Raw genomic sequence first — 48,262 nt, forward strand, 5'->3', positions numbered from 1 at the left:
GGCGCCCGCCAGCGTGATCGCCGTACGACGACCGCGCTCGTCCAGCGGGCTCGCACCCTCGGCAGCGGCGTGCCGGGCGCTGAGGTCGATGCCGGCGAGGGCGGTGCCGGTCCCGGCGGTGCCGCCGTCCCAGACGACACCGCCGGCGTGGACCTGGACGCCGTGCCTGCCGGGCTGGCCGGTCACGATCCCGCCGACCGCAGCGCCGAGGAGGCCACCGGGCACGAGCTCGTAGGCGCAGGCCTCGAGGGCGACGGCCTGGTCGAGGAGGGTCCCGCCCCCGCCACCGGCGGACTCGGGAACGGCGATCGACGCGACACCCATCTCGGCCACCGATGACCAGACCTCGTCGAAGCGGGCGTCCACGTCGCTCTCGGCGGCGCGAACGGTGTCCAGCGCACCGAGGCTGGCGGCCCACTTGCGCAGGCTCGCAGCGAGCTCCTCGTGCTCGTCGGTGATGCCGATCGACATGCTGCTCCCCTGGTCCAGACGGTCAGAAAACTAGAACGTGTTCTAAGACTACTAGACTTCAGGCGTGACCGACACGATGCCGCCGGACCTGCTCGAGCACGCGCTCGCCGCCAAGGGCTTCATGCCGCCCGACGAGGGCGAGCTCCTGCACCGGGTCGCCCGCGAGCGGCTCCCCCACGGACCGGCGCTGGAGGTCGGGACCTACTGCGGCAAGTCGGCGATCTACCTCGGCGCCGCCGCCCGCGAGGTCGGTGGCGACCACACCGTCGTCTTCACCGTCGACCACCACCGCGGGTCGGAGGAGAACCAGGCCGGCTGGGAGCACCACGACGCCAGCGTGGTCGACCCCGAGATCGGTCTCATGGACACGCTCGGGCAGTTCCGCAAGAACATCGCCCGCGCAGGCTTGGAGCAGCAGGTCGTCGCCGTCGTCGGGCAGTCGACGACGGTCGCCGCCCACTGGCGCACCCCGCTCAGCCTGCTGTTCATCGACGGCGGCCACGGCGAGCAGCCCGCGCGCGACGACTTCGCCGGCTGGGCGCACTGGGTGGAGGCGGGCGGCTCCCTCGTCATCCACGACGTGTTCCCCGACCCGGCCGAGGGCGGGCGTCCGCCGTACGAGCTCATCTACCTGCCCGCACTCGCCTCCGGGGCGTTCGAGGAGGTCGAGGCGGTCGGCTCGATGCGGGTGCTGCGCCGCGTGTCAGGCCTGGCGGGCGAGGCTCTCTGAGCTGCAGTCGCACTCCAGGGCGATCTCCTGGAAGTGCGGCGCGAGCGACGTCCCACGCATGATCCCGGAGCCCGGGCTGCTGTGACCGAAGGTCTCCCCCAGCGCGTCGGCGGCCAGGATGACGGCCGCCGCCGTGTAGGTGGTGTGCTCGTCGGGCCAGTTGACGTTGCGCGGCTCATCGTCGTCGGCCGAGAGCGGGTCGCCGTAGACCCAGCCGGTCCAGTACTTGCCGTCCTCGCCGCGCAGGTGCTGCATGTCGGTGAAGAGCTGGAGCGCACGGCGCCGGTCTCCGAGGGCGTCGAGCGCCATCGCGAGCTCGCAGGTCTCCGCACCGGTCACCCACGGGTTGGTGTCGACGCAGTGGATGCCGAGGCCCGGGACCACGAAGTCGTCCCACCGCGACTCGAGCAGCTCGAACGCGTCGCGGTCGCGGACCGCGCCGCCGAGGACCGGGTAGTACCAGTCCATCGAGAACGTGCTCTTGTCGGCGAACAAGTCACGGTGGACGCGGACCGCGTGGCCGAGCCGGCCGCCGGCGAGCTCCCACTCGGGCTGCGGGTCGTCCATCAGGTCCGCGAGAGCGACGCCGGCGCGGAGCGAGTGATAGATCGAGGCGTTGCCCGTGAGCAGGCAGTAGTGGTCGACCGGGGTCCAGCGGATCCCGCCGAACGGGTCCTGCAGCGACACGACCCAGTCGAGGGCGGCCCGCACGCTCGGCCAGTAGCGCTCGACGAAACGGATGTCGCGACGCACCAGCCAGTGGTGCCAGAGGCCGACGGCGAAGTACGCCGACATGTTGACCTCGCCACGTTCGTCGTCGACCTCGCCGTTGACGATCTTCATCGGGAACGATCCGTCGGCCCGCTGCATCGTCGGGATCCACGCATAGGCGCGCTCCGCCGCGGCGACCTGGCCGCCGACGAGCATCGCCATGGCCGCCTCGACGTGGTTCCAGATGTCGACGTGCTCGCCGACGGTCCACGGGATCGCACCGCAAGGCTCCTGCATGGCCGCGATCGATGCTGCGGACTCCGCGATCTCGACAGCGCTGAGCACGCCGTCGACGTACGGGAGGCGCGCCAGCGGGACCTCGAGGCCGAGGATCGGGATCTCCTGGGTCACGCTGACTCCGGCTTGCGGAAGTAGAGGACCATGCTCTTGCCGATGACCGGGTCCAGGACCCGGCCGGCGAGCTGGAGCGTCTTGGGCTGCTTCATGATCTCCCAGACCAGAAGCTTGTGGTACGCCTTCGCGAGCGGGTGGCCGTCGTTCTCGACGCCGACGGCGCACTTGATCCACCAGTACGGCGCGTGCAGCCCGTGGGCGTAGCCCTTGCCCTCGAACACCATCGCGTCGCCGGGCGTGCCGTCGTTGAACCGGCCGCCCTTGGTGACCTTGTCGATGAGCTCGTGGTCGGTGTAGATCCGGATGTGGCCGCCCTCGGCGTTGTGGTACTCGTCCGAGAGCTTCCAGTTGATGACCTCGGGAAGCCAGCGCGGGACCGAGATCGCCAGCGTGCCGCCGGGACGGAGCACCCGGATCAGCTCCTTGATGGCGTCGACGTCGGCGTGGATGTGCTCCAGCACCTCTGCCGCGACGATCCGGTCGAACTCGCCGTCGGCGAAGGGCAGGGCGAGCGCGTCGCCCTGCTTGACGTCGGCCTCGGCACCTTCGGGGACCTCGCCGGCCTCCTTCATGGCGACGAAGAGGTCGCGGACGTTCTCGAGCTCGTCGGCGTCCATGTCGAACGCGATGACGTCCGCGCCGCGGCGATACATCTCGAAGCTGTGGCGGCCGGCTCCGGCGCCCATGTCGAGGACGCGGTCACCCGGCTTGAGGCCGAGTCGGTCGAAATCAACGGTCAGCATCGGTGCGCTCCTCCTGGTACTGCACGATCACGTCTTCGAGGACGGCGGCGGTCTTCACCGCGACAGCCGACCAGCTGAACAGGTCCAGCACCCGCTGGCGACCGGCGGCACCCATCCGCGCCCGCCGCTCGGGGTCGTCGAGCAGGGCGCCGACGGCGTGCGCGAGCGCACCCACGTCGCCGGGCTCGACCACGTCGGCGCAGAGGCCGTCGGGACCGACGACCTCCGGGATGGCACCCGCACGGGAGACCACCAGCGGGGTCTCGCAGGCCATCAGCTCCGCGGTCGGGAGCGAGAAGCCCTCGTAGAGCGACGGCACGCAGGCGAGCTCGGCCGAGCCCATCAGCGCCACCAGCTCGTCGTCGGTCAGGCCGTTGGCGAAGCTCACGTGGTCGGAGATGCCGAGCTTCTCGATGAGCTTCTCCGTGACGCCGCCCTCCTTGGGCTTGGTCACCAGGACCAGCTCGAGCTCGCGCTCGGTGAGGAGCTTGGCGAATGCCTCGAGCAGGATGTGGATGCCCTTGAGCGGGGCGTCGGCGCTCGCCATGGCGAGGACCCGGCCCTTCACCCGCGGCTCGGTGGGCGCACTGAAGCGGTCGTCGACGCCCAGCAGGATCGTCTCGATGCGGGCCGGGTCGACCCCGAACTCGCGGGCGACGTCACGCTTGGAGGACTCCGAGGGGACGAGCACCTGGCGCAGCTGCGGCGCGGTCCGCTTCTGCTCGTTGAGGAAGGAGTACCAGCGCCAGACGCCGACCTTCGGGAACTCGACGGGCAGGGTGAACCGCTTGCGGTTCGACTTCGACTTCCGGCGGACCCACGGGGCCACCTCGAGCTCGATGGCCCGGTCCATGGTGATCGGGTGGTGGATGGTCGACGCCAGCGGGAGGCCGTGGCGCTCGACCTCGAGGATCGGCGTGGCGAGCGTCTGGTTGTCGAAGACGATGTCGAAGTCGTCGCGGCGCGCCTTGAGCAGCTTGACCACGCGCTTGGCGAAGGTGATCGGCTCCGGGAAGGCGCCGCTGCGCATCCGCAGCCACTCCTCGACGTCGATGAGGTCGCGGTACTCGCCCGGACGCGGGTTGCGGAACTCGTCACCCGGTCGGTAGAGGTCGAGGCTCGGCACCTTGGTGAGGGTGACGCCCTCGTCGAGCTCGGGGTACGGCTGACCGGAGAAGACCTCGACGGTGTGACCCAGCGCGACGAGCTCGCGGCTCAGCCGCCGGATGTAGATGCCCTGCCCGCCCACGTGGGGCTTGCTGCGGTATGACAGCATCGCTATCCGCATGTCGACTCCTCTTCACTCTCGATCCGGCGCTGCAGCTCGGTGGAGCGGGGCCGACCCAAACATAGAACGTGTTCCTATTATGGGCTACGTACGAGTAGCCTATATTCGGGCGTCCAGTCGCGAGGCATCGTGACAGCCGCTGAAGATCTGAACATTCCGGCTCGGGTGCGCCATTCCAGTGACGTGAGGCACACCCGGGTCGACCCGACGTCGCAGGGGAGACTGTCGTGACCACCGCCAACGCTCTGTCCGAGGAGCGATCCGACAACAGTGGCAGCGCTGCCCAGCGGGACCGCCGCAAGCGGATCCTGGACGCGACCTACGAGCTGGCCAAGGACGGCGGCTTCGACGCCGTCCAGATGCGCGCCGTCGCCGAGTCCGCCGACGTCGCCCTCGGCACGCTCTACCGCTACTTCCCCTCCAAGATCCACCTGCTGGTGTCCGCGCTCGAGACCCAGTTCTCCGACGCGCAGGAGCGCCTCAACATGCGCGAGATCCCCGGCGACGACGCCGGCGAGCGCGTGATCTACGTCCTCAAGCGGCTCACCCGCGGCATGCAGGGCGACCCCCAGCTGACCGAGGCCCTCACCCGCGCGTTCATGTTCGCCGACGCCAGCGTCGCCAGCGAGATCCACGCGGTGGGCATGTCGATGACCTCGATCGTCACCCATGCCATGCACGGCACGGTCCCCGAGCCCGACGCGATCACCGAGGAGGACGTGGTCCTCGCCCGGGTGATCGGCGACGTGTGGCTCTCGGCGCTGATGGCCTGGGTGACCGGCCGGTCGACGGCACCCGAGACCGCTCACCACATCGAGACCGCGGTCCGGCTGATCCTGCGCTGAGCCCGCGGGCCCCTGCACCATCAGTCGTCCCGGGCGGCCTTCTCGGCCGCTCGGCGCGCCTTGGCGATCGTGTCCTCGACGACCGCGTTCATCCGGGAGCCGTTGGGCCATCCGTCGTAGTGGCACGCCAGGATGACCAGCTCGCGCAGGGCGTCCTCGTCGAGCTCGCCGTTGGCGAGGGCAGCCGGGACCTGGATGGTCAGCACGTCGTTGGCGCGCTGCCCGACCAGCATCCCGATCAGGAACAGCCGGCGGTCGCGGTTGGACAGGCCGGGGCGCTGCCAGACGTCGCCGAAGAGGTGCTCGACCGTGTAGCGGAAGAAGTCACCGTCGCTGTCGGACATCTCGAAGCCGTAGACCTCCTCCATCTTCTCCAGGCCCTTGCGCCGGAGCTCGGAGAGTCCCTCGAACTTGTCCGCACTTCCCGTGCCGTCGCTCATCCGCGCGCCTCCCCTACAGCCGGAACGTCTGGCCGCCGTCGACGGCCAGGATCTGACCGGTGACCCACGACGACTCGTCGGACAGGAGGAAGAGGCAGGCGCCGACCATGTCGTCGACCTCGCCCATCCGCTTGATCGCCAGCGAGTTGCGCACGATGTCCTTCGCGGCGTCGCCGGCCTGGATCCTGGTGGCCTCGGTCGCGACGGGACCCGGCGCGATCGCGTTGACGCGGATGCCCTGACCGCCGAGCTCGTGGGCGAGCTGCTGGGTGAGGCTGTTGGTGGCCGCCTTGGCCAGGCCGTAGAAGCCCGAGTAGAGGTATGCCGCCGTCGAGCTCTGGTTGACGATCGCGCCGCCACCGCGCTTGGCGATCTCGGGATAGACCGCGCGGGTCATCACCAGGGCGCCGTCGAGGTTCACGGACATGAACTTCTTGTAGTAGTCCCAGTCGACCGAGATGAGGAGGTTGAACTCCATCGCACCGTAGATCGCCGCGTTGTTGACGAGGTGGTCGATGCCGCCGAACTCCTCGACGACGCGGGCGACCATCGCCTCGGCGGAGGCGGCCGACGACACGTCGGTGGCGACGAAGATCGCCCGCCCACCCGACTCGTTGATGGAAGCCGCGACCTTGGCGCCCGACTCCTCGTTCATGTCGGCGACGACGACCGCCGCCCCCTCGGCCGCGGCGGCACGGGCGTAGGCCTCGCCGATGCCTTGGGCGGCGCCGGTGACGACGACGACCTTGTTCTCGAAACGGTTGCTCATGTTCTTCTCCAGTTCGCAGGGGTAGGTCAGGCCGGCTCGGCGATGGTCTTCATCTCGAGGTACTCCTCGAAGCCCGCCACACCCATCTCGCGGCCGAGCCCGGACTGCTTGTAGCCGCCGAAGGGTGCGTCAGGGCTGAACCACACGCCGCCGTTGACGGCGAGGGTCCCGGTACGGATCCGCCGGGCGACGGCCTTGGCGCGGTCCAGGTCGGCGGAGTCGACCGAGCCGGAGAGACCGTAGGCCGACTCGTTGGCGATGCGGACGGCGTCGTCGTCGCCGTCGTGCGGGATGACCACGAGGACCGGGCCGAAGATCTCCTCCTGCGCGAGGCGCGAGGAGTTGTCGAGACCGGCGACGACGGTCGGCTGGATCCAGTTGCCGGGCTGGTCGATGATCGCGCCGCCGGTGGCGAAGGTGCCGCCCTCGGCCTTGGCGATGTCGAAGTACGCCGCCACCCGCTCACGCTGCACTGCCGAGATCACCGGACCACAGATCGCGCCGGGGTCGGCGGGGTCCTTGGCCCCGATCGATTCCATGGTCGCTGCGGCAACCTGGACGGCCTCGTCGTACTTCTCCCGCGGCACGATCAGTCGGGTCGTGATGGCGCAGCCCTGGCCGGCGTGGATGCAGGCGGCGGACGCGGGGCCACCGGCCACCGCGGCGACGTCGGCGTCGTCCAGCGCGATCGCCGCCGACTTGCCGCCCAGCTCGAGGAAGACCTTCTTCAGCGTCGGCGCCGCGGCCGCCATGATCGCCTTGCCGACGGGGGTCGAGCCTGTGAAGGAGACCATGTCGACGCGCGGGTCCGTCGTCAGCAGCGCGGCCACGTCGTTGGAGCGCGGCGTCACCACGTTGACCACCCCGGCCGGGAAGTCGGTGTGCTCGGCGACGAGGCGACCGAGCTCGGCCGCCACCCACGGGGTGTCCGGCGCGGGCTTGAGGACGACGGTGCAGCCGGCGGCCAGCGCCGGACCGATCTTGGCGAGGTTGATCTGGGTCGGGACGTTCCACGGCGTGATCGCGGCGACGACCCCGACCGCCTCGCGACGCACGGTGCGGCGCGACGGGATGCCCATCGGCGAGGCGACCCCGAGGTCGGACTCGAACTCGTAGGTCTCGGCGAGGTCGGTGACCCACTTCAGCCCGTCGACCGGCACGTCGAACCCGGCGGCCATCATCATGAACCCCGGCATGCCCACCTCCGCGGTGGTCAGGGCACGGAACGCGTCGGCGTTGTCGAGCAGGGCCTGGTGGAGCTGTCGGAGGCAGCGGACCCGCAGGTCGCGGTCGGTCGACCAGGTCGAATCATCGAAGGCGCGGCGGGCGGCGCCGATGGCCGCGTCCATGTCGGCCGCGGTGCCGTCGGGCGCGTGGCCGATCTCCTCCCCCGTGGCCGGGTTGAGGATCGGGTACGACGAACCGTCGCTCGCCGCGACGAGCTTGCCGTCGATCAGCTGCTGGGCGGCGGGAGGCAGTGCGGAGGCGGTGCTCATGCCGACACCTCCGGCGCTGGAGCCTGGGTGACGAAGTCGCCGCGCTCGACAGGCGGCGGCCACACGGTCGAGGGGATGTCCTTGTAGTGGTAGTGCCCGGGCACGCCGTGGCCACTCACCGACATCCGCTTGAGCAACGTCTCGGGGGCCTTGCCGGCCTTGATGATCTCGAGGAAGGTGTGCGCGGTCGACGGCATGTCGAACCAGTCGCGCTGCCAGGCGATCTTGATCGTGCCCTCGTCCGCGCCGGAGGTCTGGCGCTCGACCCCGAACCAGGAGCCGCCGAGCCCGAGGATCTCGTACTCCTCCCCCGTCTCGTCGTTGGTGATCCCGGACCGCTGCTTCCAGAACCCCAGGACCATCGACTTCTGCTCGTCGATGAGGGTGCAGACGTAGTCGTAGTGCCAGCCGTCGAGACCGTCCATCTCGATGCCGATGGCCCAGTCGCGGATCTGGTCGCGGCCGACCGCCATGAAGTGCTCGTCGGGGGCGTACATCCAGCCGTAGGTCGCGTCCTCGGCGTACCAGTCGGCCATGACGCGCCAGTCGCCGCTCTGCTCGGCGCGGCGGTTGACGTCGAGCCAGGAGTCCCAGAACTCCTCGATCTCGGCCCGGGTGAGGGAGTCGGTCATCTCAGTCCTCTTCTTCGATGGAGAGCGCGAACGCGGGGCAGTACTTCACAGCAGTCGTCACGTCCTTGCGGAGCGACTCGTCGGGGTGCTCGTCGAGGACGACCACGACGTCGGCTGCATCGTCGAAGCCGAACACGTCGGGGGCCTCGCCCTGGCAGAGCTGGTGGCCCTGGCAGATGCCGGTGTCGGCGACGACCTTGAACGCCACCTCACTCACCGCCCCGCGTCCGGCGGCGGTAGCGGACCTTGGCGGGCTGGGCGAGCTGGATCACCATCTTGGTGAAGTCGTCCTGGTAGGAGTCGAGCGGCTGCACGGCCTCGAACTCGAAGTCGCGCAGGATCACCGAGAAGATCGCCTTCATCTGCATCATCGCGAAGGCGTTGCCGACGCAGCGGTGCTTGCCGGCGCCGAACGGGATCCAGGTCCAGCGGTTCTGCAGGTCCTCCTGGCGCGGGTCGACGTAGCGGCCGGGGTCGAACTCCTCCCCCTTCGGGAAGTCGTCCTCGATCCGGTTCGACACCCGCGGTGAGGCCGCGATCACCGTCCCGGCGGGGATCGTGTGGTCGAGCAGCTCGAAGTCCTCCTGGACCAGCCGCATCAGGATGATGAGCGGCGGGTGCAGCCGCAGCGTCTCCTTGAGCGCGGACTCCAGGACCGGGATGGATCGAAGCGCCTGGAACGACACCTCAGGCGCCGTGCCGTCGGCGTCCGGGGAGTAGAGCGCGTCGAGCTCGGCGACGACGTCAGCCATCACGTCGGGGTGGCGGAGCAGCTCGATCATCGCCCAGGACGCCGTGCCCGACGACGTGTGGTGCCCGGCGAACATCATCGAGATGAAGATGCCGGTGATGTAGTCGGCGTCCATGCCCACGGCGATGAGGACGTCCAGCAGGTCGCGCTCCTCCTTGGGCACCTCGCCCCGGGCGATCCGGGCGTCGAGGATGGCCTGCACCTTCGCGACGAGCTGCTCGCGTGCCTCGTCGCGGACCCGGAAGTTCTCGATGTCGGCGTAGGGGTCGACGTACGCGATGGCGTCGGTGCCGTGCTCGAGCCGGTGGTAGATCTCGGCGAACGAGCCGTCGAGCTGGTCGCGGAACGGCTTGCCGATGAGGCACGCGGAGGTGGTGTAGATCGTCAGCTCGGCGAAGAAGTCGAGGAGGTCGATCTCCCCCTCGTCGCCCCAGCCGGCGACCATCCGGCGGATCTCCGCCTCGATCGTCTGCGCGTGCCCGCGCATCATGTCGCCGCGCAGCGCCTGGTTCTTCAGCATCTGCTGACGCTCCTCGGGCGAGGCGTCGAAGACGACGCCCTTGCCGAAGATCGGGGTCATGAAGGGGTACGCCGCCGCTTGGTCCAGCACGTGCTCCGGGGCCCGGAAGAAGGCCTCGTTGGCATCGGAGCCCGTCACCAGGACGACGTCCTTGTCGGCCAGCCGGAACCGGCCGATGTCGCCGCACTCCTCGCGGACCCGGTGGAACAGGCCGATCGGGTCGACCCGCATCTCGGGCAGGTGCCCGGTGCCCTTGATGATCGCCGGCACGTCGGCACCCTGGTCGTCGAGGACGGTGGATACCTCGGGGATGGCGTCGAGCGTCATGCCTGGTCCTCCTGGGAAGGCGTCGGGGGCGGGGTCAGTGGCGCTTCGGGGTTCACGTCGACCGGGCTGATGTGCACGCCGCGGGGCGCGCTCACCACGGTCGCGATCGCGTCGGCGATCGCGGTGGCCTTGAGGAAGTGGGAGTGCCGCGCGTGACCCCACTTGATCCACTCGGTGAGGACCTTCGCGCCGGCGTCGGCGTCCCAGTCGGAGCCCATCTCGGACCAGGTCGGGCCGGGCCGCACGACCGAGGCCCGGACACCCGTGCCCTCGAGCTCCATCTGGAGGGCCTCGACGAGTCCCTCCAGGCCGGACTTGGTCGCGCTGTAGCCGCGCATGAAGGGGCGGGCGCGGACGGCGGTGTCGGACGACACGAACACCAGGTCGCCGCGCTGGCGTTCCACCATGCCGGCGCCGAACGCGCGGATCAGGCGGTGCGCACCGAGCACGTTGACGTCGAACTCCGCGGCGAGCTGGTCGGTGGTGGCGTCGAGGAGCCCGCCGGGCGAGAGCAGGCCGGCGTTGCAGACGACGACCTCGGCCGCGCCGAGGCCGGCGGTCACCGCCACCGCGAACTTCTCGACGGACTCTGTCGACGCGACGTCGAGCGGGTGGACGAAGGCCTCGCCGCCGGCCGTGCGGATCTCCTCGGCCAGCTCCTCGAGCCGGTCGACGCGGCGGGCGCCCAGGGCGACCGGGAAGCCGGCTGCGGCGAGCGCCCGGGCCGTCTCGGCACCGATCCCGGACGACGCTCCGGCGACGACGGCGGGGCGCCGGTCGGGGTGGGCGGGCTTGCGCGACGCAGCCATCAAGCACTCCTCGGCGTGAACGTGACGGGCAGCGAAGCGAACCCCCGGACACTCGTGGAGTGCACCCGGACGGAGCGGTCGGCGTGGACCTGGAAGTGCTCGACCTGGCGCACCAGCTCGTTGAGGACCACCTTCGCCTCGAGCCGCGCCAGGTTGGCGCCCAGGCAGAAGTGCCGGCCGGTGCCGAAGCTGAGGATCTGGCTCAGCTCGGACCGGTCGCGGTGGATGTCGAACGTCGTCGGGTCGCTGAAAACCCGGTCGTCGCGGTTGGCGGACCCCAGAAGCACGAGCGCCTTCGACCCGGCAGGGATGGTGACGCCCGCGAGCTCGGTGTCGGCGACGACGTAGCGCGCCAGCATCTGGCTCGACGTGTCGTGGCGCAGCGTCTCCTCGATCCACGGCACGACCAGCGTGTCCGGGGCGTCGGGATGGCTGAGCAGCTCGGTCCGCTGGCCGGGGTGCGCCGACAGGTGGAAGAGCGCGTTGCCGAGCAGCTTGGTCGTGGTCTCGTTGCCGGCGACGACCATGAGGAAGAGGAACGCCATGATCTCGCCGTTGCTGAGCTTCTCGCCCTCGACCTCCGCAGCGATGAGCGCGGAGGTGAGGTCGTCGGTCGCGTTCGCCCGCCGCTGCTTGACCATCGCCGAGTAGTAGGTCATCAGCTCGATGGAGGCCTCCATGCCGGCCTGCGGCACGTCCCGGACGCCGTCCTCGCGGTGGACGACCAGGTCCGCGAGCCGTCGTACCTCGTCGCGGTCGGGGACGGGCACGCCCATCATCTCGGAGATGACGTCCATCGGAAGCTTCCCGGCGAAGTCGCGGATCCAGTCCGCCTCGCCCTGCTCGGCGTTCGTCGCAAGCGTCGAGGCGAGGTAGCGCTCGGTCAGCGCCTGGACCTCGGGGGTGAGCTCACGCACCCGGCGCGGGGTGAACGCGGCGGACACGAGCTTGCGCACCCGGGCCTGCTCGGCGCCGTCGAGGCCGAGGAACGACATCACCTTGTGGGCGTCCGGGCTCCACGCGGTCGCGTCGAGCGAGACGCCCATCCGGTTGGAGAACGTCTCGTCGTCCCGGAGCGCCGCGAACACGTCGGCGTGCCGGGAGATGACCCAGATGTCGTCACCGACCGCGTGGTGGACGGGGTCCTCGTCCCGGAGCCGCTGATAGGTCGGGTACGGGTCCTCGTGGAAGTGGTAGTCGTACGGGTCGAAGTGGAGGGCACCGTCGGGCCGGGTCGGAGCAGCAGTCATCAGTTCCCTCGCAGGATCACGTCGACGGCGGCGACGAGCCGCTCGGCCATCTGGTCGTAGGTCATCAGTCCCATCCCGGCCTGGAGCAGCGCGCCGGAGAAGGTCAGCACCAGCACCTCCAGCACGGCCGGATCGGCGGCCCGGTCGGGGGTGGCGAGCGCCGACTCGAACCGGCTGAGGAACTCCCCGCCGATCCGCAGCCGCAGCCGCTCGACGTCGGGGTCGCTGCCCAGCAGCGCGGGCGTGACGGCGGCGGCGAGGGCCGGCTCCTCGACGATCCGGGCGGTGAGGCCACGGACGGTGTCCTGGACCCGCTCAACGGCAGACCTGTCCGCGTCGGCGGTCGGAGCGGCCTGGGAGGCCAGGTGGCGCCAGAAGAGCTCGGCGAAGAGGTGGTTCTTGGAAGCGAGGTAGGTGTAGGCGGTCGCCGGGGAGACGCCGGCGCGCTGGGCGACGGTCCGGACCGTGAGGGTCTCGTGACCCACGGCGCGGAGCTCCTCGAGGCCCGCGGCCAACAACCGCTCGACCGTGTCGGCCTGGCGGGGGTTCAGACCACGCCGCGGCGCTTCGGACACTTGGCTGGACATGTGTCCAACATAGGAGACGTTTCGCCATCACGCAAGACATATCTAGAACGTGTTCTTATTCTGGTCGTATGCGCAACGGGATCGTTCTCTTCACCTCTGACCGCGGCATCACGCCGGCCGAGCTCGCCGTGGCCGCGGAGGAGCGCGGCTTCGACACCATCTACGTGCCCGAGCACACCCACATCCCGGTGCGCCGCGACGCGTTGCACCCGACCGGCGGTGAGGACCTGCCCGACGACCGCTACCTGCGGACGCTCGACCCGTGGGTCTCGCTCGCGACCTGCGCTGCCGTCACGCAGCGGATCGGGCTCTCCACCGCCGTGTGCCTGCCCGTGGAGTCCGACCCGATCACCCTGGCCAAGACCATCGCCACCCTCGACCACCTCTCCGGCGGCCGGGTCACCATCGGTGCCGGCTTCGGCTGGAACACCGACGAGCTCACCGACCACCACGTCCCCGCCGACAAGCGCCGTACCGTCCTCAAGGAGTACCTCGAGGCGATGCGGGCCCTCCACACCCAGGAGGAAGCCGCCTACGACGGCGAGTTCGTGAAGTTCGGCCCCTCGTGGGCCTACCCGAAGCCCCCGCAGGGGCGGGTCCCCGTCATCATCGGCGCGGGCGCCGGCCCCAAGACGTTCGAGTGGATCGCGAACCACGCCGACGGCTGGATGACCACCCCGACCTCCACCGAGGTCGCCGCCAACGCCGACAAGCTCCGCAAGGCCTGGGCCGACGCCGGCCGCGAGGGCTCCCCCGACGTCCGGATCCTCGTCGCCAAGCGGCCCACCGAGGAGGACTTCGCCGACTGGATGGCCGCCGGCGCCTCCGAGCTGATCTGGGGCGTGCCCGACAGCGACAAGGACGCCGTCCTCACCTACCTCGACAAGATGGCGGCGCGCCTCGGCCTCTCCGGCTGACTCGTCGTCCCCGGACTACATGTCGTGATGTGCGAAGAAGAGAGCAGGTAGACCGGGTGCGAAGCAACTACAGCGACCTGAGTCGTGAGGACCTCGCGGTCCTGGTTCCCGAGCTGCTCCTCATGGGGCAGATGATCGACCGGTCCGGGATGGCGTGGTGCATCGCGGAGTTCGGCCGCGACGAGATGCTCCAGATCGCCATCGAGGAGTGGGCGGCAGCCAGCCCGATCTACACCCGCCGGATGCAGCACGCCCTCGGCTACGCGCCTGCGGTCGCCGGCCAGGGTGACGTGGTGACGATCTTCAAGGGACTCCAGCTCGACATCGGCGCTCCCCCGCAGTTCATGGACTTCCGCTACACCGTCCACGACCCGCAGCACGGCGAGTTCCAGCTCGACCACTGCGGCGCGCTGATGGACGTGGAGCCGATGGGGTCCGACTACGTCAAGGGCATGTGCCACGACATCGAGGACCCGACGTTCGACGCGACCGCGATCGCCTCGAACCCGCGCGCTCAGGTGCGGCCGATCCACCGCCCGCCGCGGGTTCCGGCCGACCGGAGCCCGCACTGCGCGTGGACCGTGATCATCGACGATTCCTACCCCGAGGCCCAGGGAATCCCCGCGCTCGCCGTCAACGAGCGGTCGCGGGCCGCGACGCTCGACCTGGACCCGATCGACCCGACCGACGACGGCGCCGCGGACTACACGGGGCCGCTGGTGAGCGACCTCGACTTCGCCGCGTTCTCGCACTCGGCGCTGGTGCGGATCGCCGACGAGGTGTGCCTCCAGATGCACCTGCTGGACCGGGCGTTCCGCCTCGCGCTCGAGACGCGCTGCGCGAGCGAGGAGCAGCTGCTCCGGATCCGCCGCCAGCAGCTGACCGGAGTCGCCGGCGTCGGCGCGATGCGGATCGCGCGCGCCCTGGGGATCAGCCGGGACGAGGATGGAGCGCGGCGCCTCCTGGCGTTGCACCCGCTGCTCAACCCCGCTGCCTACGTCGGCCCGGGCCACGCGCGCGAGGACGGCGCCTGGATCACCCTGGTCGACGCCGAGTGGACCGACGCGCTGTCCGCGATCGTGCAGGCGCTCGACCCGCACCTCGACGTCGAGATCGCCGACGGCGACGCACGGACGGCCGTCGTCGTACGACGCGCGGCGCCGGCTCCCGAGCTCAAGGAGGTCGCTGTGACCCGGTTCAGCACCGGCACCGACTTCGCGTTCGAGACACGGCTGTCGCTGCCGATCACCCCTGTCTGAGGGTCGCGACGCCGGCCAGCTCCGCGAGGCGGGCGATGCCCGCCGGTGCGTGCGCAGCGAGCCGGTCCCGGGCATCGTCCAGGGCGGCCGAGCCGGGGTGGCCGGGTGCGACCCGCGCCGGGTTGAGCGCGACCCGGCTCGCCCACTCCTGGATGTCAGGTTCCGCGGAGAAGGACTGAGCGGCGCGGGCGCCGAGCACCGTCATCCGGGCCCAGTCCTCGGTCGAGTTGCCGTACGGCGTGGGCGGGCAGAGCCGGTTCTTCTCGGCATCCTCGTCGCGGGTCGCCTCGACGTAGCCGACCAGGGCCGCTCCGAAGCAGGGGAATCCGGAGCGGATCGCCTGGAGCGTGATCTCTTCGGGGCGCCAGACGGGCACGAGCGGTGGGTACTTCAGGCCGTCCGCGGCGCAGTGCACCACGACGGTGTCCTGGGCAACGGCCACGGACGCGCCGTCGAACGCGAGCCGACCGCGTTCGACCGACCGGAGGTGACCGTGCCGGACCACGTTCTCCAGCGTTCGCAGTCGTTCGAGCTCCCAGGTGGCCAGGGTGGGCGCCTTGGCCATGGTCGGGACGACCGAGCGGTCGATACGCAGCATGATGCCGGCGTCCTCGAGGCCGAGGAACAGCCCGTCGAGGGAGGCCGCCCGCTCCGCCACGTGCATCGTGTCCGCGACCATGCCGAGGAAGATCGCCGGATCCGGCTGGACCACGGCGCGGTTCATCATCCAGGGGTCCCTCGGACGGACCCAGCAGATGGCGTCCGCGTCGACCCCTCGGGCGAGCAGCCAGATGCAGGCGTCCGTCGCCGTCTTGCCGGAGCCGACGACGACGTACTGCCGGGGTGCGTGATCGAGCCGCACGAGAGAGTTGACCGGGATCACCCGCGCCTCGCCGTCGACCGCGAAGGGCGGCGGCTTCTCGGCCGGGATGCTCGGCGCCAGGTAGTGAGCGTCCACGACCCGGCAGCGCTCAGGCACCTCCCACCGTCGACCGGAGACCCGGGACACCACGGTGCGATCGCCGAGGTACTCGGTCGCCGGGTGGAACTCGACCCGCCCCGACTCGACCAGCCGGTCGAGCGCCCGCGCGTAGTACTCGCAGATGGCTGCCTGCGACGCACGCTCCTGGAGGCCCTCCTCCGGGCCGCGCTGCTGCAGCTGACCGCCGCCGAGCAGGGTGGACGGCACGCCGTAGAACGCCGAGGCCTGGTGCAGCTGGACGAACGGGTAGGCCTCGAGCCAGTGCCCGCCGACGCTGTGGCGGCGATCGACGACAGCGACCCGGACGTCGGCGTGGTCGGTCAGGGCGTCCGTGAACGCCATGCCCATCGCGCCCGCCCCAACTACCAGGTAGTCGGCGTCCATCGTGCGCGCGGTCACGTCCCCACGGTGCCACTCCGACGCCCGACGCGCGGCAGAACCGGGAGGCTGCCGCGGACTACCCGCCGAAGGCGTGCGTGGAGGTCACTCCGCCGTCGACGGCGATCTCGGCGCCGTTGATGTAGGACGACTCGTCGCTGGCCAGGAAGACGTAGACCGGGGCGATGTCCTCCGGGTGGCCCACCCGGCGCAACGGCACCCGCGAGGCCCCGAACTCCATCGCCGCGTCGCCACCGTGGACCCGGGTCATCGGGGTGTCGATCATGCCGGGATGCACCGAGTTGACCCGAACCCCCTTGGGGCCGAGCTCCATCGCAGCGCACTTGGTCATGCCCCGGATCGCCCACTTCGTGGCGGCGTAGGCCGTGCACGACGGCATGCCCGCGAGACCCTCGACCGACGAGGCGTTGATGATCGAGCCGCCGCCGTTCTTGCGCATCGTGCGGGACACCGCCTGCATGCCGAGGAAGACACCGGCCTGGTTGACGTTGACCAGCAGCTGGAACTCCTCCAGCGACATCTCCTCGATGCGCCCGAACCGCAGCAGCCCGGCGTTGTTGGCCAGCACGTTGACCGGCCCGAACCGCTCGTTGGTGTCCTCGACCAGCGAGGCCCAGGAGGCCGGGTCGCTCACGTCGTGGTGGGCGAAGTGTGCGTTCCCACCCAGCTCGTCAGCGAGGGCCTGCCCCTGCTCCTTCGCGATGTCGGCGATGACGACCTTCGCGCCCTCGGCGACGTAGGCACGGGCGATGGCCGCACCCTGACCCATCGCGCCGCCGGTGACGATCGCGACCTTGTTGTCCAGACGTCCCATGGTTCCTGTGTTCTTCCTGCTCAGACCGAGAGCTGCATGATCGAGTCTGCGGCGAAGCCGACCGCGGGGTCGCGGTCGGCGAAGAAGCCGCCGAGCTGCTTGTCGAGGTCGTCCGGCGTCCAGAGGTCGCCGGACGCGTCGAAGCGCTGCTCGACGACCGGCGCCGCCACGAGGGCGACCATGCCGCCGTACACGACGAAGACCTGACCGGTGACACGCTCGGCGGCCGGCGACGCCAGGTAGGCGACGAGCGGCGCGACGTGGTCGGCCGAGTAGGGGTCGACCGCCTGGCCCGAGGTGTCCTCGCCGAAGACGTCGGCCGTCATCGCGGTGCGGGCGCGCGGGCAGATCGCGTTGGCGCGGACCCCGATCCGCGACAGGCCGCGGGCCGTGGACAGCGTGAGCGCCGCGATGCCCGCCTTGGCGGCCGCGTAATTGGGCTGACCCGGCGAGCCGCCGAGGAACGCCTCCGACGCCGTGTTGATGACGCTGCCGTAGACCGGAGCGCCGGACTCCTTCGACTTCGTCCGCCAGTACGACGCAGCGTTGCGGCTCAGCAGGAAGTGGCCGCGCAGGTGCACGGCGATCACCGCGTCCCACTCCTCGTCGGCCATGTTGAAGAGCATCCGGTCGCGGGTCATGCCCGCGTTGTTGACGACGATGTCGAGGCTGCCGAAGCCGTCCACGGCGGCTGCGACCATCGCGTCGGCCGTCTCCCGCCGGCTCACGTCGCCGGCGACCACGACCGCCTCGCCGCCGCGGCCGCGGATCTCCTCCGCGGCTTCCTCCCCGGCTCCGGGGAGGTCGTTGATGACGACCCGCGCGCCGGCGTCGGCCAGCGCCAGCGCCTCGGCGCGACCGAGGCCCGCTCCGGCACCCGTGACGATCGCGACCTTGCCGTCCAGGCTCGTGCTCACTCCCCGTCCTCCACCAGCGTGATCGCGGCGCGCGGGCAGGCAGCGGCGGCCTGACGGACCCGCTGCTCGTTCTCCGCCGTGACGTCGTCGGTGTTGAGCTGCAGGAAGTCGTCGTCGTCCAGCTCGAACACGTCCGGCGCGAGCGCCTCGCACATCGCGTTGGACTCGCAGAGGTCGAAGTCGACCTTGATCTTCATTTCTTGTCTCCTCACACCATCTTGCGGTGGTCCCAGGTGGCGACGTGATCGGGGTGGATGATCACGGCCACACGCTTCTGCGCCTGCTTCTCGACGGTCTCGCGCCCGAAGTCGCCGAGCGCCTCGAAGGACTCGGCAGCGAGCATCCGCGTCGCCACCTCCGAGCCGATCGAGAAGATCGCGTCGTAGTCCCGGACGATCTCGGCCCGGCCCTGGATCGACACGCCCCGCAGCTCGAAGTAGTCGACCCCGTCCTCGACGAGGGCGCTGACCCGCGGGTCGCGCTCGAGGTTGATGATCTTCTGGCTGCGGCCGTAGGTCCAGAACGCGATCTTGCCGTCACGGACGATGTAGAACAGCGTCGTCAGGTGCGGAACGCCGTCGGGACCGTTGCTGGCGACCTGCACCTTGAGGTTCTCGCCGAGCAGCTCGGCCACCTCGGCGTCGGTGAGCTTGACCGCGTCGCGTCCACTGGCTCGTTTCGCCATCGTCAGGATCCTTCCGAGGAGTGGCCGGGGAAGACGTGCGCGGTCGGGTCGATGACGACGGCGGCGTTGTTGACGGCCGTGGCCGCCTCGCCGAAGCCGACCGCGATCAGCCGCACCTTGCCCGGGTAGTCGGTGATGTCCCCGGCCGCGAAGACGCGATCGATGTTGGTTCGCATCGAGCTGTCGACCACCAGGTGGCGCTTGTGGGTCTCCAGCCCCCACTGCTGCAACGGGCCCAGGTCCGCGATGAACCCGAGCGCGGCGACGACCGCCTGCGCCTTGCGAGTCATGAGCTCTCCGTCGACGGTGAGGTCGATCTCGGCGAGGTCCCCGTCGCTGCCGCCGTCGGCGTCGCGCAGCGCGCTGACCTCGGCCTTGGTGATGATCTCGACCGACGAGGCGCGCACCTCCTCCACGGTGCGGGCGTGCGCCCGGAAGGCGTCGCGGCGGTGGACGAGCGCCACCGAGCGGGCGATCGGCTCGAGGTGGAGCGCCCAGTCGAAGGCGCTGTCGCCGCCGCCGACGATGACCACGTCCTTGCCGGCGTAGGGCTCGAAGCTCGGCACGAAGAACTCCATGCCGCGGCCGAGCCAGCCGTCCCCGGCCGGCAGGGGACGCGGGCTGAACTTGCCGATGCCCGCGGTGATGATCATGACCTTCGCCCGGACCGACGAGCCGTCGTCGAGGCCCAGGGTGATGCCGTCGGCGTCCTGCTCGAGGGTGGTGGCGGTGCGCTCCAGGAGGTACGTCGGCTCGGAGACCGCTGCCTGGGCGACCAGGCCGGCGACCAGGTCGCGGCCCTTCACCGTCGGGAAGCCGGCGACGTCGAGGATCGCCTTCTCCGGGTACATCGCCGTGATCTGTCCGCCGAGCTCCGGCAGCGAGTCGACGACGGCGACGCTCAGCCCCCGGAACCCCGCGTAGTAGGCAGCGAACAGCCCTGTCGGGCCTGCGCCCACGATGACCAGGTCATGCTCCACGGAAGAAACTGTAACGTGTTCTACTTCTTCGTGGGGCATGTCCCACCCTCCGTTTTCCTATTTGGTGTCGACCCCGTCGACCAGCCAGCCTGCGTCGGTGTGGACCATCGTCATCAGCGCCCGGTAGGGCGTGTAGGTCGAGGTGCCGTTCTCGCCCTCGCCACGGAAGACGTACTGGTTGAGGAAGATGAGCGCCTCGAGCTCGGTCTCGTTGGCCCGGACGACGCTCTGGGCGACCACCCGTACCTGCACCTCGGTCTTCTTGCGGACGAACTCCGCCTCGACGTCGTCGGTGGTGGTGCGGAACTCCTCGCCGAAGTCCTCGGTCATCAGCGCGACCGCGTCCTCGACGCCCTGGTCGTAGGTCTTCCAGTTGCGCGCGAACATCACCTGGGCGGCCGCGGCGGCGGCTTCGACGCCGCCCTGGACGGAGACCTGGTTGAGGACGACCGGGCGGCCCGACGGGACGGCGATCGGGCCGTCCTCGTCGCGGCTCGCAGCAGGCGCCGCCGAGACGGCCTCGTCCCGCACCGCGTTCCAGGCGAACCAACCGCACTGGAGGGCGAGCAGCACCACCAGGACACCGACCACGGCGAGCAGCGTCGAGGTCCGGCCGGTGGAGCCCTGGTCGCTGTCGGCGGCAGGCTCCGTGGCTGCAGGACTCGTGGCGGCAGGCTTCGCGAGCGAGGGCTTGCGAGCCGCCGGCGGGGCTGGGGCGGCGGGCTTCCCCGGTGCCCCGGCAGGCGCGTCAGCGGCAGGCGCATCGGCAGGGACGGTCGCATCGACAGCGGTCTCGTCGCGACCGGCGATCTTGCGGGGCCGGGGCGTCGAGGTACGCGACGGACGGCGCGGGATCTGGCGGCTCATCTTCTGGTCACCTGACGTACTGGAGGTCGCGGGTCAACCACTGGCCGTCGACGAGGGCGACCTCGAGCTGCAGCCGGTAGGTGCGGGCGACCGGTTCGAAGTCGGTCTCCTTGTTGGCGACGGTGCCGTTGGTCGCGATGATCACGGTCGCACTGTCGTCGTCCCCCGCCACCAGCCCGGCCCACTCGACCTCGCCGGTCTGGGTGGCCTGGGCACGACGGACCAGCTTGACGAGGTCCGCGGCCGCCTTGGTGTACTGGTTGAGGAACGGACCGGTCGCGAGGGCCTTGACCGCCTCGATGTTGGCCCCGATCTCCTCGTGGTCGAGGTTGAGGAACGCGTTGGCCATCTTGGTGGCCGCCTCGATCTGGTCGGCGGCGCGGACCTGGTCGGCCTGGGGTGCGGTCTCCATGGCGGAGATGACGCCGGGACCGACGTCCTCTCCGGCCCGGGTGCTGCCCTCGGTCTCACGATCGATCGTCAGCACCGCCGCGAGCCGGTCGAAGAACCCGTCGGTGTCGACGGCGTCCGCTCGCTTGCCGTAGCTGTCGTCCATCAGCCAGGCGAGCCCGCCCACCGCCAGCGCGCACACGACGACAGCGGTCACGAGGACCTGGTTGAGACGAGACCTGCTGCGAGCTTCTCCCTCCCCGGCCGAGCCAGGTGTCAACGGGTCACCGGACCCACGAGCAGCCACTTCCACGCATCCCCTCCCAGGACGGACAGGTTCCCCGGCTGCCGGAACAGCATCTGCCGGTCCTGGCTGTCACGCAGCCCGGGGACCAGCCCGGTGGCCGGGTCGTAGGCGCCACTGTAGACGCGCGGCGGGGAGGCGTTGCCGCGGGCTCGCGCTGCCGGCGTGTACTTCGGGCCGCGCATGACGTAGGGCGCCGGGGAGTTGCACTTGGCGCGGAAGTACGGAGCGTCGGTGCGGTCCTGGGGATCGCGCCACTGGCTCGGGGGCAGGAAGCCGTCGGTGCACGGCGGCACCGAGTAGTCGAACTGCAGATTGATGTGGCCGAAGCCGTCGGCCGTGCTCCCGGTGGGACCACCGGCGATGAGGGTCGGGTAGGTGACCAGGAGCTGCTCGAGGCCGGCCAGGTTCGCCAGGACGATCTGGTCCACGGTCACGAGGTCGCCGAGCAGCACCGGCAGGGTGGGCTCGAGCTCCTCGAGGAGCTTCTGCAGCTCACGCGCCGCTCCGGGCGTCGCCGAGAGCACCGTACGGAGGTCCTTGTCGCTCCCCCGCAGCACCGCGGTGACGGTGGCGAGGTCGCGGGCGAACGAGCGGATGTTCTCGCGCTGTCCCTGCTGGGTCCGCAGCACCGTCAGGCCGTCGCGGAGCAGCGCCACGGTCTCGTCGGTGTGGGCGGCGGCCTCGTCGATGAAGATCGAGCCGTTGTCGAGCAGCGCCTGGAGGTCGCGACCGGTGTCCCCGAAGAGCAGGCCGAGCTCCTCGACCAGCACCCGCAGGCTCTCCTTGTCGACGGAGCCGACGAAGTCGTCGAGGTCGACCAGCAGGTCGGCCTCGTCGACCGGCAGGGACGACTCGTCGCCCTCGAAGACGGTGCCGTCCTTGGCGTACGGCCCGTCCTCGTCCTCGGGCTGGAAGTCGAGGTACTGCTCACCGACCGCCGAGAGGTTGTGGACGTGGATCGAGGCGTCCGTGGGGAGCTCGACCTCCTCCTCGATGTGCATCTCGATGTCGACGCCCTCGGTCGTCGGCGTCATCTTGGTGACCTTGCCGATCTTGTAGCCGCGGTAGGTCACCTCGCTGCCCTCGAAGAGTCCACCCGAACCGGGGAGCTTGGCGGTGATCGTGTGACCACTGCCGGTGATCCTGTCCACCAGGCCGAGATAGGTGGCGGTGATGTAGGTGATGCCGACCGCGCTGAGGACGACGAACGCCGCCAGCCGGATCCGGACGCCGCGAGACATCATGTCGTCACCCCCAGCAGGTCGGACGGTTCGTCGGACGTCGGGATGTCGGCGCCACGCACCAGCTCCTCGGAGAGCCCGGTGACCCCACCGGTGAGGCCGCCGCGCACCCCGTCTGCCGCACCCCGCGGCAGCAGGTTGCCGAGGTCGAGGTCGGGCAGCGAGTTGAGCAACGTGCACACCGGGCTGCCGGCGAGGACGTCGTCGTTGCGGCACTGCCGCTGAAGGTCCGCGAGCAGGTTGGCGTTCTGGAGGACCCGGGCGCACGCGGCGCTGGTCAGGCTCCCGCTGCGCAGGCAGCGGGCGACCGCGTCGAGCACCTGACCGGGGTCCGGCAGCTCGATGTTGGGGATGCCGATCCCGCGCAGCAGGTTCTCCAGGTTGAGGTCCAGCGTCATCGTCGTGTCGGCGTAGTCGCCCTCGACGATGTCGTTGGCCGCCTTCGGGAACGGGAAGCTGATGAGGAGGTTGAGACCGGGGCCGAGCGTGTGGCCGGCCCGGTGCAGGCCGTCGAGCACCGGGAAGAGGTGCTCGAGCATCTTGAGCACGTCCTCCTTGCTCGCGTTGATGACCCTCGTCCCGACCCGACCCAGCTCCTCGAGCGCGCTGAGCATGTCGATGAGCTCGTCGTGCTGGTCGGCCAGCACGTCGATGGCCGGCCCGACGGCGTCGAGCGCGTCGCTGATGACGTCCTTCTCGGCGTTCAGCGTCGCGGTCAGGTTGTTCATCGACTCCAGCGCGTTGATGATGTCGACCTTCTGGTCGTCGAGCGTCCCGACGACGTCCTCGAGGGAGCCGAGCAGCGCCTTGAGACGGTCCTCACGACCCGACATCACCAGGTTGGCCTCGCGGGTGATGGTGCCGAGCTGGGCGACCCCGCCGCCGCTGAGCAGGAACGAGAGCGCACCGAGCACCTCCTCGACCTCGGGGTTGCGGCCGGTGGCGGCGAGCTCGATGGTGTCGCCGTCGCCCAGCCGGCCGGTCGGCTCCTGCTCGGTCGGCTCCTCGAGCGACACGTACTTCTCCCCCAGCAGCGAGACCTGCTGGATGTCGGCGATCGTGTTGTCGGGGAGCACGACGTCCTTGCGGATCCGGAGCGTCACCTCGGCGTGCCAGCCGGAGCGCTCGACCTCGGTCACCTCGCCGACCACGACGTCGTCGACCATGACCGGCGACCGCGGGACCACGTTGAGCACGTCGTCGAACTGCGCGGTGACCTCGTAGGCGTCATCGGCGTCGACGGGCGACCCCGGGAGCGGCAGGTCGTAGGCGCCGTCGAAGTCGCAGCCCGTGAGAAGGCTCGCGCCGACCGCCGAGGCCAGCAACCAGTGGAAGGGCTTCGTCATCCTCACGACGCACCTCCGAGCATGCTGGTCAGGGACGGGTCGGTCGCGGGCACGTAGGTCATGTCCGGGACGGCCGGCACGTTGACGGCCCCGTTCTTGGAGACCGCGGGCTTCGGGACGTACTGCTCGTACTCCGGCGGCAGCGGTGGCAGGTTGTCGACGATCGGGCTGATCAGCTGGGCGATCAGGTCGCACGCGGCGTCCTTGAGCGCGCGCGGCACGCCCGGTGCCTGCTGGAGGATGCCGCAGATGAAGCCGTCGGCGGTCCAGATGTTGCCGGCGATGCCGACCCGGGAGTTCTGCGAGCCGGTGCGGTGGTCGAAGCCGAGGTGCAGGGAGTCCATCGCGGTGGGCGCGATCTCGAGGGCCTTGCGGAGGTTGTCCTTCTCCGCCGAGATCGCCGACATCACCGAGCTGAGCTGGCGGATCGACTTGGCGAGCCCGTCGCGGTTGTCCCTCACGAACCCTTCGACCGTGCCGACCGCGCTCGCGACCGCGGCCACGGCCTGCTGCAGCTCGTCGCTCTCCTCGGCCAGCACCTGTGACACGCCGGCGAGGTCCTGCATGAACGCCCGAACGAGGGCGTCGTTGTCGGCGAGGGTCTCGGTGAACGACGCCAGGTTGGTGACGGTCTCGAACAGCGGCCCGGCACTGTCACCGAACGTCTCGGCAGCCAGCGCGAGCTCGCGGATCATCTCGTTGCCGGCGGCACCCTGGCCCTCGAGCGCGTTCTGGCCGGCCTGGAGCAGGTTGTTGAGCGTGCCGTCCTTGTTGACCCCGTTGGGTCCCAGCGCCACGGTGAGGTCGCGCAGGCTGCTGTAGATCCGGTCGAGCTCCACCGGGACGCCGGTGTCGGGGAGCTCGATGGTCGCGCCGTCCGCGAGGGAGGGGCCGGACTCATAGACGGGGGTGAGCTGGATGAACCGGTCGGCGACCAGGGTCGGTGTCACGATCACGGCCTGCGCGTCCGCGGGGACGTCGTAGGTCGCGTCGTACTCCATCTCGACGCGGACCGCGTTGCCGGACGGGGTCACCGCGGTGACCTCGCCGACGTTGACGCCGAGGATGCGGACGTCGGTGCCCTTGAACACGCTCACGGCCCGCGGGAACATCGCCGTCACCGTCTTGGTCTCGCGGTCGGAGACGGCCACGTTGAGCACGGCGCCGAGGCCGATGAGCAGCACGACCAGGAGGATGATCCTCCGGTCGATGCGCTCCCAGATCTTCTTCGCCATCACGATCACGGCACCTGTCCGGGGACGAACTCGCCGGTGGGGAAACCGAGGATGTTGATGGCCAGGGCGTCGAACCAGGGACCGGTCCCGATGATGTTGCTGAGGATCTCGACGTAGGGACCGACCTGGTGGAGGGTCGCCTTGAGCTCGTCACGCTTGTCGACGAGGACGCCGAGCAGCTCGTTGACCTCCTTGAGGGCGGGCCCGATCTGGTCCTCGTTGTCGGTCGCGACGCCGCGCAGCTCGACCGCGAGGGTGCGCGCGTTGACCAGCAGGCGGTGCACGGCCCGCTTGCGGGAGACCAGCTCCTTGAACACCAGGTCGCTGTTGGCCATCAGGTCGACGATGTCCTCGCTGCGGCGGTCGAGCACCTTGGTCACCTGCTGCGAGCTCTCGAACAGGGTCTGGATCTGCTCGTCGCGCTGGGAGACGCTGCGCGAGAGCCGCGCGATGCCGTCGAAGGCGGCTGCGATCTCGGGGGCCGAGTCGTTCATCGTCTCGGCGACCACGTCGAGCGCCTCCGAGAGCTGCTGGGTGTCGATGTCCTCGGTGGTGGTCGTCAGGTCGCCGAACACCCCGACGATGTCGTACGCCGCCTCGGTCTGGTCCAGGCCCAGGGTGCCGCCGCTCTCGAGCTGACCCTCGGGGGACGGCTGGAGGTCGAGGAACTTCTCGCCGAGCAGGTTGAGGACCTCGATGGAGGCGGTGCTGTCCGGGCCGAACTCGACGTCGCCGCCGTCGACCTCGAACTTCACGATGACGCGGTCCTTCGTCTTGTCGTCGATGTAGACGTCGGTGACCCGGCCGACCCGGATCCCGCCGACCTGGACGATGTTGCCCTTGTGGATGCCGCTGGCGTCGCTGAACTCTGCGTAGTAGGTCGTGCCGCGGAAGCCCGGGAACTTGCTGAGGTTGAACGTCGCAGCGGAGATCAACGCCATCAGCACGAGGGCGACGACTCCGTACCGCATCGTGCGGTTCTCGTTGGCTCTCATCGGTCTTGGCACCTCGGGGCCGTCGAGGTGAACTCGAACTGGGCGAAGGCGGCCTGGATCTGCTGCACGATCGGCAGGTTGCCGAGAGCGGGCAGGTCGATCTTCACCGACGCCCCGCACACGTAGTACTGGTACCAGGAGCCGTAGGTGCCGGTGCGGATCTGGTCGGACATGACCTCGGGCATCCGGTCGAGCAGGTCGACCACCTCGGCACGCTGGTCGGGGTCGTTGAGCAGTGCAGCCAGGTCGTTCAGCGCGGCGATGTCCTTCTTGAGCAACGGGCGGCCGCGGCGGAGCAGGTCCGCGACGGTGACGGTGAGCTCGGAGATGTTGTCGAGCGAGCCGCCGATGGTCTCGCGGTCCTTGGCGAGGTCGCTCATCCAGTCCTTGAGCTCGATGACCAGGGAGCTCAGCTGCTCGCGTCGCTGGTTGACCGTGTCGAGCGTCTCGGACAGGTTCGTGACGACCTGCCCGATGAGCTGGTCGCGGTCGGCGAGCGCGGTGGTCAGCGACGCGGTGTGCTCGAGCAGGCCGCGGACCGTGCCGCCCTCGCCCTGGAGCACCTGGACCAGGTTCATGCTCAGCTCGTTGACCTGGTCGGGGGTCAGCGCCTGGAAGAGGGGCTTGAAGCCGTCGAAGAGCACCGTCAGGTCGAGGGACGGGCTGGTGTGCTCGACCGGGATGGTGTCGCCGTCGTCGATCACCTCTGCGTCGTCGGCACCCACGCCCTGCTCGAGCGCCAGGTAGCGGTCGCCGATCAGGTTCAGGAACCGGATCTCGGCGGTCGAGGCCGTCGTCAGCTCGATGTCGGCGTCGATGCGGAACTCCACCAGCGCCATCGAGCGCTCGTAGTGCTCGACGCTCTTGACCTCGCCGACGCTGACGCCGGCGACCCGGACGTCGTCGCCGTCCTCGAGGGTGGACGCGTTGGTGAAGACCGCCTGGTAGGTCTTGCCGGCGCCGAGACCGATGTTGCCCATGATCACCACGAGCAGGCCGGTGACGAGCAGCGAGATGATGCTGAAGAAGACGAGCTTGACGGCAGCGGCCACGAAGACCGAGTTGCGGCTGTGGGAGGAGGTCATCCGGACTGCTCCCCCTTCCGCACGACGGGGCCGTAGAGCAGCGAGCCGAGCGAGCCGTAGCTGTCGGGCTCCCTGCCGGACCGGTCCGCGAGGAGCGCGTTGACGACCGCCTGGTCGCCCTCGCTCCCGGCGAAACCGCTGGTGAGGTTGATCTCGGGGAGCGCGCCGAAGTTGGGGATGACGCTCGTCGGCGGGTTCTCGTCGATGTCGCTGCCGTTGTCGAGCGGGACGCGGTCGCCCGGGATCTTGAAGTCCGGCAGACCGAGGCACCACGGCCCGTGGCCGACCTCGCCGTACTCCATCAGGTCGCTCTCGTCGAAGTGGCGGTACTGCACCTGGCCGAACTCCATGTACTGCTTGACGACGTTGCCCTCGAACGTCTTGGAGAGGATCGGCGCGTAGGCCGCGGCGCCCTTGAGCAGGCAGGGCAGCTGGGGCGAGTAGGTGTCGAGCAGCGCGAGGACGGGCTCGGTGACCCGGCCCACCTCGATGATGTTCTGCTCGTTGGCGGCCAGGATCCGGGTGGACGTCCGGGCCAGGCCGGCCAGGTCGGCGAAGAACACGTCGAGGTCCTTGCGCTTCTCCACGATGGTCCGGCTCGTCACCGTCACGTTGTCGAGGGTGTCGAGCAGGTCCGGCGCCGCGAGGTCGTAGGCGTCGGCGACGTCGGCGAGCGCGATCAGGTCCTGACGCAACGTCGGCAGCTCGTCGTCGATCACCGACAGGTAGGCGCCCAGCGAGTCCATCGTCTCGCCGATCTGCTCGCCTCGACCCTCGAGCGCCGTGGCCAGCGCGTTGAGCGTCGCGTTGAGGTCGGCCGGCCGGACCGCCCGCAGCAGCGGGAACAGGTCGGCGAGGATCTGGCTCAGCTCCACGTTGGTGTCGACCCGGTCCGAGGTGATCACGTCACCGTCGACCAGGTGCTCCGAGGACGGCGCGTCGGGGCGCTTGAGCGCGATGTACTTCTGGCCGAACAGGGTGGTCGGGAGGATCTCGACCGTGATGTTCTCCGGGATCTCCTTCGCCGCGTCCGGGTCGAGCGCGATCGTGATCTCGGCCTCGTCGCCGTCCTGGCTCACCTCACGGACCTGGCCGACCAGCGCGCCGTTCATCCGGACGTCGCCGAACTTCGCGAGCTGGAGGCCCGCGCGGTCGGCCTTGACCGTGATCGTCGTGACCCGGTCGAAGTCCTTGTTGTAGATCGCGATCGAGAGGTAGACCAGCAGCGCGATCGCGGTCAGGAAGCCGACCCCGGCGATGAGCAGCCGGTTGTGCTCCTTGGCGGAGTCGTGGTGGATGTTGACGAGCATCAGCCGGTGATCCTGACTGTCGTCGTCGATCCCCAGATCGCGAAGCTGAGGAAGAAGTCGGCCACGACGATCGTCACGATGCTCGTCCTGATCGCCTGGCCGACCGCCCGGCCGACACCCGCGGGGCCGCCGGAGGCGGTGTAGCCGTAGTAGCAGTGGATGAGGATCACCGCGACCGCGAGGAAGAGCAGCTTGAAGAACGACCAGAGCATGTCGATCGGTGGCAGGAACTGCAGGAAGTAATGGTCGTAGGTGCCCGCCGACTGACCGTAGATGTAGACGACGATGAGGCGGGGCGAGAGGTAGGACGCACAGAGCGCCACGATGTAGAGCGGGATCACCGCGATGAACGCGGCCACGATCCGGGTGGTCACCAGGAACGGCAGCGACGGGATCGCCATCACCTCGAGGGCGTCGATCTCCTCGGAGATCCGCATCGCGCCGAGCCGGGCGGTGTAGCCACAGCCCACCGTCGCAGCGAGCGCGATCGCCGACACCAGCGGGGCGACCTCGCGGGTGTTGAAGTAGGCGGAGATGAATGCACTGAACTTCGCGACGCCGATCTGGCTCAAGGAGGCGTAGCCCTGGAGGCCCACCTCGGTGCCGGCGAAGAACGACATGAAGGCGATGACACCGACCGAGCCGGCGATCACGCTCAGGCCCCCGGCGCCGAACGCGACCTCGGCCAGGGTGTTCCAGATCTCGCGGGGGTAGCGCTTGATCGCGGCAGGCACCCAGAGCACGGCCTTGACGTAGAACAGCAGCTGGTCGCCGTACTGCTCGAGCGACCGGCGGCGGCCCTGGACGGCGTCGCTGACGAGATCGGAGATGACGGCCATGTCAGAGACCCACCGGCGGAGCGACCTGGAAGTAGATCGCAGAGATGACCGCGTTCAGGAAGAACAGCAGCATGAAGGCGATGATGACGGCCTCGTTGACCGCTCGGCCGACGCCGAGCGGACCCCCGCCGGCGTTCAGGCCCTTGTAGGCGCCGACGATCGCGGCCAGCCAACCGAAGATGAGCGCCTTGATCATGGCGATGTAGAGGTCGGGCAGCGACGCGAGCGCCGTGAACGAGGAGAGGAAGGCTCCGGCCGACCCACCCTGCACGATGACGGTGAAGAAGTAGCCGCCGCCGATGCCGGCAGTGATCACGATGCCGTTGATCATGAAGGCGACGAACATGGTGGCCACCACCCGCGGCGCGACGAGCCGTTCGAGCGGATCGATGCCGAGGACCTCCATGGCATCGATCTCCTCGCGGATCTTGCGAGCACCGAGGTCGGAGCAGATGGCCGAGCCGGCTGCACCGGCGATGATCATTGCCGCAGCGATCGGGGCGGCCTCGCGGACCGTGGCCAGCACCGCCGTGGCTCCGGCGAAGGACTGCGCGCCGAGCTGCCCGGTCAGGTTGCCGACCTGGAGCGAGATCACGGCACCGAAGGGGATCGAGACGAGGATCGTCGGGAGCAGGGTGACGCTGGTGATGAACCAGGCCTGCTCGACGAACTCCCGGAACTGGAAGGGCCGGGTGAACACCCGCTTGGTGACCTCGACCGCCATGACGGCGATCTCCCCGGGACCACGGACGACCGAAGCAGCGCTGAACGCCAACCCGGTCACCTCCCCTGTCGTTCCTGACGTCGGGTCAATATTAGAACGTGTTCTCGTTCTGGGTAAAACGAACCACATTGTGACCCGCTACACAACTCGTAACGAGCGCAGGTCGTTGTCGGTCACGCTAGCGGGTCAAATGACCCGATGTGATTCCCGCGCCGTGACCGGAGCCGCGGGCCGTACGATCCCGACCGTGAGCACCGCAGAGGCCGGACTGAGAACGGTCGCCCGACACCCCTCCGCAGTCCTGCTGGCGGCGCAGCTGGTCGTCGTGCTGATCTATCCGTTCCTCGACACCTCGACGGCGGGCCGCGCGGTCGTCGGCGTCGTCCAGATGGGGGTGGTGTTCATCGCCGCCTGGGCGGTGCGCGCGACGCCCGTGCTCAGCTGGGTGGCCGTGGTGCTGGGCATCCCCTCGATGGTGTTCGCCATCCTCGAGCCGGTCACCCGCGACCAGGACTGGGTGGTCCTCGCGTCCGCTGCGGTCCACGTGCCGTTCTACCTGTTCGTCTCCTACGCGATGATCCGCTACCTGTTCCACGACGACGTCGTCACCCGCGACGAGCTGTACGCCGTCGGCGCCGCCTTCACCGTCGTTGCCTGGGCGTTCGCCTACATCTACGCCGCCGCCCAGGTGATCTGGCCGGGCTCGTTCGTCGCCTACGGCACCGACGCCGGCGACCCCGTCAGCTGGTTCGAGCTGCTCTTCCTGTCGTTCACGACGCTCACCAGCGTCGGCCTGTCCGACGTCTATCCCGTGCTCGACCATGCCCGGTCGCTCGTCATGGTCGAGCAGGTCGCAGGAGTGCTCTACGTCGCCCTCGTGATCGCTCGGCTGGTCGGGCTCAGCCACCTCCGCAGGGTCGAGCGGTGAGCTAGTTGCTCAGGTGGGCGCCAATCGCTCGCTTCGCTCGCTCATGGCTCCTCACTTGGTCGCCAGTGCTCGCTGCGCTCGCGCGCTCCCGCGCTCGTCGGGGGTGCTTCGACCTCGTTCCTCGGTCGGCACCCCGCTCCTCACTTGGTCGCCGATCGCTCGCTGCGCTCGCTCATGGCTCCTCGCTCGTCGGGAATGCTTCTGCTTCGTTCCTCGGCAGGCATTCCCTCCTCACTTCGTCGCCTCCACCATCTGACGGAGCTCCTTGCGGAGCTCGTTGATCTCGTCGCGGAGCCGGGCGGCGAGCTCGAACTGGAGCTCGGCGGCGGCGCCCTTCATCTGGTCGGTGAGGTCCTGGATGAGCTCCGCGAGGTCCGAGCTCGGCAGGCCGGCCAGCGCGGCGGCGTGCTCCCCCGCCGCGCGCTCCCCCAGCGTGGGGACCGGCGCCCGGCGCCCCTTGACGCCGCCCGCCCGGCCGCGGACCCCGGCGTCGGCCCAGGTCTGGAGCAGCTCCTGGGTCGTCTCGTCCTCCCGGGCCAGCATCTCGGTGATGTCGGCGATCTTCTTGCGCAGCGGCTGCGGGTCGACGCCGTGGAGCTCGTTGTAGGCGACCTGCTTGGCCCGACGCCGGTTGGTCTCGTCGATGGCCGACTCCATCGAGGGGGTGATCCGGTCGGCATACATGTGGACCTGGCCGGACACGTTGCGCGCTGCGCGGCCGATCGTCTGGATGAGCGACTTGTCGGAGCGGAGGAAGCCCTCCTTGTCGGCGTCGAGGATCGACACCAGTGAGACCTCCGGCAGGTCGAGGCCCTCACGCAGCAGGTTGATGCCGACGAGCACGTCGTAGGCGCCCAGGCGCAGGTCGCGCAACAGCTCGATCCGCTTGAGGGTGTCGACCTCCGAGTGCAGGTAGCGGGTCCGGATGCCCGCGTCGAGCAGGTAGTCGGTGAGGTCCTCGGACATCTTCTTGGTCAGCGTGGTGACCAGGACCCGCTCGTTGCGCTCGGTCCGGAGCCGGATCTCGTGGATGAGGTCGTCGATCTGGCCCTTGGTCGGCTTGATGACGACCTCGGGGTCGACCAGGCCGGTCGGGCGGATGATCTGCTCGACGACGTCGCCCTGCACCTTGTCGAGCTCGTAGTTGCCGGGGGTCGCGGAGAGGTAGATCGTCTGTCCGATCCGGTCGAGGAACTCCTCCCAGCGCAGCGGCCGGTTGTCCATCGCGCTCGGCAGCCGGAAGCCGTGCTCGACCAGGTTGCGCTTGCGGGACATGTCGCCCTCGTACATGCCGCCGACCTGAGGGACCGCGACGTGCGACTCGTCGATGACGAGCAGGAAGTCCTCGGGGAAGTAGTCGAGCAGGCAGTTCGGCGCCGAGCCACGGGCGCGGCCGTCGATGTGCATCGAGTAGTTCTCGATGCCCGAGCAGGTGCCGATCTGGCGCATCATCTCGATGTCGTACGACGTGCGCATCCGGAGCCGTTGCGCCTCGAGCATCTTGCCCTGGCGCTCGAACGTCGCGAGCTGGTCGGCGAGCTCCGCCTCGATCCCGTTGATCGCCCGCTCCATGCGGTCGTGGCCGGCGACGTAGTGGCTCGCCGGGAACACGTGGAGCTCGGTGTCCTCGGTGAGCACCTCGCCCGTGACCGGGTGCAGCGTCATCAGCCGCTCGATCTCGTCACCGAAGAACTCGATCCGGACCGCGAGCTCCTCGTAGACCGGGAAGATCTCGAGGGTGTCGCCGCGCACCCGGAAGGTGCCGCGGGTGAAGGACAGGTCGTTGCGCGTGTACTGGATCTCGACCAGGCGGCGCAGCACGCTGTCGCGGTCGTGCTCCTCCCCGACCCGCAGCCGCACCATCCGGTCGACGTACTCCTGCGGGGTGCCGAGGCCGTAGATGCAGGACACGGTCGACACCACGATCACGTCACGCCGCGTCAGCAGGCTGTTGGTGGCCGAGTGGCGCAGCCGCTCGACCTCCTCGTTGATCGAGCTGTCCTTCTCGATGTAGGTGTCGGTCTGGGGGACGTAGGCCTCGGGCTGGTAGTAGTCGTAGTAGGAGACGAAGTACTCGATCGCGTTGCGCGGGAAGAGCTGGCGCAGCTCGTTGGCGAACTGGGCCGCGAGGGTCTTGTTGGGCTGGAGCACCAGGAGCGGTCGCTGGACCTGCTCGGCGACCCAGGCGACCGTGGCCGTCTTGCCGGTGCCGGTGGCGCCCAGCAGGACGACGTCCTGGGCGCCGTCCTCGATGCGGCGGGTGATCTCGGCGATCGCCGCCGGCTGGTCGCCGGACGGCTGGTAGTCGGACTCCACCTTGAACGGGGCGACGCGACGCTCGAGGTCGGTGATCGGGCGCATGCTCCGAGCCTACGGGCGCGCGCCGACAGCTGCGGACGGCCGTCAGGAACGAGGCTTGTCCGGCTGCACCCGCAGCGTGTGGAGAACCGTCGCCAGCATCCGGTAGTGGGCGGCCAGCATCACGATCTCGATCGCCGCCCGCTCGTCGAAGTGGTCGCGCAGCTCGCTCCACGTCTCGTCGGTGAGGTCCTCGTCCGCGAGCAGCTCGTCGGTGGCGCGCAGCAGCACCAGCTCGGACCCGGCCCACCCCTCGAGCCCGCCCGCCTCGAGCCGCGCGACCTCCTCCGCGCTCAGGCCCGCACGGCGGCCGAGGCGCCGGTGCTGGGTCAGCTCGTACTCCGAGCCGCGGTGCGCCGCGACCCGGATGATGACCATCTCCGACTGGCGGCGCCGCAGCCGGCCACCAGGCATGAGCTGACCGGCGAAGATCAGCCAGCCCCAGAACAGGCGGCGGTGCCGGCCCAGCGTCAGGAAGACCGCCGGCGCCTCCGTGCCGCTCACCCGGCCGAACAGCTTCGAGAGCGCGGCGACGTCGGGGCCGACCTCGCGCCAGGTGCCGGGCGCGACCCGCGGCACTCCCCCGCTCATCGAGCGTCCTGCAGGTCGGAACGACGGGCCTGGTCGACCGCCGGCAGGACCCGGTGGGCGCCCCAGCTGAACCCGCGCATCGCCAGCGCGTAGCCCGGCGGGAAGTAGCGCTGGAGCAGGTGCACCAGCCGGATGTCGGCGGAGGTGTAGACCCAGTACTTGTTGCGTCGTACGCCCTTCCAGATCGCCTCGGCGGCCTTCTCCGGGGTGACGGCGTGGGCCTGGAACTGCTTCCGTGCCCTGCGGAACCGCTTGTCGTCGCTGTCGACCCCGGCGATCCGGATGGTCTGCACCAGTCCGGTGTCGACGCCACCGGGGGCCACCAGCGTCACCCCGATCCCGTGCTTCCGGAGGTCGTAGCGCAGCACCTCGGAGATCCCGCGCAGGCCGAACTTGGTCGCGCTGTAGGCGGCGTGCCACGGCATCGCGATGATCCCGGCCGCCGACGACACGTTGACGAGCTGGCCGCCGCGGCCCGCGTCGATCATCGGGGGGAGCAGCTCCTCGATGACGTGGATCGGGCCCATCAGGTTGACCTCGACCAACGAGCGCCAGTGCTCGTGCTCGAGCCCGCGAACCGTGCCCCAGATCGCGATGCCCGCGACGTTGAGGACGACGTCCATCGCTCCCGACACCGCGGTCACCCGCTGCGCGAGCGCCCGTACGGCGTCGTGGTCGGTGATGTCCACAGCCTCGGCGACGGCGACCGTCGCGCCAGCGGCGGTCGCCTCCGCGGCGACCTCGGCGAGCAGCTCGGCCTGGATGTCGGTGAGGTGCAGGATCGCGCCCTCCCGGGCCGCCTGGAGGGCGACCGCGCGGCCGATCCCGCTCGCCGCTCCGGTCACGAAGACCTTCTTGCCGGCGAGCTCCTTGACCGGCGGCCTCATCGAGCGTCGACCATCGTGCCGAACGACGGGCGGTCCGCGCGCCCGTAGTACTCCGGGAGCTCGTTGCGGAAGATGCTCTCGGAGCGGATGAAGCCCTCGCGGATCGCCGTCGGCAACCGTCCACCGAGCGCCAGGTTGATCGTCACGGCATCAGTGATCCCGAGCCGCCGGTAGTCGTAGAGCACGTCGATGAACGTACCGGTGCCGCGGATCCAGCGCACGAGCCTGCGTTGGTTGGCGGACAGGAAGGCGTCGGCCCGGTCGGCCAGCTGGGTGGCGCCGGTGACCAGCGCGGTCACCGCGGCCTCCTGGCGGACCAGGCTGCTCAGGAAGACCAGTGCGTCCTCGGTGGCGTCGAGCAGGTCGGGCGCCACGTCGTCGAGGACGTCGGTCGACGCGGCGAGGGCCGAGAGGTCCTCGCGCACCGCCGGCATGCGCGGGTTGAGCCGGGCCAGGTAGGAGTTCATCGTCCGCACCGTCGCGGCGAGCTGGTCACCGCGGCCGTCGAGCGCGAGAGCAGCCGAGCCGATGGCCGAGGCGAGCTCCCGGGGGCCGAGCGCCGACACCAGCCGGTCGATGTCGTCGAGCGCCTGCTGGAACTCCAGCGTCTCCTGGGTCGCGTCGGCCGGCACCTGGGCGCCGGCCTCGAGGCTCTCCTCGGCCGGCGTGCCGTGGACGACCAGGTCGACGAACGTCGTCCCGAAAACGGTGGCCGGCAGCACCCGGGCGACCACGTTGGCCGGCACGTGCTCGAGGTCGGTCTCCGACATCTCCATGTCGATGGCGACGCCACCCGACGCGGTGTCGCGCTCGACCCCGCTGACCTTGCCCACCAGGGCGCCGTCCATCTTCACGTCCGACCCCTTGCGCAGGGCACCGCCGGCGTCGGCCACGACGGCCGTCACGTGCGGCTTCGACCCGAAGGTCCCGTTGCTCCGGAGCGAGACCCCCACGCCGATCAGGACCAGGGCGACGAGCACCAGGAGCCCGCGCCGCGCGAGCACGGGACGGGGGACGTCGCGAGCCATGCCGGTGTAACGGGCGTCACAGCCGTCGGGTCACGTCAGAGCAGCGGGCGGAGCGGCATCAGGAAGGCCTCGGTGAACTTGCGGTGCAGGTCGCGTGCCTCCCACTCCCCGCTCGTCAGCTCCAGGCAGTGGGACTGGTCGAGGAGGAAGACGTCCTCGAGCTGCTTGGCCAGGCCCTCGTCGATGGCCTCGAGGTTGATCTCGTAGTTGCCCTGGAGGCTGAGCCGGTCGATGTTGGCGGTGCCGACCGTGCACCAGGTCCCGTCGACGGTGGCGGTCTTGGCGTGCACCATCGCGTCGCGGTAGCGCAGGATCCGGACGCCCGCGTCGAGGAGCTGGCTGAAGTACCCGCGCGAGATCCAGTCGGCCACGATGTGGTTGGACTTCAACGGCAGCAGCAGGCGCACGTCGACCCCGCGGCGGGAGGCGTCCTTGAGGGCGTCGACGAAGTCCTGGTCGGCGAGGAAGTAGGCCTGGGTGAGCCAGATGTTGCGGCTGGCCCGGTTGATCGCCTCCAGGTACATCCCCCGGATCGGGAAGACCCAGAGCCGGGGCACGTTGCGCTGGAAGCGGATCTTGGGCTCCCAGGTCGAGGCGGTCTCCAGGAGCAGCGGCCGCTCCGAGGCCCGGAGCCGTCGACGTCGGTTGAGGTTCCAGAAGTCGGCGAACGCCCGCTTGAGGTCCCAGACCGCCGGCCCGGTGACGCGCACGTGGGTGTCGCGCCACTCCGTCTCGTAGGCGGACCCGATGTTGTAGCCACCGATGAAGCCGGTGTGGTCGTCCACGACGAGGATCTTGCGGTGGTCGCGGCCATAGCGGCGCAGGTCGAAGAACCGCCAGCCGGCGGAGTAGATCGGGTAGCGCAGCACCTTCATCGACGACGGGAACCGCTTGAACGTCGGCGCGACGACGAGGTTCGCGAAGCCGTCGTAGATGCAGTAGACCTCGACGCCACGGTCGGCGGCGGCCGCCAGCGCCCGCTTGAACCGCTCCCCCGTGGCGTCGCCCTTCCAGATATAGGTCTCGAAGAGGATCTGCCTCTGGGCGCCGTCGATCGCCGCGAGCATGTCGTCGTACAGGTCGCGGCCGTAGGTGTAGGTGGTGACCTCGCCGTCGCCGACCGTCACCGTGTTCGGCTCGCGGGTCGGGAACGGCTTGGGCCGCTTGCCGCGTCGGCGGTAGGAGTCGACGAGCGACATCGTCACCGCCAGACCGACCTGGACACCCAGGATCGTCAGCAGCAGTCGGCGGACGAACCCGTAGAGCCCGATGCCCCTGGAGTCCCCGTCGCGACCGCTCCGCGCTCCCTGCCTTCCCACGGCAGTCAATCTAGTGGGAGGGCAAGGATCACGTCGGCGGCGGGACCGTGACGATGTCGATGTTGTCGATCAGCCAGCCGTCGCCGTCGCGGACCATCTGCAGCGTGGTCCACTGCTCCTCGATGACGCCCTGCTTGTTGTTGGCGTCCGTGAGGCTCTGCCGGACGAAGGCCAGGACCGTCGCCGAGTCGCTGTCGATCGAGTTGTAGGCGATCTGCACGACCTCGCCCTCGGCCGACGACTTCGTCGTCTTGATGAGCTTGGTCAGCTTGGGGACCTGGCGCTCGAACCGCGACCGCAGCTCCTCGCTGCTGAAGTTGTCGAGCCAGACGTACTCGTCGTCCAGGTCCCTGTAGTCGAACTCGATCATCTCGAGGAGCATCTCCTCGGCGACGTCCCGCGCCTCGGGCCCGGCCGCGTACGACGCGATCTCGGTCTTCTGGTCCGCCACCTCGTCGTTGGCCTTGTTGCGCTCGGAGACGAGCCAGATCACCACGCACCCGGCCACCACGAGGGCGGCGACGAGCACGAGGATCACGATCCGGTAGGTCTGCTCCGGGGCCCTTCCTGACGTCTCGACCTTCTGCACCGTCATCGGACGGGTCCCGGGGCGTGGGCCGCACCGCGCTGGAGGCGGGCGAACGACGCCGAGCAGGCACCCTCGGTGTTGAACCCGTAGCGCTCCGGGTCGAAGGGCTCGTGCCGGGCCGTGCCGTAGTCGCAACGGGCCGTGCGGACGGGGATCAGCTCCAGGTGGAGCTGCCCGCCGCGCAGCACCGCGAGGACGGCACCGAGGCCGCTCGAGTACGTCTGCAGCAACGTGCGCAGGTGCGGCTCGTAGGACATCACGATGTCGGTGAAGCTCACGCCCACGTCGAGGAAGCCCGGGAGCACCTCGTCGGCGTCACGGATGAGCGCCTTGAGGTCGTCGATCTGCCCGGGGGTCCGGTCGAGGACGCGCTGCCACTCCGGCTCGTAGCTGCGCAGGAACGACGCGAACTGCTTGGCCTTCGTGCCGAGGTCGCGCAGGGTCGAGGCGTTGTCGCTCACGATCCGCAGCACGGTGCCGGCGTTGGTGATGACCCGGTTGGTCTCGGGCCACACCTCGTCGAGCGTCGCGAGCAGGTCGGTGCCCTGGTCGAGGATCCGACCGAGGTCGTCGCCCGTCCCGGCGAGCGCGGTGCTGAGCTCGCCCAGGACGATCCGCAGCTTCTTGTCGTCGATCTGGCGCAGCACCTCGTTGACCGCGACGACCGTCGAGCTGAGGCTGCGCGGGATGTCGGTCGCCTCGGCCGGGATGGTGTCGCCGCTCTCGAGGAACGGGCCCTCCGCGGACTTCGGCTGGAAGTCCAGGTACTGCTCACCGACGGGCGAGAGGCTGCGGACCTTGACCAACGAGCTCGCGGGGATGTCCGTGCCGGCCGAGAGCCGCACGCTCGCGACCACGCCCTCGTCGGAGGGCACGATCTCGGTGACCTTGCCGACCTTGATGCCGCGATAGGTGACCGCCGAGCCCTCGAACAGGCCACCGGTCTGCTCGAGCTCGACCTTGAGGTTGGTCGCTCGCGAGGTCAACGGCTGGTCGAGGACCGCCGCGAACAGGTAGGCGACCGCGAGCAGGAAGACCACCACGACGCCCACGGCGCTGAGGTAGAGCCGGTCGGTCAGGATGTTGCGCACGCTCGGCATGTCAGTTCCCTCCCCCGAGAAGCCCGCTCAGCAGGCCGTCGAGCGACAGCTGGTTGGGCGGTCCGTCGCCCCGGTCGTCTCCGTCGTCGCCCGGGTCGGCACTCGTCGTGCCGTTCGGCGACGTCGTCGGCGCCCTGAGCGGCAGCTGGCCGAGAAGGTCGCCGAGACCGAGCTGGTCGAGGACGTCACCGATCGGACCGGTGATGTTGAGGAGGTCGAGCAGGTCCTGGAGCGCCGGCAGGCTGGTCGCCTGGATCCCGTCGAGGTGCAGGTCGATCGAGATCGACAGGTAGTCACCGGGCACGACGCCGCGCAGGGCGTCGCCGGCCCGCGAGATCTTGCGGAGCATCTCGTTGAACCGGCCCCGGTTGGAGGCCAGCTCGGCCAGGGTCGGCTCGAACTCGCCGAGCAGAGCGAGCAGCTGCGAGCGGGTCGCGTTGACCGTCTCGTTGGCAGTGGCGGAGAACCGCTGGACCGCCTTGAGCAGGGCCGTGAGCTCCGGGGTGGCGCGCCGCAGCACGGCAGCTGCCGGGCGGATCTCCCGCATCGCGCGGTTGATGACCTCCTCGCGGTCGCCCAGCGTCCCGGACAGGGAGTTGAGCGAGTTGAGGACCGCGTCGATGTTGGCCGTCGTCGCGTTGGCCTCGGTGAGGAACGTGCTCGCCTGCGTCAGCAGCAGCCGGACGTCCTCCTCGTTGCCGCCGAGCGCGGTGTTGAGCTCCTCGGTGATGGTCTGGAGCTGGTCGAGACCACCACCGTTGATGAGCAGCGACGCCTGGGCGAGCGCGTCCTCGACGGTCGGCGCGGTGTCCGTCTCGTCGAGCGTCAGCGTCGATCCGCCCGGCAGCTCCTCGCCCTGCGGCGGGTTGGTCACGTCGACGAAGAGCTCACCGAGCGGCGTCGTGTAGCGCAGTCGCGCGGTCGCGCCGTCGTGCAGCTTGGCGTCCTTGCGGACGTCCATCGACACGATCGCGGTGTAGTCGTCGATGTCGATCGAGGTGACCTTGCCGCTGTCGACGCCGTTGACCTTGACCGGCGCACCCTCGGCGAGGTTGAGCGCCTCGTCGAACTCGGCCTTGATCTCGATCGTGTCGCCCGAGACCCCGGTGCCGGGGATCGGCAGGTCCCGCATCGTGGTCGAGCAGCCGGAGGCCGTCACGAGGACGGCGGTGGCGGCCGTCGCGACCAGGAAGGTCCGCATCGTGCGCGTCATCAGTTGCCTCCCAGCGATCCGAGCGGGTCGGTGCCGATCAGGTTGCAGAGAGCCGGCGGCAGCTGCGGGCACAGCCCGGCGAGGATCCCGCCGAGCGGGTCCAGGGACACCGGGTCGAAGGTCACCGGCAGTCGGTCGCCGTTGCGGGCCATCTCGAGGTTCTCCAGCGCCAGCGGCATCACCCGGAGGATCTCGGTCAGGTCCCGCTGGCTCTCGAGCAGGTTGCGGATCACCTTGGTCGACCCGTTGAGGGCCTCCACGATCTCCTCGCGGTTGTCGACGGCGAACTCCGCGACCACGGTCACGGCGTCGTCGAGCGACTCCAGCGCCGTACGGAAGTTCTCCCGCTCGTCGGACAGGAGGTCCGCCGCGGCGGCGACCTGCTGGATGAACCGACGGGCGGTCGCCTCGTTGGCGGACACCGCCGTCAGCAGGATGTCGAGCGACCGCAGCGTCGAGCTCACGTTGTCCCGCTGGGAGTGCAGCCCGTTGACGCCCTCCTGGAGCGCGTGCACGGTCTGGTTGATCAGCGAGCCGTTGCCCTTGAGCGCAGCGGTGCCCTGGTTGATGAAGCGCGCGATCGCCCGCTTGGCGTTCTTCGAGCCGGCGATGCCGGTGGCGAAGTCGTTGAGCGTCGCGAGCACCTCGTCGAAGTCGACCGGCGTCCGCGTGCGGTCGATCTGGATCTCGGCGCCGTCCTTCATCGTCGGCCCGCTCTTGTAGACCGGGGTCAGCTCGACGTAGCGGTCGGTGGCCACCGACCGCGCCACCACCACGGCGCCGGCGTCGGCCGGGACCTTGTAGTCGTCGTCGACCTCGAGGGTCACCTTCACCTGGTCGCCGTCGGGCTCGATCTCCTTGATCTTGCCGACCACGACGCCGAGGATGCCGACGTCGTTGCCGACGAAGAGACCCGCGGAGTCCTGGAAGTAGGCGGTGATCTCCATCTTGCCGCCGGAGGTGCCCGGCACGCTGCTGCACGACGTGGTCAGGAGCACCAGGGCCCCGACCAGGAGCATCCCGAGCGCGCGGATCCCGCGGCGCCCGCGCGGGGCCCGCACGTCCTCGACGACCTGCACCATGACGGTCGGCACGGTCACCCTCCCGTTGTCCCCGTTGTTGTTGCGCTGGGTGCTCATCAGCAGTCACCCCGCAGGCGGCACGACGTGTCGTCGGCCGGGATCGCCGGTGGGTCGGTGAAGAGGTCGAGCCACGGACCGTTGCCCGCCGCGTTGGCGACGTAACGCACGGCCGGTGCCATGACCTCGAGGACCCGCTTGAGCTGGTCGTCCTGCTGGTTGAGGAACGCCATCACGTCGCTGAGGTCGCGCAGCGCGGGCTGCAGCTTCCCCTTCGTCGACTCGACGATCGACTCCAGCGCCCGGGCCAGCTCGGTCGTCTCGACGAGCAGCCGGTGGATGGCCTCGCGCCGGGCGGTCACCTCGGTGACGACCAGGTTGGTCTGGCTCATCAGGCCGATGATGTCGTCGTTGCTCTCGGCGAGCTGGTCGGTGACGCTGCGGGCCGCGGTCAGCAGCGCACCGGTCTGGTCCGACCGGGTCGCGATGACCTCGGAGAGCCGGGCGACGCCCTCGAGCGCCGGTCGGATCTGGTCCTGCGAGGCGCCGAGCGTGCCGGCCATCTCGCTGAGCGCGTCGGCCAGCAGCTCGGGGTCGAGCTCCTGCAGCGCGTCGGCCCCGCTCTCCAGGACGTCCTGGAGGTTGTAGGGCACGGAGGTGTTCGCGAGCTCGATCCGGTCGTCGGCCAGCTCACCGCTGCCGAGCGGGTTGACCTCGAGGTAGTGGGTGCCGAGGAGCGTGGCGACCTTGACGGTCGCCTCGGTCCGGGCGCCCAGGTCGATGTCGCTGTCGAGCACGAACGTCACCAGGACGCGGTCCTCGTCGAGCTCGATCCCGGTGACCTCGCCCTTGGAGACGCCGTGGACCTGGACGTCCTCGCCGCTCCGCAGGCCACCGGTGTGCTCGAGCACGGCGGTGTAGGTCTTGGTGCCGAAGTTGGCCACGCTGAGCACGACCACCAGGGCCCCGACGATGCCGAGGACGACGATGGCCACCAGGCCGATCTTGAACGGGTCCCGTTCGTTCATGGGCTTCATCGGCACACCTCCGACCACGGGCCGTTATTGCCGGCAGGGTTGATCGCCGTGTTGCCGAGGGCGATGGCGAACGAACAGACATAGACGTTGAGCGCGTTCTCGTACGACGCGGCGCGACCCAGGGACTCGAAGATCGTGCCGAACGCCTCGAGGGCGTCGTCGAGGTCGCCGCGGGAGTCCGACAACATCGCCGCGACCGCCGCGAGCCGGTCGGTCGTCCGCGTCATCGGCACCTTCACGTCCTGGAGCAGCGAGCTGGTCGCACCGACCAGCTGGCTGATCCCGTCGATCGACGACCCGATGGTCTTGCGGTCGCGCGCCAGGGCCGTCATCAGGTCCTTGAGCTCGACCACGGTGGCCCGGAGCTCGTCGCCCTGACCGGCGAGGTTCTCCAGGACCGGCGTCAGGTTGGTCATCACGTCACCGATGACGTCGTCGCGGTCGGCGACGAAGCTGGTCAGCTCGGCGGTCTGCTGGAGCAGGCCCTCGATCGTGCCGCCCTCACCCTGGAGGACCTTGATGAGCGAGGTCGCCAGCTGGTTGACGTCTCCGGGCTGGAGGATCTCGAAGAGCGGCCGGAAGCCGTTGAGCAGCTCGGTCAGGTCGAAGCCCGGGTCCGTGCGCCACCGCTGCTGGCCGTTCTCGGTCACGAACATCGGGATGGTCGCGCCATCCTTCAGCTCGTCGCCGCGAACGCCCTCCTGGCTCAGCTGGATGTAGCGCTGCCCCAGGAGGTTCTGGTAGCGCATGATCATCTGGGTGGTGTCGTAGATCTTCTGGTCCTCGACCAGGACGAAGGAGATCTCCGCACCCTCCTCGGTGGTCTCGATCCCGGTCACCTGTCCGACCCGGACACCGGCGGCCTTGACGTCGTCGCCGACCTTCAGGCCGCTGACGTCGGCGAACTCTGCCTTGTACTCGCGGGTGTCGCCCGAGACGCCGTTCTGCATCGTGTTCACGAGCAGGAGCAGCAGCAGGATGCTGACCAACGCGAACGCGGCGACCTTCGCCGCGACTGACCTGATCCCGGTCACTGGGTCCCTCCCACCATCGAGCTGAAGCCGGTGCGGAACGACGGACGGTCACCCGCTCCGTAGTAGTCGGGCAGCCCCGTCGTCAGGGTCGCCTCGGCCTTGACGAAGCCCTCACGGATCGCCGCCGGCACCAGGTCGCCCAGCGCCATGTTGAGGGTGATCGCGTCGGTGAAGCCGGCCCGCCGGTTGTCGTACAGGATGTCGATGAAGCCGCCCGTGCCGCGGATCCAGCGCACCAGCCGCTGCTGGTTGTGCGAGAGGAAGTCGTCGGCCATGTCGGCGAGCTCGGTACCGCCGGTGATGAGCGCGGTCAGCGCCGCCTCCTGTCGGATCAGGCTGTTGAGGAAGACCAGGCTGTCCTCGGTGGCGTCGAGGAGGTCGGGCGCGATGTCGTCGACGACCTCGGTCGTCACGTCGAGCGCCGCGAGGTCGTCGCGCACCGCGGGCATCCGCGGGTTGAGGCGACCCAGGTAGGAGTTGAGCGTGTTGACCGTCGCGGCGAGCTGGTTGCCGCGCCCCTGCAGCGCCTGGGACGCGGAGCCGATCGCCGAGGCGAGCTCCTTGGGCCCGAGCGCCGTGACGAGGCGGTCGATGTCGTCCAGGGCCTGCTGGAACTCCAGCGTCTCCTGGGTGGTGTCGGCGTCGATGACCGCACCGGCCTCGAGCTGGTCCTCGTCGGCGGTGCCGTGCACCACGAGGTCGACGAACGTCGTGCCGAACACGGTCGCGGGCAGCACGCGAGCGACGACGTTGGCCGGGACGTGCTCGAGGTCCGCCTCCGACATCTCCATGTCGATGGACACGCCGCCGGACTCCTGGTCACGCTCGACGGCGCTGACCTTGCCGACGATGACCCCGTCCATCTTGACGTCCGAACCCTTGCGCAGTGCGCCGCCGGCGTCGGCCACGACCGCGGACACGTGCGGCTTCGCGCCGAACGTCCCGTTGCTGCGCAGCGAGATGAAGACGCCGATCACCGCCAGCGCGACGAGCACGACCATGCCGCGCCGCGCGAGGGTGTGCCGTGGGAGCTCCCTTGCCATCTGTCACCTCACCCCGAGATCCGGAAGCCTGGATCGCCGCCCCAGAAGATCAGGGTGAGGATCATGTCGAGAACGACGATCGAGACGATGCTGGCGCGGATCGCCGTGCCCGTCGCCTCGCCGACCGCCTGGGGACCGCCGCCCACCCGCATGCCGTACCAGCAGTGGATGAGCGCGATCGTCAGCGAGAAGATGAGGATCTTGATCACTGAGAAGAAGACGTCGCGACCCTGGATGAAGGTCGAGAAGTAGTGGTCGTACTGACCCGGTGACTGGTCGAAGAGGATCACGACCGAGGCCTGTGAGGCGGCGTAGCTGCCGATGAGGCCGATCAGGTAGAGCGGCAGGATCGCGAGCATGCACGCGATCACCCGGGTGGTCACCGTGTAGCGCATCGGGTTGACCGCCATGACCTCGAGGGCGTCGATCTCCTCGTGGATCTTCATCGAGCCGATCTGCGCGGTGAACCGACAGCCGACTTGTGCGCCGAGCGCGAGGGCCGCGATGAGCGGCGCCAGCTCGCGGGTGTTGGCACTGGCCGAGATGAAGCCGGTCAGGGGCGCCAGGCCGACGATCTCGAGGCCGTTGAAGCCCTCGATGCCGATCGACGTACCGGCCGCGATCGAGAGCAGGATCATGACGCCGACGGTGCCGCCGCCGACGAGGATCGCGCCGCTGCCCCAGGCGATGTCCTTGAGCTGGCGGAACATCTCCTTGGGATAGAGCGCGAGCGTCGACGGGATGTTCTTGAAGACCTCCCAGGAGAAGGTCGCGAACGAACCGAGCGTCGCGAGCCCCCCCATGAGGGAGTCGGTGACCCCGACCATGCCGTCGGAGAGTCGTTCGCCGACGCCCCGGGCTCGTGGCTGGACGTTAGCCATGGTTCACGCCACCCCCTGGGGAACGAGCATCACGTAGGCCTGCGTGATGCCGACGTTGACGACGGCGAGCAGGATCACGCTGAGGACCACCGCCTGGTTGACGGCGTCGGCCACGGCCTTGGGACCGCCGTGGGCGTTCATCCCCTTGTGGGCGGCGACGATGACGGCGATGAAACCGAAGATCAACGCCTTGAACTCGGCGAGGAAGAGGTCCGTCGGCTGACTCAGCCCGACGAAGGACTCGATGTAGGTGCCGGCTGAGATCTGGCCCGTGCCGACCACCATGATGAACGCGGTCGTCATCGCGGTCATCGCGCAGACCACGGTGAGCATGAGCGCGACGAGCAGTGCGGCGAGCACGCGGGGCGCGACCAGGCGCTGCGTGGGCGAGATGCCCATGACCTTGAGCGCGTCGAGCTCCTCACGCACGGTCCGGGCGCCGAGGTCGGCACAGATGGCCGACCCGACCGCGCCGGCGATCATCAGCGACGTCACCAACGGTGCGCCCTGGCGCAGCACGCCGATGCCGTTGACCGCGCCGATGAAGGACTGGGCACCGATCTGGTTGGCCGCGGCGCCGATCTGGACCGACGTGATGACGCCGAACGGGATCGACACCAGGATCGTCGGCAGCAGCGACACCCGCGTCATGAACCAGCACTGGAGCAGGAACTCGGTCCAGGAGAACTTGCGCTGGATGATGTCCGTCGCGATGAAGCGCGACGCCTCGACCGACAGCACCACGAGCTTGCCCGTGGTCACCACGCCCGCCTTGGCTCTTCCGTTGAGATTGTCGAAGATCGACCGTCCCCCGGCCATCACTGCCGTCATCGCGGCCCCTTCTCATACAGGCGGGCATACGAAGCTCGGGAGCTGAACTTCGCGGCTGGTGTCATCCGGCCACCGCCTCCGGCGTGTCGCTGAGCACGAGCACCTGAGGCGGGCCGAGGAGAAAAAGAGCGAGCAGCGATGCACGTCCCATGCGCCACCCCTGTCGCTCGGTACCTTCGCCGCAGGCTCTTTTGCCTGTTGCTCGGTGTAACAGATATCACGAGAAAACGTCACACGTGGGGAAAGTGTCCACGAAGAGACGCTCGGTGACCACGCCTCGGACGCCGCAATCCGGCGGCTCCGAGAAGCAGTACGACCCGTCCCCGGTGCGGTCTCCAGGGCTCGAGCAGGGCTGCCATCTCCCGGTCGTCGATCTCTTGGCCGGTCAACGCCCAACCCACGTCCTTGGCTACGTGGAAATCGCCGAACGGCACCGCATCGGGATCGCCCAGGGTCCGCTGGCGGACCTCGGCACTCGTCCACGCTCCGAGCCCGGGAAGGCTGCGCAGGGCCCGGTCGAGCGCGTCCGCGGTGTCGGCACCTCCGTCGGCACCGCGCGCGACGATGCGATCGAGGGCGTCGGCGTGCCGCGCGGCGGTCACCAGGGCGCGGGAGCGCGCCGGGTCGACGTGGAGACCGAGCCACGCCCACGACGGCACAGCGGCGACCTGCTCGGGCGTCGGAGGGAGGTGCAGCCCAGCGGCGCGACCGGGTCCGGGCGCCGGTTCGCCGTACCTGCGGACCAGGTCGCGAAAGCCGGCGAAGGCCTCCTTGCCGGTCACCTTCTGCTCGATGATCGTCGGGACCAGCGACTCGAACGGCCGGCCGCTCCGACTCAGCCGCACGTGCGGGTGGCGACGCCATGCCTCGGCCACGACCGGGTGGCGCGGCTCGAAGCCGGTCCAGTCGTCGTCGGCGCCGAGGAGCGCCGGCAGCTGGTCGAGGGCCCAGCCCGCACCCGGCCCCCAGGCGCGAGCCTCGACCAGGCCCTCGCTGGTGCGCGCGTCCACGGAGAGCGTCACGGGGCCTTCCGGCGTGCGGCTCGCGCGCCAGTGGGGCCCCGGTTCTCCCGGCGCCGCGAGGCGCAGCGTCGGGTCTGCGCCGCCGCGGCGGTGCTGCGCGAGGGTGGCGCGCACGGCACACGGCCAGTCCGGGCGCCACGAACGCGCCGCTTCGGCCTCCTCCACGGGAAAGAACACTAGGCTGTCCCTCGGACACGAAAGTGATTCGCAGAACTACGACAACAATCCGGGACAGCAGTCCGGCAAGTCAGGAAGGGGACCTCGACGTGACCACGACTCCCGAGACACGCCGCGCCCGCCTCGACCAGGAGGCCGTCCTGCAGGCGGCCGAGACGCTCGTCGACCGCGACGGCTACGACGCGCTGACGATGACGTTGCTCGCCTCGGAGCTCGACACCCGGGTCTCCTCGCTCTACAACCACGTGGCCAACCTCGACGACCTCCGTGCGTCGGTCCAGATCCGCGCGATGCGGCTGCTCGGCGACCACGTCCGCCGTGCCGCCATGGGCCACGCCGGGGCCGACGGGCTGCGCGTCCTCAGCCATGAGCTGCGCGCCTTCGCCCGCGCCAAGCCGGAGCGCTACGCCGCGATCACCCGGCCGCCCATCGACCGCGAGGCGTTCTTCGCCGCCGCTCTCGAGACCCTCGAGGCGCTGGCGGTGATGGTGCGCTCCGCCGGTCTCGCCGAGGATCAGGTGCTGACGACCGGGATGGCCGTCTTCGCCGCCCTCCACGGCTTCGTCTCACTGGAGGCCGCCGGCTACTTCGGCGACATCGAGGAGGACCTCGACAGCGTCTACGAGATCGTCATCCGCGGCGCCGTCACGGCCGCCGTGCTCGAAGCCACGCACTGACCGCGCCCCGGACCGCGGTCGGCGGGCCAGGCCGCTGGGGCGGTCCCGGATAACGTCGGGGCCGTGCTGCTCCACGAGGTCGTCGACGCGTCCGCCCGGATCGGGGAGATGCGCTCGCGCAAGGCCAAGACCAGCGAGATCGCGCGCCTGCTGACGCGGGCCGAGCCGGAGGAGCGCGCGCTCGTCGCGGTCTTCCTCAGCGGCCGGCTCCGCCAACGTCGTACCGGGCTCGGCTGGCGCGGCCTGCAGACGCTGCCCGCCCCGGCCGAGACGCCCTCGCTGTCCGTCACGGAGGTCGACGCGGCGTTCGAGCAGCTCGGCTCGCTGGCCGGGCCCGGGTCGGTGGCGGCCCGCGCGGCCGGTGTCACCGCGCTGTTCGGCCGCGCGGCCGAC

The 48,262-nt window shown here is 69.7% G+C and carries 50 protein-coding genes and 1 pseudogene; 7 read left to right on the top strand and 44 right to left on the bottom strand.

The genetic code is table 11. From position 1 onward, the window contains the following. A partial coding sequence (locus H0487_RS06090; protein WP_183093337.1) for an acyl-CoA dehydrogenase family protein occupies positions 1 to 471 on the bottom strand: 471 nt, incomplete at its 3' end. 64 nt (positions 472 to 535) lie between these two features. Between H0487_RS06090 and H0487_RS06095 the strand changes: the two genes are divergently transcribed. Beyond that, positions 536 to 1,201 carry a class I SAM-dependent methyltransferase gene (locus H0487_RS06095; protein ID WP_312855839.1) on the top strand — a complete coding sequence of 222 codons (666 nt, stop codon included), beginning with the start codon at positions 536 to 538 and terminating at the stop codon, positions 1,199 to 1,201. Here H0487_RS06095 and H0487_RS06100 read toward each other — a convergent pair. From H0487_RS06100 to H0487_RS06110, 3 genes are read right to left on the bottom strand one after another with little or no spacing between them, the layout of a single operon-like run. Beyond that, entirely contained in the window at positions 1,175 to 2,323 is a 1,149-nt protein-coding gene (locus H0487_RS06100; RefSeq protein ID WP_312855840.1) for a prenyltransferase/squalene oxidase repeat-containing protein, read from the bottom strand. The two genes, H0487_RS06095 and H0487_RS06100, sit on opposite strands and share 27 nt — an antisense overlap. Next, positions 2,320 to 3,069: a class I SAM-dependent methyltransferase gene (locus H0487_RS06105; RefSeq protein ID WP_183093338.1), complete on the bottom strand. Its 750-nt coding sequence runs from the start codon at positions 3,067 to 3,069 to the stop codon at positions 2,320 to 2,322. Before H0487_RS06105 ends, H0487_RS06100 begins: the two co-directional genes overlap by 4 nt. Further along, on the bottom strand, positions 3,056 to 4,357 hold the full coding sequence (locus H0487_RS06110) for a glycosyltransferase family 4 protein (protein ID WP_183093339.1): 1,302 nt from the start codon (positions 4,355 to 4,357) through the stop codon (positions 3,056 to 3,058). The genes H0487_RS06105 and H0487_RS06110 overlap by 14 nt, the downstream gene beginning before the upstream one ends. A 227-nt stretch (positions 4,358 to 4,584) precedes the next feature. Between H0487_RS06110 and H0487_RS06115 the strand changes: the two genes are divergently transcribed. After that, positions 4,585 to 5,202 (top strand): TetR family transcriptional regulator, encoded by a 618-nt coding sequence (locus tag H0487_RS06115; RefSeq protein ID WP_183093340.1) that lies wholly within the window; start codon positions 4,585 to 4,587, stop codon positions 5,200 to 5,202. 20 nt (positions 5,203 to 5,222) lie between these two features. Here the strand turns inward: H0487_RS06115 and H0487_RS06120 are convergent, their stop codons facing one another. From H0487_RS06120 to H0487_RS06160, 9 genes are read right to left on the bottom strand one after another with little or no spacing between them, the layout of a single operon-like run. Further along, the gene (locus tag H0487_RS06120) at positions 5,223 to 5,642 is read right to left on the bottom strand and encodes a carboxymuconolactone decarboxylase family protein (RefSeq protein ID WP_183093341.1); all 420 of its coding nucleotides are present in this window, start codon (positions 5,640 to 5,642) and stop codon (positions 5,223 to 5,225) included. A gap of 13 nt (positions 5,643 to 5,655) precedes the next feature. Then, positions 5,656 to 6,411 (bottom strand): SDR family oxidoreductase, encoded by a 756-nt coding sequence (locus tag H0487_RS06125; RefSeq protein WP_183093342.1) that lies wholly within the window; start codon positions 6,409 to 6,411, stop codon positions 5,656 to 5,658. 26 nt (positions 6,412 to 6,437) lie between these two features. Next, a complete protein-coding gene (locus H0487_RS06130) occupies positions 6,438 to 7,907 on the bottom strand; it encodes an aldehyde dehydrogenase (RefSeq protein ID WP_183093343.1) in 1,470 nt (489 codons plus the stop codon). After that, positions 7,904 to 8,539 carry a nuclear transport factor 2 family protein gene (locus H0487_RS06135; RefSeq protein WP_183093344.1) on the bottom strand — a complete coding sequence of 212 codons (636 nt, stop codon included), beginning with the start codon at positions 8,537 to 8,539 and terminating at the stop codon, positions 7,904 to 7,906. The genes H0487_RS06130 and H0487_RS06135 overlap by 4 nt, the downstream gene beginning before the upstream one ends. Position 8,540: 1 nt before the next feature. Further along, positions 8,541 to 8,756: a ferredoxin gene (locus H0487_RS06140; RefSeq protein WP_220793130.1), complete on the bottom strand. Its 216-nt coding sequence runs from the start codon at positions 8,754 to 8,756 to the stop codon at positions 8,541 to 8,543. Beyond that, entirely contained in the window at positions 8,749 to 10,137 is a 1,389-nt protein-coding gene (locus H0487_RS06145) for a cytochrome P450 (RefSeq protein WP_183093345.1), read from the bottom strand. Before H0487_RS06145 ends, H0487_RS06140 begins: the two co-directional genes overlap by 8 nt. Then, positions 10,134 to 10,946: an SDR family oxidoreductase gene (locus H0487_RS06150; protein WP_183093346.1), complete on the bottom strand. Its 813-nt coding sequence runs from the start codon at positions 10,944 to 10,946 to the stop codon at positions 10,134 to 10,136. Before H0487_RS06150 ends, H0487_RS06145 begins: the two co-directional genes overlap by 4 nt. Next, the gene (locus H0487_RS06155; RefSeq protein WP_183093347.1) at positions 10,946 to 12,196 is read right to left on the bottom strand and encodes a cytochrome P450; all 1,251 of its coding nucleotides are present in this window, start codon (positions 12,194 to 12,196) and stop codon (positions 10,946 to 10,948) included. The genes H0487_RS06150 and H0487_RS06155 overlap by 1 nt, the downstream gene beginning before the upstream one ends. Next, entirely contained in the window at positions 12,196 to 12,783 is a 588-nt protein-coding gene (locus H0487_RS06160; RefSeq protein WP_183093348.1) for a TetR/AcrR family transcriptional regulator, read from the bottom strand. Before H0487_RS06160 ends, H0487_RS06155 begins: the two co-directional genes overlap by 1 nt. Positions 12,784 to 12,851: 68 nt before the next feature. Between H0487_RS06160 and H0487_RS06165 the strand changes: the two genes are divergently transcribed. Then, positions 12,852 to 13,700 carry an LLM class F420-dependent oxidoreductase gene (locus H0487_RS06165; protein ID WP_183093349.1) on the top strand — a complete coding sequence of 283 codons (849 nt, stop codon included), beginning with the start codon at positions 12,852 to 12,854 and terminating at the stop codon, positions 13,698 to 13,700. 56 nt (positions 13,701 to 13,756) lie between these two features. Then, positions 13,757 to 14,959, top strand: a complete 1,203-nt coding sequence (locus tag H0487_RS06170) for a hypothetical protein (RefSeq protein WP_183093350.1) — start codon at positions 13,757 to 13,759, stop codon at positions 14,957 to 14,959. Here H0487_RS06170 and H0487_RS06175 read toward each other — a convergent pair. From H0487_RS06175 to H0487_RS06250, 16 genes are read right to left on the bottom strand one after another with little or no spacing between them, the layout of a single operon-like run. Further along, on the bottom strand, positions 14,946 to 16,340 hold the full coding sequence (locus H0487_RS06175; RefSeq protein ID WP_312855841.1) for an NAD(P)-binding protein: 1,395 nt from the start codon (positions 16,338 to 16,340) through the stop codon (positions 14,946 to 14,948). The genes H0487_RS06170 and H0487_RS06175 overlap by 14 nt on opposite strands. 58 nt (positions 16,341 to 16,398) lie before the next feature. Further along, complete coding sequence (locus H0487_RS06180) at positions 16,399 to 17,154, bottom strand: SDR family NAD(P)-dependent oxidoreductase (protein WP_183093351.1); 756 nt, start codon at positions 17,152 to 17,154, stop codon at positions 16,399 to 16,401. Between the two features lie 20 nt (positions 17,155 to 17,174). After that, entirely contained in the window at positions 17,175 to 18,071 is an 897-nt protein-coding gene (locus H0487_RS06185) for a 3-oxoacyl-ACP reductase (protein WP_183093352.1), read from the bottom strand. Beyond that, positions 18,068 to 18,268 carry a ferredoxin gene (locus tag H0487_RS06190; protein WP_183093353.1) on the bottom strand — a complete coding sequence of 67 codons (201 nt, stop codon included), beginning with the start codon at positions 18,266 to 18,268 and terminating at the stop codon, positions 18,068 to 18,070. Before H0487_RS06190 ends, H0487_RS06185 begins: the two co-directional genes overlap by 4 nt. 11 nt (positions 18,269 to 18,279) lie before the next feature. Further along, positions 18,280 to 18,756, bottom strand: a complete 477-nt coding sequence (locus H0487_RS06195) for a pyridoxamine 5'-phosphate oxidase family protein (RefSeq protein WP_183093354.1) — start codon at positions 18,754 to 18,756, stop codon at positions 18,280 to 18,282. 2 nt (positions 18,757 to 18,758) lie between these two features. Beyond that, positions 18,759 to 19,736 (bottom strand): NAD(P)/FAD-dependent oxidoreductase, encoded by a 978-nt coding sequence (locus H0487_RS06200; RefSeq protein ID WP_312855842.1) that lies wholly within the window; start codon positions 19,734 to 19,736, stop codon positions 18,759 to 18,761. Positions 19,737 to 19,793: 57 nt separating this feature from the next. Then, positions 19,794 to 20,603: a hypothetical protein gene (locus tag H0487_RS06205; protein WP_183093356.1), complete on the bottom strand. Its 810-nt coding sequence runs from the start codon at positions 20,601 to 20,603 to the stop codon at positions 19,794 to 19,796. A 7-nt stretch (positions 20,604 to 20,610) separates the two neighbouring features. After that, on the bottom strand, positions 20,611 to 21,210 hold the full coding sequence (locus tag H0487_RS06210; protein ID WP_183093357.1) for an Rv1363c family protein: 600 nt from the start codon (positions 21,208 to 21,210) through the stop codon (positions 20,611 to 20,613). A 59-nt stretch (positions 21,211 to 21,269) separates the two neighbouring features. Beyond that, on the bottom strand, positions 21,270 to 22,544 hold the full coding sequence (locus tag H0487_RS06215) for an MlaD family protein (RefSeq protein ID WP_183093358.1): 1,275 nt from the start codon (positions 22,542 to 22,544) through the stop codon (positions 21,270 to 21,272). After that, positions 22,541 to 23,887, bottom strand: a complete 1,347-nt coding sequence (locus tag H0487_RS06220; protein WP_183093359.1) for an MCE family protein — start codon at positions 23,885 to 23,887, stop codon at positions 22,541 to 22,543. Before H0487_RS06220 ends, H0487_RS06215 begins: the two co-directional genes overlap by 4 nt. Before the next feature lie 2 nt (positions 23,888 to 23,889). After that, complete coding sequence (locus tag H0487_RS06225) at positions 23,890 to 25,122, bottom strand: MCE family protein (RefSeq protein WP_183093360.1); 1,233 nt, start codon at positions 25,120 to 25,122, stop codon at positions 23,890 to 23,892. A 5-nt stretch (positions 25,123 to 25,127) separates the two neighbouring features. Beyond that, complete coding sequence (locus H0487_RS06230; RefSeq protein ID WP_183093361.1) at positions 25,128 to 26,117, bottom strand: MCE family protein; 990 nt, start codon at positions 26,115 to 26,117, stop codon at positions 25,128 to 25,130. Further along, positions 26,114 to 27,202 (bottom strand): MCE family protein, encoded by a 1,089-nt coding sequence (locus tag H0487_RS06235; protein WP_183093362.1) that lies wholly within the window; start codon positions 27,200 to 27,202, stop codon positions 26,114 to 26,116. The genes H0487_RS06230 and H0487_RS06235 overlap by 4 nt, the downstream gene beginning before the upstream one ends. After that, entirely contained in the window at positions 27,199 to 28,512 is a 1,314-nt protein-coding gene (locus H0487_RS06240) for an MCE family protein (RefSeq protein WP_183093363.1), read from the bottom strand. The genes H0487_RS06235 and H0487_RS06240 overlap by 4 nt, the downstream gene beginning before the upstream one ends. Next, positions 28,512 to 29,351 (bottom strand): MlaE family ABC transporter permease, encoded by an 840-nt coding sequence (locus H0487_RS06245; RefSeq protein WP_183093364.1) that lies wholly within the window; start codon positions 29,349 to 29,351, stop codon positions 28,512 to 28,514. The genes H0487_RS06240 and H0487_RS06245 overlap by 1 nt, the downstream gene beginning before the upstream one ends. Before the next feature lies 1 nt (position 29,352). After that, on the bottom strand, positions 29,353 to 30,126 hold the full coding sequence (locus H0487_RS06250) for an MlaE family ABC transporter permease (RefSeq protein WP_246383030.1): 774 nt from the start codon (positions 30,124 to 30,126) through the stop codon (positions 29,353 to 29,355). 196 nt (positions 30,127 to 30,322) lie between these two features. Here H0487_RS06250 and H0487_RS06255 point away from each other — a divergent pair, with 196 nt between their 5' ends. Then, on the top strand, positions 30,323 to 31,003 hold the full coding sequence (locus H0487_RS06255) for an ion channel (protein WP_312855843.1): 681 nt from the start codon (positions 30,323 to 30,325) through the stop codon (positions 31,001 to 31,003). Positions 31,004 to 31,234: 231 nt separating this feature from the next. Here H0487_RS06255 and uvrB read toward each other — a convergent pair whose 3' ends face one another. From uvrB to H0487_RS06330, 15 genes are all read right to left on the bottom strand, one after another. After that, positions 31,235 to 33,364 (bottom strand): excinuclease ABC subunit UvrB, encoded by a 2,130-nt coding sequence (gene uvrB / locus H0487_RS06260; protein WP_183093366.1) that lies wholly within the window; start codon positions 33,362 to 33,364, stop codon positions 31,235 to 31,237. 42 nt (positions 33,365 to 33,406) lie between these two features. Continuing rightward, positions 33,407 to 33,952 (bottom strand): carboxymuconolactone decarboxylase family protein, encoded by a 546-nt coding sequence (locus H0487_RS06265; RefSeq protein ID WP_183093367.1) that lies wholly within the window; start codon positions 33,950 to 33,952, stop codon positions 33,407 to 33,409. Next, positions 33,949 to 34,839, bottom strand: a complete 891-nt coding sequence (locus tag H0487_RS06270) for an SDR family oxidoreductase (RefSeq protein ID WP_183093368.1) — start codon at positions 34,837 to 34,839, stop codon at positions 33,949 to 33,951. Before H0487_RS06270 ends, H0487_RS06265 begins: the two co-directional genes overlap by 4 nt. Then, the gene (locus H0487_RS06275) at positions 34,836 to 35,867 is read right to left on the bottom strand and encodes an MCE family protein (protein ID WP_183093369.1); all 1,032 of its coding nucleotides are present in this window, start codon (positions 35,865 to 35,867) and stop codon (positions 34,836 to 34,838) included. The genes H0487_RS06270 and H0487_RS06275 overlap by 4 nt, the downstream gene beginning before the upstream one ends. Positions 35,868 to 35,902: 35 nt before the next feature. Then, positions 35,903 to 37,186, bottom strand: coding sequence for a phospholipase D-like domain-containing protein (locus H0487_RS06280; protein ID WP_312855844.1), 1,284 nt, complete (start codon positions 37,184 to 37,186; stop codon positions 35,903 to 35,905). 28 nt (positions 37,187 to 37,214) lie between these two features. Beyond that, positions 37,215 to 37,781 carry a hypothetical protein gene (locus H0487_RS06285; protein WP_183093370.1) on the bottom strand — a complete coding sequence of 189 codons (567 nt, stop codon included), beginning with the start codon at positions 37,779 to 37,781 and terminating at the stop codon, positions 37,215 to 37,217. Continuing rightward, on the bottom strand, positions 37,778 to 38,875 hold the full coding sequence (locus H0487_RS06290; protein ID WP_183093371.1) for an MCE family protein: 1,098 nt from the start codon (positions 38,873 to 38,875) through the stop codon (positions 37,778 to 37,780). Before H0487_RS06290 ends, H0487_RS06285 begins: the two co-directional genes overlap by 4 nt. Position 38,876: 1 nt before the next feature. Continuing rightward, the gene (locus tag H0487_RS06295) at positions 38,877 to 40,088 is read right to left on the bottom strand and encodes an MCE family protein (RefSeq protein WP_183093372.1); all 1,212 of its coding nucleotides are present in this window, start codon (positions 40,086 to 40,088) and stop codon (positions 38,877 to 38,879) included. Further along, positions 40,088 to 41,227, bottom strand: a complete 1,140-nt coding sequence (locus H0487_RS06300) for an MCE family protein (protein ID WP_183093373.1) — start codon at positions 41,225 to 41,227, stop codon at positions 40,088 to 40,090. The genes H0487_RS06295 and H0487_RS06300 overlap by 1 nt, the downstream gene beginning before the upstream one ends. After that, positions 41,227 to 42,204 carry an MCE family protein gene (locus tag H0487_RS06305; protein ID WP_183093374.1) on the bottom strand — a complete coding sequence of 326 codons (978 nt, stop codon included), beginning with the start codon at positions 42,202 to 42,204 and terminating at the stop codon, positions 41,227 to 41,229. The genes H0487_RS06300 and H0487_RS06305 overlap by 1 nt, the downstream gene beginning before the upstream one ends. Beyond that, complete coding sequence (locus tag H0487_RS06310) at positions 42,201 to 43,238, bottom strand: MCE family protein (protein ID WP_183093375.1); 1,038 nt, start codon at positions 43,236 to 43,238, stop codon at positions 42,201 to 42,203. The genes H0487_RS06305 and H0487_RS06310 overlap by 4 nt, the downstream gene beginning before the upstream one ends. After that, complete coding sequence (locus tag H0487_RS06315) at positions 43,235 to 44,281, bottom strand: MCE family protein (protein WP_183093376.1); 1,047 nt, start codon at positions 44,279 to 44,281, stop codon at positions 43,235 to 43,237. Before H0487_RS06315 ends, H0487_RS06310 begins: the two co-directional genes overlap by 4 nt. An 8-nt stretch (positions 44,282 to 44,289) precedes the next feature. Continuing rightward, positions 44,290 to 45,162 carry an MlaE family ABC transporter permease gene (locus H0487_RS06320; RefSeq protein WP_246383025.1) on the bottom strand — a complete coding sequence of 291 codons (873 nt, stop codon included), beginning with the start codon at positions 45,160 to 45,162 and terminating at the stop codon, positions 44,290 to 44,292. 3 nt (positions 45,163 to 45,165) lie between these two features. Further along, on the bottom strand, positions 45,166 to 45,993 hold the full coding sequence (locus H0487_RS06325; protein WP_246383026.1) for an MlaE family ABC transporter permease: 828 nt from the start codon (positions 45,991 to 45,993) through the stop codon (positions 45,166 to 45,168). A 230-nt stretch (positions 45,994 to 46,223) separates the two neighbouring features. Continuing rightward, the gene (locus tag H0487_RS06330) at positions 46,224 to 47,015 is read right to left on the bottom strand and encodes a DNA-3-methyladenine glycosylase family protein (RefSeq protein WP_220793131.1); all 792 of its coding nucleotides are present in this window, start codon (positions 47,013 to 47,015) and stop codon (positions 46,224 to 46,226) included. Positions 47,016 to 47,281: 266 nt separating this feature from the next. Here H0487_RS06330 and H0487_RS24220 point away from each other — a divergent pair, with 266 nt between their 5' ends. Both H0487_RS24220 and H0487_RS06340 read left to right on the top strand, forming a co-directional pair. Then, positions 47,282 to 47,869 carry a TetR/AcrR family transcriptional regulator gene (locus tag H0487_RS24220; RefSeq protein WP_183093377.1) on the top strand — a complete coding sequence of 196 codons (588 nt, stop codon included), beginning with the start codon at positions 47,282 to 47,284 and terminating at the stop codon, positions 47,867 to 47,869. A 63-nt stretch (positions 47,870 to 47,932) separates the two neighbouring features. Then, positions 47,933 to 48,262 (top strand): annotated as a pseudogene (locus tag H0487_RS06340) (ATP-dependent DNA ligase); the annotation flags it as partial.

Source organism: Nocardioides stalactiti, from assembly GCF_014180715.1.
GTDB lineage: Bacteria > Actinomycetota > Actinomycetes > Propionibacteriales > Nocardioidaceae > Nocardioides > Nocardioides stalactiti.

What these genes read in the sequence shown, in the direction of transcription:
- H0487_RS06235 (WP_183093362.1), bottom strand. Translation starts at nt 27,202, where the DNA reads ATGACCTCCTCCCACAGCCGCAACTCGGTCTTCGTGGCCGCTGCCGTC.
- H0487_RS06275 (WP_183093369.1), bottom strand. Translation starts at nt 35,867, where the DNA reads ATGGCTCGCGACGTCCCCCGTCCCGTGCTCGCGCGGCGCGGGCTCCTG.
- H0487_RS06270 (WP_183093368.1), bottom strand. Translation starts at nt 34,839, where the DNA reads ATGAGGCCGCCGGTCAAGGAGCTCGCCGGCAAGAAGGTCTTCGTGACC.
- H0487_RS06245 (WP_183093364.1), bottom strand. Translation starts at nt 29,351, where the DNA reads ATGGCCGTCATCTCCGATCTCGTCAGCGACGCCGTCCAGGGCCGCCGC.
- H0487_RS06150 (WP_183093346.1), bottom strand. Translation starts at nt 10,946, where the DNA reads ATGGCTGCGTCGCGCAAGCCCGCCCACCCCGACCGGCGCCCCGCCGTC.
- H0487_RS06110 (WP_183093339.1), bottom strand. Translation starts at nt 4,357, where the DNA reads ATGCGGATAGCGATGCTGTCATACCGCAGCAAGCCCCACGTGGGCGGG.
- H0487_RS06130 (WP_183093343.1), bottom strand. Translation starts at nt 7,907, where the DNA reads ATGAGCACCGCCTCCGCACTGCCTCCCGCCGCCCAGCAGCTGATCGAC.
- H0487_RS06265 (WP_183093367.1), bottom strand. Translation starts at nt 33,952, where the DNA reads ATGAGCGGGGGAGTGCCGCGGGTCGCGCCCGGCACCTGGCGCGAGGTC.
- H0487_RS06190 (WP_183093353.1), bottom strand. Translation starts at nt 18,268, where the DNA reads ATGAAGATCAAGGTCGACTTCGACCTCTGCGAGTCCAACGCGATGTGC.
- H0487_RS06120 (WP_183093341.1), bottom strand. Translation starts at nt 5,642, where the DNA reads ATGAGCGACGGCACGGGAAGTGCGGACAAGTTCGAGGGACTCTCCGAG.
- H0487_RS06230 (WP_183093361.1), bottom strand. Translation starts at nt 26,117, where the DNA reads ATGAGAGCCAACGAGAACCGCACGATGCGGTACGGAGTCGTCGCCCTC.
- H0487_RS06135 (WP_183093344.1), bottom strand. Translation starts at nt 8,539, where the DNA reads ATGACCGACTCCCTCACCCGGGCCGAGATCGAGGAGTTCTGGGACTCC.
- H0487_RS06180 (WP_183093351.1), bottom strand. Translation starts at nt 17,154, where the DNA reads ATGGGACGTCTGGACAACAAGGTCGCGATCGTCACCGGCGGCGCGATG.
- H0487_RS06220 (WP_183093359.1), bottom strand. Translation starts at nt 23,887, where the DNA reads ATGACGAAGCCCTTCCACTGGTTGCTGGCCTCGGCGGTCGGCGCGAGC.
- H0487_RS06240 (WP_183093363.1), bottom strand. Translation starts at nt 28,512, where the DNA reads ATGCTCGTCAACATCCACCACGACTCCGCCAAGGAGCACAACCGGCTG.
- H0487_RS06155 (WP_183093347.1), bottom strand. Translation starts at nt 12,196, where the DNA reads ATGACTGCTGCTCCGACCCGGCCCGACGGTGCCCTCCACTTCGACCCG.
- H0487_RS06325 (WP_246383026.1), bottom strand. Translation starts at nt 45,993, where the DNA reads ATGACGGCAGTGATGGCCGGGGGACGGTCGATCTTCGACAATCTCAAC.
- H0487_RS06105 (WP_183093338.1), bottom strand. Translation starts at nt 3,069, where the DNA reads ATGCTGACCGTTGATTTCGACCGACTCGGCCTCAAGCCGGGTGACCGC.
- H0487_RS06215 (WP_183093358.1), bottom strand. Translation starts at nt 22,544, where the DNA reads ATGATGTCTCGCGGCGTCCGGATCCGGCTGGCGGCGTTCGTCGTCCTC.
- H0487_RS06295 (WP_183093372.1), bottom strand. Translation starts at nt 40,088, where the DNA reads ATGACGCGCACGATGCGGACCTTCCTGGTCGCGACGGCCGCCACCGCC.
- H0487_RS06145 (WP_183093345.1), bottom strand. Translation starts at nt 10,137, where the DNA reads ATGACGCTCGACGCCATCCCCGAGGTATCCACCGTCCTCGACGACCAG.
- H0487_RS06195 (WP_183093354.1), bottom strand. Translation starts at nt 18,756, where the DNA reads ATGGCGAAACGAGCCAGTGGACGCGACGCGGTCAAGCTCACCGACGCC.
- H0487_RS06320 (WP_246383025.1), bottom strand. Translation starts at nt 45,162, where the DNA reads ATGGCTAACGTCCAGCCACGAGCCCGGGGCGTCGGCGAACGACTCTCC.
- uvrB (WP_183093366.1), bottom strand. Translation starts at nt 33,364, where the DNA reads ATGCGCCCGATCACCGACCTCGAGCGTCGCGTCGCCCCGTTCAAGGTG.
- H0487_RS06225 (WP_183093360.1), bottom strand. Translation starts at nt 25,122, where the DNA reads ATGGCGAAGAAGATCTGGGAGCGCATCGACCGGAGGATCATCCTCCTG.
- H0487_RS06300 (WP_183093373.1), bottom strand. Translation starts at nt 41,227, where the DNA reads ATGAGCACCCAGCGCAACAACAACGGGGACAACGGGAGGGTGACCGTG.
- H0487_RS06305 (WP_183093374.1), bottom strand. Translation starts at nt 42,204, where the DNA reads ATGAAGCCCATGAACGAACGGGACCCGTTCAAGATCGGCCTGGTGGCC.
- H0487_RS06285 (WP_183093370.1), bottom strand. Translation starts at nt 37,781, where the DNA reads ATGACGGTGCAGAAGGTCGAGACGTCAGGAAGGGCCCCGGAGCAGACC.
- H0487_RS06315 (WP_183093376.1), bottom strand. Translation starts at nt 44,281, where the DNA reads ATGGCAAGGGAGCTCCCACGGCACACCCTCGCGCGGCGCGGCATGGTC.
- H0487_RS06125 (WP_183093342.1), bottom strand. Translation starts at nt 6,411, where the DNA reads ATGAGCAACCGTTTCGAGAACAAGGTCGTCGTCGTCACCGGCGCCGCC.
- H0487_RS06160 (WP_183093348.1), bottom strand. Translation starts at nt 12,783, where the DNA reads ATGTCCAGCCAAGTGTCCGAAGCGCCGCGGCGTGGTCTGAACCCCCGC.
- H0487_RS06290 (WP_183093371.1), bottom strand. Translation starts at nt 38,875, where the DNA reads ATGCCGAGCGTGCGCAACATCCTGACCGACCGGCTCTACCTCAGCGCC.
- H0487_RS06205 (WP_183093356.1), bottom strand. Translation starts at nt 20,603, where the DNA reads ATGAGCCGCCAGATCCCGCGCCGTCCGTCGCGTACCTCGACGCCCCGG.
- H0487_RS06165 (WP_183093349.1), top strand. Translation starts at nt 12,852, where the DNA reads ATGCGCAACGGGATCGTTCTCTTCACCTCTGACCGCGGCATCACGCCG.